Raw genomic sequence first — 56,329 nt, 5'->3', positions numbered from 1 at the left:
GCCGAAGCGCAGGTACCGGGGTGAACGGTGGCCGACCATCGCGTCGAGGGTGTTGACCGCCCGGTAGCCCAGCAGTCCGGGCAGCCCGGCGACCGCGCCCCAGAACAGCGGCGCGACGACGGCGTCCGCGGTGTTCTCGGCCACCGACTCGACCGCCGCCCGGGCCAGTTCCGGCTCGTCGAGGTCGCGCGGATCGCGTCCGGCCAGGGCGGGCAGCGCCGCCCGGGCGCCCGGGAGGTCGCCGTCCTGCAGGTACCGCTGCAGCGTGCCGGCCGCCCGGCCCAGCGAGGTGCCGCCGAGCACCGTCCAGGTGGCCGCTGCGGTGACGGCCGTCCGGACGGCGGGGTGCGCGCGCGTGGCCCGGTCGAGGACCGCGCCCGCGGCCGCCGTGGTCGCGACCAGGCCCAGGGCGTGACCGGCGCCGGCGAGCCGGGAGTCGCGCCAGGCCCGGCGCTCGAGCGCGGCGGCCGCGGCGCCGAAGCCGGCGACGGGGTGGCGGCGGCGCGGGTCACCGAGCAGCCGGTCGGCGACCGCGCCGAGGGCCAGCCCGGCGGCGGTCGCGGCGTCCACGGCGCTCATCGTGCCAACCGGCCGGGCCCGCGCCGTCCCTAGGATCGGCGGACATGCGCCTGCCCGGCCGTTACGACGGCGTCGCCCGGCCGATCGTCACCTACGGCACCGACCCGGTGCTGCACCGCCCGTGCGCGGCGGTGACCGAGTTCGACCGCGACCTGCGCCGGCTGGTGCTCGACATGTTCGCGAGCATGCACGCGGCCGACGGGGTGGGCCTGGCCGCCAACCAGATCGGCGTCGACGCGCGCGTCTTCGTCATCGACTGCCCCGACGCCGACGGCGAGGACGTCGTCGGCTACGTGGTCAACCCGGTGCTGAGCCTGCCCGGGCCGGTGGGCGACGAGCCGGCCGAGGAGCTCACCGAGGAGGGCTGCCTGTCGGTGCCCGGGCCGTACGCCGAGCTGCCGCGCGCCTTCCGCGCCCGGGTCGACGGCGTCGACGTGCACGGGGACCCGGTCGCCCTCGAGGCCACCGGCATGGCCGCCCGCTGCCTGCAGCACGAGGTCGACCACCTCGACGGCACCGTGTACGTCGACCGGCTGCCGGTCGAGCAGAAGGAGCGGCTGCTGGCCGAAGCCGCCGGGCCGCACGGGGACCTGCCCGCATGAGCGTCCCGTGAGTGCGCCGGTCGTCGTGGTCGGCATCGGCGCCGACGGCTGGGATGGTCTGTCGCCACGGGCCCGCCGGGCGATCGAGGACGCCGACGTGCTGCGCGGAAGCGCCCGGCAGCTGGCCCTGGTGCCCCCGGAGGTGGGCGCCGAGCGGGTGCCGTGGCCCTCGCCGATGGGCCCGGCGCTGGACGCGCTGCCCAGCGCACACCCCGGACGGCGGGTCGTGGTGCTGGCCAGCGGCGACCCGATGCTCGCCGGGGTCGGCACCTCGCTGGTGCGGCTGCACGGCGCGGGTGCCGTCGAGGTGGTGCCGCACCCCTCGTCGGTCACCCTGGCCTGCGCCCGGCTGGGCTGGTCGGTCGAGGGCACCGCGGTCGTGCCGCTCGTCGGCCGGCCGGTCGACCTGCTGGCCCCGCACGCGACGCCCGGCCGGCGGCTGCTGGTGCTCGGCTCGGGCACCGGGACGCCGGCGGAGATCGCCGGCCGGCTCACCGGGTGGGGTTACGGCGCCAGCCGGCTGACCGTGCTGGCCCAGCTGGGCGGGCCGGCCGAGCGCGCCGCCACCGGCACCGCCGCGGAGTGGCCGCACGCGGAGACCGACCCGCTCGCCGTGACCGCCGTCGAGGTGGTCGCCGACCCCGGCACCGTCCCGCTGCCCACCGTGCCGGGCCTGCCCGACGGCGCCTTCGCCGACGACGGCCAGCTGACCAAGCGCGAGGTGCGTGCGGTCACCGTCGCCCGCCTGGTGCCGCTCCCCGGCCAGCTGCTCTGGGACGTGGGCGCCGGCGCCGGCTCGATCGGCATCGAGTGGATGCGGGTGCACCCGACGTGCCGGGCGGTCGCGGTCGAGGCCCGGCCCGACCGGGCGGCGCGGATCCGGGACAACGCCCGGCGGCTCGGCGTCCCGGACCTGCGGGTCGTCGAGGGCCGCGCGCCCGACGCGCTGGCCGGCCTGCCCGCGCCGGACGCCGTCTTCGCCGGCGGCGGCGCGACCGCGCCGGGGCTGCTCGAGGCGTGCTGGACCGCGCTGGCCCCCGGCGGGCGGCTGGTCGCCAACGCGGTGACCGTGGAGACCGAGGCCGTGCTGGCCCGCTGGTTCGCCGGGGTGGGCGGCGACCTGGTGCGGCTGGCGGTGCAGCGGGCCGAGCCGGTCGGCGGCTTCACCGGCTGGCGGGCGGCCATGCCCGTGACCATCTGGTCCGTGACGAGGTGACCCGCCGCCGGATGCCCCCGGGTGGGGGGCCGGAGGCCCGCGGGACGGGGGCGGGGCAGCGGCTCCGCGGCGCCGGAGGACGGCACCTGGCCGCGGTCGGAGCCCGGAGGGCGACAGGGAACAGGGCGACGGGGAACAGGGCGACAGGGAACAGGGCGACAGGGGACGAGGCCCCATGACCGTGCACTTCATCGGGGCGGGGCCGGGCGCGGCGGACCTGGTCACCGTGCGGGCCGCCCGCATCATCGCGACCGCACCGGTCTGCCTCTACGCCGGCGCACTGGTGCCGCGCGAGCTGCTGGCCACCGCGCCGCCGGCCGCCCGGCTGGTCGACACCGCCGACCTCGACCTCGACGCGATCACCGCCGAGCTGGTCACGGCGCACGAGGACGGCCTGGACGTCGCGCGGCTGCACTCCGGCGATCCGTCGGTGTGGAGCGCGATGGCCGAGCAGATGCGCCGCCTCGACGCGGCCGGCGTCCCGTACGACGTCGTCCCCGGGGTGCCCGCCTTCGCCGCCGCGGCCGCCGCGCTGCGGCGGGAGCTGACCGTGCCGGGGGTGGCGCAGACCGTCGTCCTGACCCGGACGTCGGCGCGGTCGACGCCCATGCCGCCGGGCGAGACGCTGGCCGCCTACGCGGCCACCGGTGCCACGCTGGTGCTGCACCTGGCGGTGCAACGGACCGGCGAGCTGGTGCCCGAGCTCGCGGCGCACTACGGCACCGACTGCCCGGTGGCCGTGGTCGCCCGGGCCAGCCGGGAGGACGAGCTGGTGCTGCGGGGGACGCTGGCCGACATCGCCGCCCAGGTCGAGGCCGCCGGGGTGCGGCGTACCGCGGTGATCGTGGTCGGCCGGGCGCTGGCCGCCGAGCAGTTCCCCGACAGCCACCTCTACTCGACCACCCGCCCCCGGTGACGGCCCCTCATCCCGGCCCCGCTGCAGGGGCCCGCCGCGAGCGCGCGAGCGGTGGGGGGCAGCGGGGTCCTTCAGCAGGCGCGGCCGACGACGGCGCCCGCGCGGTCGATCACGATCACGTCGACGTCGACCGGCGCGCCGCGGAGGACGCCGAGCGCGGTCTCCCGGGCGCCGGCCGCCACCAGGTCACCCAACGGCAGCCCGGCGGCCCGGCACATCTGCAGGGCGTCCAGCGCGGTGTTCGCGCCGAGGACGCGGGTAACCAACTGGTCCGACCCGCCGGCGTCGCGCACCCGCCGGGCCAGCGCGTCGGGGGAGACCTGCGAGCGGGCGGAGTGCAGGTCGAGATGGCCATCGGCGAGCTTGGCCAGCTTGCCGATGCCGCCGGCGATCGTCAGCCGCGGCACGGGGTGCGCGCGCAGGTACTTGAGCACCGCGCCGGCGAAGTCGCCCATGTCGAGCAGCGCGTCGTCGGGCAGGCCGTGCAGCTCCGCGGCCACCCGCTCGCTGGTCGCGCCGGTGCAGCCGGCCACGTGCGTGCGGCCGGCCGCCCGGGCGACGTCGATGCCGCGGCGGATCGAGTCGATCCACGAGGCGCACGAATAGGGGACGACGACGCCCGTCGTCCCGAGGATCGACAGGCCGCCGAGGATCCCCAGCCGCGGGTTCCACGTCTTCAGCGCGAGCTCGGCACCGTTCTCCACCGACACCTCGACCACCACGTCACCGGAACCGCCGTGCCGGGCGGCGACGGCGGCCACGTGCTCGCGCATCAGCCGCCGCGGCACCGGGTTGATGGCCGGCTCGCCGACCGCCAGCGGCAGGCCGGGCTTGGTCACCGTGCCCACGCCCTCGCCGGCGCGGAACACCACCCCGGTGCCCGGCTCCCCGTGCGCGACCCGGGCGGTGACGAGGGCGCCGTGGGTGACGTCGGGGTCGTCGCCGGCGTCCTTGACCACGCCCGCGGAGGCGGCGCCCGGCTCGAGCGTCTCCCGCGCCAGCGCGAAGGACGGGTGCCGGTCGTGCGGGAGGTCGACGGTGACCGGGTCGGGGAACTCGCCGGTGAGCAGCGCGGTGTAGGCGGCGGTGGTGGCCGCGGTGGCGCACGCGCCCGTCGTCCAGCCGGAGCGCAGCCCGGTGCCCTGCCCGGTGCCCTGCTCCGGGCCGGCGGTGGTCACCGGACCAGTCTGCACACCGGCGGACGGGCCGCGGCCCGCTGCGGCGCGCCACGGCGGCACCGGGCGGTGCGGCCGTGACCGGCCGGGTCCTGGTGCTGGGCGGCACCGGCGAGGCCCGCCGGCTCGCCGGGGAACTCGTCGCCGCCGGCGTCCCGGTGGTGAGCTCCCTGGCCGGCCGGGTGGCCGAGCCACGGCTGCCACCCGGGGAGGTCCGCGTCGGCGGCTTCGGCGGCCCGACCGGGCTGGCCGCCTGGTTGCGGGAGCACGGGACGACCGCGGTCGTCGACGCCACGCACCCGTTCGCCGCCGGCATGACGGCCAACGCCGTGGCCGCCACCCGGGCGGTCGGCGTGCCGTTGCTGCGGCTGCAACGGCCGGGCTGGACGGCACAGCCCGGTGACGACTGGCGCCGCGTCGGTTCGCTGGACGCCGCCGCGCGCGCCGTCGAGGGGTTCTCCTCGGTGTTCCTGACCACCGGTCGGCAGGGCCTGGCCGCGTTCGCCGGGCTGACCGCCGCCGTCCTCGTGCGCTCTGTCGACCCGCCCGATCCGCCGCTACCGGCGCGGACGACGGTCGTGCTCGCCCGCGGCCCGTTCACCGTCGACGAGGAACGGGCGCTGGTGCTCGAGCACCGCGTCGACGTGGTGGTCACCAAGGACAGCGGCGGGGCGATGACCGCCGCCAAACTCACCGCCGCCCGCGAGCTGGGCCTGCCGGTCGTGCTGGTCGACCGGCCGCCGGTGCCCGACGGCGTCCCGGCGGTCGGCACCGTGGCGGAGGCCCGGGCCTGGCTCGCGGACCGGTGGCAGCGGTAGCGGCAGCGCTGAGCCGCGGACACCCGGATGCGCCCGGTGGAGGTCCGCCGTCCCGGCCCACCGGGGCGGGCGGCGCGAGCCGGGCATGTGTCACCGCACGCCCGGGCGGGGCATGTGCAGCCCATGACCGAGACCGCGCCCCTGCGTGCCCTGGCCCTCGTCTGCAGCCTCAAGCCCTCGCCCGCGCCGTCCAGCAGCGAACTGATGGCACGGCAGGTGCTCGAGGCCCTCGAGGAGCACGGGGTCACCGGCGACCTGGTGCGGGTGGTCGACCACGCGGTCCACCCCGGCGTCGAGGTGGACATGGGCGACGGCGACGCCTGGCCGGGGATCCGCGACCGGCTGATGGCCGCCGACATCCTGCTGCTGAGCACCCCGACCTGGGTCGGGCACATGAGCAGCGTGGCGCAGCGCGTCCTGGAGCGTCTGGACGCCGAGCTGTCCGAGCGCGACGAGCAGGGTCGCCCCCGGGTCTTCGGCAAGGTGGGAGCGGTCGCCGTCGTCGGCAACGAGGACGGCGCGCACAAGATCAGCGCCGATGTCATGCAGGCCTTCAGCGACGTCGGGTTCACCGTTCCGGCGCAGGCGGCCACCTACTGGAACGGCGAGGCGATGCAGGGCGTCGACTACCTGGACCTGGACGAGACGCCGGAGGCGGTGGCCTCGACCACGGCGACCCTGGCGGCCAACGCCGCCCACCTGGCCCGGCTGCTCGAGGCGACGCCGTACCCGCCCGTCGGCTGAGGACCAGGGGGAGCCATGACCGCTGCCGCGCCGACGGTGCCGGACGCGCTGGAGACCCTGCGCGACCGGGTCGCAGAGCTGTCGTTCGGCCTGGCCGTTCCCGGCCGCGCGGACGCCGCCCGGGAGGCGCGGGCGGTCGTCGACCAGGTCGACGACTACCTGCTGCCCCGGTTGCGCGACCTCGACGCCCCGCTGCTCGCCGTCGTCGGCGGGTCGACCGGAGCAGGCAAGTCGACGCTGGTCAACAGCCTGCTGCACGCCGACGTGACCCGGGCCGGCGTGCTGCGGCCGACCACCCGGGCGCCGGTGCTCGTCTGCGCCCCGGCCGACCGGGCGGCCTTCGCCGGTGACCGGGTGCTGCCGCACCTGGCCCGGACGACGGGCGCGCCCGGCGGGCCGGACGACGGGCACGGCGCCCTGCGGCTGGTGGCGCACGACGCGCTGCCTGCGGGCCTGGCGCTGCTGGACGCGCCGGACGTCGACTCGGTGGTCACGGCCAACCGCGACCTGGCCGCCCAGCTGCTTGCCGCGGCCGACCTGTGGATCTTCGTGACCACCGCCGCCCGCTACGCCGACGCGGTGCCGTGGGACCTGCTGCACACCGCCGTCCAGCGCGGGACGGCGGTCGCCGTGGTGCTCGACCGGGTGCCGCCGGAGGCCCGCGACGAGGTGGCCGACGACCTCGCCGGGATGCTCCGGCGGGCCGGGCTGTCGGCCGCCCGGCTGTTCGTGGTGGCCGAGCGCCCGCTGGACGGCGGCCTGCTCCCGGCGGAGGAGATCGCGCCGCTGCGCGCCTGGCTGCTCGGGCTGGCCGCCGACCAGGAGCAGCGCGACGCGGTGGTGCGCCAGACCCTGGCCGGCGCCCTCGACAGCCTTTCCGACCGGGTCACCGGCCTGCTGGCCGCCGAGGAGCAGCAGCACGCCGCCGCGCGGACCCTCCAGGAGGCCGCGGACGCGGCGTACGCCCGGGCCCGCCAGGAGGTGGACGACGCGGTGGCCGGCGGCGCCCTGCTGCGCGGCGAGGTGCTGGCCCGCTGGCAGGAGTTCGTCGGCACCGGGGAGTGGATGCGCGGCCTGCAGGCCTCGGTCGGCCGGCTGCGCGACCGGATCGGCTCCGCGATGACCGGTCGGCGGACCTCACCGGAGCAGGTGCAGGCCTCGCTCGGTTCGAGCGTCGCCGACCTGCTGCAGGCCGCGGCGGACTCGGCGGCCGAGCGGACGGCGACCAGCTGGCGTTCGCTGCCCGGCGGGACCGCCCTGCTCGCCGGGCGGGAGCGGGACCTCGAGGCCGCCTCGCCGGACTTCCCGGATGCCGCGGTCGACGAGGTGCGCGACTGGCAGGGGGAGGTGCTCGAGCTGGTCCGCAGCGAGGGCGCGGGCAAGCGGGCCCGCGCCCGGTGGCTGTCCTGGGGGGTGAACGGCGCCGGCGCGGTCGTGATGGTGGCCGTCTTCGCCTCCACCGGCGGGCTCACCGGCGGCGAGGTGGCCGTCGCCGGGGGGACGACCGCGGTGGGCCAGCGGTTGCTGGAGGCGGTGCTCGGCGACGCCGCCGTCCGCTCGCTGGCCGCCCGCGCGCGGGCCGATCTGCGCGAGCGGGCCGGGCGGTTGCTCGACACCGAGCGCGCTCGCTTCGCCGACCTGGTCACCGCTGCCGCACCGGCGCCCGACGGCATCACCCGGCTCCGTGCCGCGGCCGACGGGCTGGCCACCGCGCGGCGGAGCCGGTGAGCCGCCGGGAGCCGGCGCTGGCCGACCGGCTGGGCGCCCTCCGCGAGGCGGTGGAAGTGGCCGACGGGCGGCTGGCCGTGCCCGAGGTCGGCGCCGCCCGGGCGCTGCTGGCCAAGGCCGGCGCGCGCGAGGCGCTCGGCGACGCGACGGTGGTCGCGCTGGCCGGCGCCACCGGCAGCGGGAAGTCCACGTTGTTCAACGCGCTGGTCGGCGCGGAGGTGAGCAGCCCGGGGGTCCGCCGGCCGACCACCGGCACGACGCACGCGGCGGTCTGGGGCGGGGACGGCGCCGACCGATTGCTCGACTGGCTGGAGGTGTCGCGCCGGCACCGGGTGGAGGCGCCGGATCCGGCCCTCGACGGGCTGGTGCTGCTCGACCTGCCCGACCACGACAGCGTGCGGCTCGAGCACCGGCTGGAGGTCGACCGGCTGGTGGAACTGGTCGACGTGCTGATCTGGGTGCTCGACCCGCAGAAGTACGCCGACGCCGCGGTCCACGACCGCTACCTGGCGCCGCTGGCCGGGCACGCCGGTGTGCTGCTGGTGGTGCTCAACCAGGTCGACCGGCTCGACGAGCCGGCCGGCGTCGCCTGCCGCGACGACCTGCGCCGGCTGCTGGACGGCGAGGGCCTGGCCGCGACACCGGTGCTGCCCGTGTCGGCGCGGACCGGCGCGGGCCTGCCCGAGCTGCGGGCGGTGCTCGAGCGCCGGGTGACCGCGCGGCGGGCGGCCACCGACCGGCTCGCCGCCGACGCGCGGGGCGTGGCCGGTGCGCTGGCCGCCCACTGCGGCACCCCGAGCCGCGCCGGCCGCGACCCGGGACGCCCGGGGCCCGAGCTGGTCGAGGCCCTCGCCGCGGCGGCCGGGGTGCCCGCCGTCGTGTCGGCCGTCGAGCGCTCGGCCCGGCGGCGCGGGGCCCGGAGCACCGGCTGGCCGCTGCTGCGCTGGACGGCGCGGCTGCGGCCCGATCCGCTGCGCCGGCTGCACCTGGGCGACGAGGAGGCCCGGACCTCGCTGCCGCAGCCGGGCGCGGTGGCGGCGGCTGGCCTGCGGACGGCGGTGCGGCACGCCCGCGACGAGGTCGGTGCCGACCTGCCGCAGGCCTGGCGCGACGAGCTGCGCCGGACGACCGAGGTCACCGAGGAGCGCCTCGCCGACCGGCTCGACCGCGCGGTCGCCGGTGCCGATCTCGGACCCGACCGGACACCCGTGTGGCAGCGCGCCACCGGTGTCGTGCAGTGGCTGCTGGCGCTGGTCGGCCTGGCCGGGGCGCTGTGGCTGGTCGCGCTCGCGGTCCTGGGCTGGTTGCAGCTGGACGGCGTCCTGCCGGTGCCGGAGGTGTCGGGCCTGCCGCTGCCGACCGTGCTGCTCGGGGGAGGGCTGCTCGCCGGCGCCCTGCTGGCCCTCGTCGCCCGCCCGCTGGTCCGCGCCGGAGCCCGACGGCGGGCCCGCCGCGCCCGGCGGCGGCTCACCGACCGGGTGGCCGAGGTGGCCCGCGCCGAGGTGGCCGAGCCGCTCGCGGAGACGCGTGCGGACCACGACCGGTTCTGCGCCGCCGTGCAGCGCGCCGGGAGGTGACGCGTCGGGATCGGAGCCGGCCGGACCGCCGCCGATCATCACCTATGGTGCAACTAGTCGTACGTTCTGTAGTGGCACACCGTGGGTGGGTGAAGAGCTCCGGACGGTGCGTTTCGGCGGGGTCGGCCGGTTCCGTGCCGTTTCCCCAGTTCAGCGCCCGCCGGGCGGGGAGCGGCCCGGATGCGGAAGATCGCGATGCCGTGGATGCTGGTGCGACAGGTGGCGTCCGCGTCACGGGACGGCTCATTGCCGGCACGGGGGGTGACGACCACGTGCTCGCTCTGGCAGGCTGCCCCGTTGCGTGCGCCGGATCGCCGACGACGTGAGGGGGAGCAGCTGGGCATGTCCATCTACGAGCAGCTGGGTCAGGACAACGGCATCCGGACGGCCGTCGACGACTTCTACCGGAGGGTGCTGGCCGACCCGGAGCTCACGGCGTACTTCGACGGCGTCGACATGGCCAACCTCCGGGCGCACCAGACCAAGTTGCTCGTCCAGGTGACCGGCGGGCCGGTGCAGTACGAGGGCCGCGAGCTGGCCGCCGCCCACGAGGGTCTCGACATCGGCTCGGCCGAGTACGAGCGGGTGGTCGCCCACCTGGTCGCGACGCTGACCGACCTGGGCGTGGAGCCCGCCACCATCGGCGACATCGGTGCGGCGATCGACGGCTACCGCGACGACATCGTCACCGCGAACGGGCACCGGGGCTGACCGCGGCCGGCCGCAGCAGCCCCGAGGAGAGCGCGTGGACATCCCTGCGATGCGGGCGAACTTCGCCAAGGCCGCCGCGGCCGGCGACGAGGCGCCCCTGTGGTTCTACTCGCACCTGTTCCTGAGCCACCCGGAGACCCGGCAGCTGTTCCCGGTCTCCATGGCGCACCAGCGGGACCGGCTGTTCGCCGCGCTCGGCGAGGTGGTCGCCCGCGTCGACGACCTCGACTCGCTGGTGCCGATCCTGCAGCAGCTCGGCCGCGACCACCGCAAGTTCGGCACGGTGGCCGCGCACTATCCGGCGGTCGGCGCCAGCCTGCTCGCGACGCTGGAGCACTTCGACGACGAGTGGAACGCCGCGCTCGCCCAGGACTGGACGGCGGCCTACCAGCTGGTCGCGGACGTGATGATCGCCGCCGCCGACGAGGCCGACGACGAGCCGCCGTGGTGGAACGCCGAGATCATCGAGCACGAGCGCCGCGCCATCGACATCGCCGTCCTCACGCTGCGGCCGGAGACGCCGCTGGCGTACCTGCCCGGCCAGTCCGTCTCGCTGGAGACCGACCTGCGGCCGCGGCTGTGGCGCTACTACTCGCCGGCCAACGCGCCCCGCGAGGACGGCCGGATGGAGATCCACGTCCAGGCCCAGGACGGCGGACCGGTCAGCTCTGCCCTGGTGCGCCAGGCCGGCATCGGCGACGTGCTGCGCCTCGGCCCGCCGCTGGGGCACCTGGCCCTCGACACCGGGTCCGACCGCGACCTGCTGCTCGTCGCCGGCGGCACCGGCCTGGCGCCGGTGAAGGCGCTGGTCGACCAGGTGGCCCGGTACGGCCCGGAGCGCCGGGTGGACCTGTTCGTCGGGGCGCGCACCGAGGAGCGGCTCTACGACCGGGCCGACCTCGAGCGGCTGGACAAGGAGCACCCGTGGCTGACGGTCACCCTGGCCGTCTCCGACGACAAGTACTCGCCGCTGGAGCAGGGCGACGTCGGGGACGTCGTCCAGCGGCACGGCCCCTGGCGCAGCCGGGACGTCTACGTCGCCGGGACCGGGCCGATGGTCGACGACACGGTCGCCCGGCTGGTCGGCTCCGGCCTGCCGCCCGACCGCATCCGCACCGAGGTCTTCGCCCCCAGCCGCCCCAGCCCCGACGTCGACGGAGAGGTGACCGAATGACCGCAGAGGTCCAGGCCTACGAGACCGGTGACCGGCGGCTCACGCCGGCCGACGTCCACAGCGTCCGGTTCACCCGCGGCACCATGCTGCGCCCGGGCTACAACGAGGTGGAGGTCGACCGCTTCCTCAGCCGCGTCGGGCACGAGCTGGCCCGGCACGCCCAGGAGAAGGCCGAGCTGCGCGACCGCGTGCAGACCCTGCAGAAGCAGCTCGGCGAGGTCACGGTGATCGAGCCCCCCAGCGACCAGGCCGTGCGCATCCTGGCGCAGGCCCAGCTGACGGCGGACAACTACGTCGCCGAGGCCGAGGACTTCAGCCGGCAGATCACCAGCGACGCGCGGGCCCAGTACGAGGAGCAGCTGCGGCAGGCCCGCGAGAGCGCGGGCGCCATCATCCAGGCCGCGCACGAGACGGCGGCCAAGATGACCCGCGGGGGCACGCCGATCGGTGACGCCGACGGCGCCACGCTCGAGCAGCTGCAGGAGCAGGTCGCCTACCTCAAGGCCTTCGGCCAGGCGGTGCGGGTCCAGCTGCGGTCCTACCTGGAGGCGCTGATCACCGACGTCGAGTCGGAGTGGGGCCGGGCCGACCCCGGCGCCCTCCCGGCGCGGCCGCTCCCGGCGGCGACGCGGTCCGGTGCGCAGGCCGGACCGCTCAACGTCGCGGCGGAGCTCCAGCGGGGCGACGACCGGAAGCCCGGCCCGTCGGCCAACGGCGTCGAGATCCAGGGCACCCGGGGCTGACCGGGCCGCGCGTCCCGGGCGGTCAGGCGGCCAGCGACCCGCGCCGCTCGACCGCCCGGGCGGCCAGCCGCGCGTCCGCGCGTCGCCGCGCGAGCAGCCCGCCCACGGCGACCAGTGCGAGCACCACGACGGCGACGCCGTACACCTGCGCGGTGAGCGTCAGGCCCACGCGGGCGGCGGCCAGACCGGCGCCGATGGCCGGCAGGCTGAACGACAGGTAGCCGACGACGAAGATGCTCGACATCAGGCCGGCGCGGGCCCCCGGGACGACGCCGCGGGTGGCGGTGGCCAGCGCGCCGTAGAACGCCGAGCCGAAGCCCAGCCCGGAGACCACCGCCGAGGCGAACAGCAGCGGCACCGAGGTCGTGCCCACGGCCACCAGCGTGACGGCGACTCCGCCGGCGAAGACCAGCGCGCCGGCCGACATCGCCAGCTCGCCGGACAGCCGGTGGGCGGCCACCGACCCGACCGCGGCGCAGCCGTTCATCGCGAGGACGAGCAGGCTGCCGGCCAGGTGGTCGTCGACGCCGAACACGCCGGCCAGCACGGACGGCGCCAGCGACAGGTACAGCCCGCCGAGGGCCCAGGTGGCCACCAGGCACGGGACGGCGACCAGGAAGCGGGGGCGCTGCGCGCGCGGCACGTGCACCTGCGGGCGGAGCGAGGTCAGCGCGCCGGGCAGGCGCGGCGAGGACTCCGGCAGCAGCAGCACACCCGCCGCGGCGAGGGCGAAGGCGCCGGTCAGCGTGCCGTACACCCACGCGGTCGGAGCGGGTAGGAACTGCAGGGCGAGGCCGGCGCCGACCGCGCCCGCGGCCAGGCCCACCCCGGGTCCGGCGCTGTTGACCACCGGTCCGAGCGGCCGGTCCTGCCGCTGGAAGTCCAGCAGCGCCGCCCCGAGCGCGCCGGTGAGCGCGCCGGTGGACAGGCCCTGCACCACCCGGGCGGACAGCAGCCAGCCGACCCCGTCGGCGGCGAGGAACAGCACCATGGCGACCGCCTGCAGCGCCAGCCCGGCGGCGAGCACCGGCCGGCGGCCGACGTGGTCCGACAGCGCCCCGACCACGAGCAGGGTGGCCAGCAGCGCGAACGAGTACACGCCGAAGACCGCGGTCAACAGCCCGGGGCCGAAGTCGAAGCGCGCCTGGTACACCCGGTACAGCGGGGTCGGCACGCCGGAGGAGGCCAGCACCAGCACCAGCAGCGCCGCGAGCGACCAGAAGGCGGCCGGGCGGCTCAGGCGGGCGGAAGGCACGACGGGGGAATGCCGCCTCCCCGGCGCGTCATTCCCGGACGCCCGCGGAGCCGGCGTCGGGGTGCGTCCGCGGCGTCCAGACCGCTCCGGACGGCGACACGCGCGTCCGGGACGAGCCGACCAGCACCAGGCAGCGCATGTCGACGGTGTGGGGGTCCAGGTCGCCGAGCGTGGTCACCGTCAGCCGCTCCTCCGGGCCGCCGACGTCGCGGCCGACGACCACGACGGTGTCCGGCGACCGGTGCTCCAGCAGCACTTTCTGGGCCTCGCCCAGCTGGTGCGGCCGCACCGTCGAGCGCGGGTTGTAGAGCGCGATGACCAGGTCGGCCGCGGCGGCGTGGCGGAGCCGGTCGACGACGACGGCCCACGGCTTGCGGACGTCGGAGAGGGAGAGCACGCAGAAGTCGTGGCCCAGGGGCGCCCCCACGCGCGCGGCGACCGCCTGGGCGGCCGTCAGGCCGGGCACCACGCGCACCGGGACGCCGGCGAACTCGGGCCGCTCGGCGACCTCCAGCACCGCCGCGGCCATCGCGAACACCCCCGGGTCGCCGGAGGAGACCACCGCGACCCGCCGTCCGGACCGCGCCAGCTCCAGCGCGTGCGCCGCCCGCTCGGCCTCGACCCGGTTGTCGCTGGGGTGCCGCCGCTGCCGCGGGTTGGCCGGCACCCGGTCGAGGTAGGGGCCGTAGCCGACCAGGTCGTCGGCGGCGGCCAGCGCCTCGGCCGCCTCCGGCGTCGTCCAGCACCGCGACCCGGGGCCGAGCCCCACGACCGCCACCTCACCGGCGTGCCCGCCGCCGTCGGCGGGCGCGGGCACCCCGCCCGGGTCGGTGAGCGCACTGGGCAGCAGGGCGAGGGAGAAGTAGGGCACCGTCGCCGGATCGACGTCGGCAAGCGGCAGCGCGCGCTGCCGCTCGGTCGTCGCCCGCTCCACGTAGACGGCCCGGTCGAGCACCCCGGCCCGCTCGAAGGCCGCCCGCACGGCCGGGAACGTGCGGCCGAGCTTGAGCACGGCGGCCGAGTCGGTGCCGGCCAGGCGCTCCGCGAGCTCGTCACCGTCGAGGGTGCCCGGCAGCACGGTGAGCACCTCGTCGCGCTCGACCAGCGGCCGACCGAGCGCCGCTGCGGCGCCGCTCACGCTGGTCACCCCGGGCACCACCTCGGTGGGGTAGCGGTGCGCCAGCCGCTTGTGCATGTGCATGTAGGAGCCGTAGAAGAACGGGTCGCCCTCGGCCAGGACGACGACGTCACGGCCGGCGTCGAGGTGCGCGGCGAGCCGGGCAGCGGCGTCCTCGTAGAACGAGTCGATGGCCGCCCGGTAGCCGCCGGGGTGGTCGGTGCCCTCGGTGGTCACCGGGTAGACGAGCAGTTCCTCCACCTGCCCCGGGCGCAGGTAGGGCTCGGCGAGGGCGCGAGCCACCGAGCGGCCGTGCCGGGCGGCGTGGAAGGCGACCACGTCGGCGGTGCCGATCAGCCGGGCCGCCTTGACCGTGACCAGCTCAGGGTCGCCGGGCCCCAGCCCCACCCCGTACAGCCGCCCGGTGCGCCGCGAGCTGCCTGCCGGCCCCCCGACGCCGCTCCCCCGTCCGCTCACTCCGCCTCGCTCGCGATCGCGTTCACCGCCGCGGCGGCCATCGCGCTGCCGCCGCGCCGACCCCGGACCACCAGGTGTTCGAGGTCGGAGGCGACCAGCGCCTCCTTGCTCTCCACCGCACCGACGAAACCCACGGGGATGCCGAGCACCGCCGCCGGCCGTGGCGCGCCGGCGGCGACCATCTCCAGCAGGTGGAACAGCGCCGTCGGTGCGTTGCCGATCGCCACGACCGCACCGTCGAGCCGCTCACCCCACAGCTCCAGCGCGGCGGCGGTGCGGGTCGTGCCGAGCTCGGCCGCCAGGGCCGGGGTGCGCGGGTCGTCGAGCGTGCAGACGACCTGGTTGCCCTCGGGCAGCCTCCGGCGGGTGACGCCCGCGGCTACCATCGTCGCGTCGCAGAGCACCGGCGCGCCGGCGAGCAGGGCCGCGCGGGCGACGGCGACGACGTCCGGGGTGAACGCCAGGTCGCGCACGAGGTCGACCTGCCCGCACGCGTGGACCATCCGCACGGCCACCCGGGCGACGTCGTCGGGCAGGCCGCCCAGGTCGGCCTCGGCGCGGATCGTCGCGAACGACTGCCGGTAGATCGCGGCGCCGTCGTGCTCGTAGTCGTACATCAGCCCTTCTCGGCGGGGTCGGTGATGCGGTAGCCGGCGCCGCCATCCGGAGCGGTCACGGCGACGACGTCCACGACGGCCCCGCGGGGGCGGCCGCAGCGGCGTTCGCAGCCGGCCCAGTGCTGGCGGGCGCCGCCGGCCGGCAACGCGCCGGCGGCCACCGCGGCCACCGCGTCGGCGCGGACGTCGGAGAGCGACCTCGCGCAGCCCGGCCGGCCGGCGCACGCGCTGACCCGCCACCAGGGCGAGGCCGGGTCGGGCTCCAACCCGGCGGCGGCGAGGTCGACGGTCGACCGCGCGGCCGCCGCCGGCGGCAGGTCGGGGACGACGACGCTGCGCCACGGGGTGACCAGGACGTCGGTCGGGGCCGCGGCGGCGAGCAGCTCGGCCTGGTCGGCGGTCAACCGGCCGAGCGGGACGGCGGCGCACACCGCGTGCCGCCCGTCGCGCTGGACCACCGTGCCCGCGGGGCCGGCGCCGACGGGGGAGGGGACGGCGACCGGCGCCGACCGGGGCCCGGTCAGGCGCGCGGCGACGGCGCGCGGGCCACCGGGCAGCTCGGCCAGCCGCCACGCGGTGCCGCCCCGCGCCCCGCGCTCGGCGGAGTAGGCACGGGTGGCGGCGAGCGCCAGGTCGACCGCGCCGTCCGGACCGGAACGCAGGCCGGTGTCGACGCCGGCCAGCAGCAGCGCCACCGAGCCGGGGGACAGGGCGAGCAAGCCCACGTCGGCCCCGAGCCCGGCCACGTCGCCGCGGCCGTCGTCGACCGCGACCAGGAACCGCCCCGGCAGGTCGGCCAGCGCCGGGTCGGCGCACAGCCCGGCGTCCAGGGCGGACACCCACGGGCGGACGTCGACGTGCCCGCCCGGCGCGCGACCGGTCAGCACGCTGGCCACCACGTTGCGCACCCGGTCGTGCGCCGCGCTGGGCAGCAGCCCCGCGGCGGACAGCCGGGCGGCCAGCGCGGCCTCGGCCCCGGCCGGGAGGCCGCGCAGCTGCAGGTTGCCACGGCTGGTGAGCTCCAGCGCACCGTCGCCGAGGTCGCGCGCTGCGCCGGCGAGCGCTCGTAGCCGACCGCCGGTCAGGGTGCCGCCCGGTACCCGGACCCGGGCGAGGGCGCCGTCGGCGGCGGCGTGCGTCCGCAGCGCGCCGGGGCAGGCGTCGGCTCGGTCCCGCCCGGGCGCGGACGGCCCTGCGGCGGTGGACGGCGCGGCGGCGGGAGACATGGCGCCCGCGAGGCTACGTCCCGGCCGCGCCGCCGTCCGCGCCCGCCCGCCCCGGACGTCGACAGCGCTCGACGGTCAGCCGACCGCGGTGGTCACCAGGTGGTGCGGTGCTCGTCGAACGACATCCAGATCCGCCGCCGCTCCTGCCGGAGGGTCGACGCGTGCATGGCCTCGACCCGCCGGCGCTGCTCGTCGGTGGCGGTGTGCTGGACGACGGCGATCTCGGCCTCCCGCATCGCCTCCTCGGCGGCGACCTCCTCGGGGGTCTGCGGGTACACCTCGGGCTCCTCGTCGTCCTCGACCCGGTGCTGCTCGTGGGCGTACGGGCTGTCGGCCGGCAGGTGCCCGCTGATCCGGCCGTAGGCGCCGAGCGTCAGCAGGAGCAGTCCGGCGACGATCGAGAAGATCACGTTGGGCATCTCGAACGCGAGGAAGTTGAAGCTCGTCCTCAGCACGGCCAGGTTGACCAGGGCGGAGAGCAGGAAGAGCACGCCGATCACCAGCATCACGGTCGAGGCGATGCGCGGGCCCATGAAGGCCGACACCACCAGCACCACCGCGACGACCACCGAGATGGTGGAGAGCAGGCCGTTGGACGACAGCCCGAGGATCTCCTCGCCGTCGGTCGAGAAGAAGTCCAGACCGCCGACGAAGCCCAGGACACCGAAGACGAAGATGAAGGCGGCGACGGAGAAGGCACCGAGGCGGTGCACGATCGGCACGCGGGCACCCGAGCCGTTGGGCTCCGGTTCGTCCTGCCAGCGCGACACCCCGGCGTGGGTCGGCCTCCGGTCCTCCGCGGCGGGGGCCCGGGCCGCCGCGGAGTCCGGCGGGGTGGGGGCGCGGCGGTTGAGGGTGGTGCTGGCGACCGGCGGGGCCGGCGCGGCGGCATCGGGGTCGGCGCCGGATGAGGTCGCGCGCTTGCGAGTGAGGGTTCGCAGGGCCATGGCGGTGCTCCGTCCGGGGAGATCGATCGTACCTGTTCTTCGCCCCGCGGCCGCTCCCGGATGCACGCCGGACCGCCTCGGATGGCACGTGCGGGTGTTCCCCGCGGGGCGGGCGGGCAACCGGATGGCGCACGAGCTTTTCGCGGTGTGGCTGCGCGCCGGGAGCGGGAAGCCAGCGGGGCGGCACGTCGTTGAGTTCCGGATGACCCTCCCGCCCTCCGGCGACCTGCACTCCGAGTACCTGCGGGCCGACCTGTTCCTCGCCTCGGGCCAGCCGGCGGAGGCGGCCCGCATCCTGGAGCCGGTCGTGGCGGCCGAGCCGGACAACGAGGCGGTGCTCGAGCTCCTCGCACGCAGCTACTTCGGCGCGGCGCAGCTGGGCCGGGCCGAGCAGGTCCTCGGCATGCTGGTGGAGCTCGCGCCGGCCAACGGCTGGGCCCGCCGGGCACTGGCGCGCACGCTCGAGCGGCAGAGCCGGCACGACGAGGCAGCGGTGCACCACCGGCTGGCCGACGCGCTCGGGGCGGGATGACGTGGACTGCCGGCCCCGCGTGATCACCGGTCACGGCGGGGTGGCCCGCGGGTTCCAGGGGCTGTCCCGGGCCGGGCACGGGCCGCTTCCGGCCGGGGACTGGACGCGAGGCACCCCTGTTGGTTAGCCTCGCCTTACTCGTCGAGGGAGGACGCATGGGTCTGCGGCTGCCGCTCGGTGACGTGACCGTGCTGCTGGGCCCGGCCGTCGCCCGTTCCCGCGTGATCGAGGCGCTGGACGACGACAGCGGGCGGTGCGCCTCCGGGCACGGCTCGGTCGCCGTGCAACGGCTGGCGGCGGCGCCGCACGACGGTGTCGACGAGCGGCTGGCCGCAGTGCGCGCGGCCGCTGACGGGCGTGCGTCGATCGTGATCGTCGACCGGCTCACCGAGGGTCTGGCCGCCGCCGACCGCCGGGTGGTGCTGACGGCGCTCAGGCCGGTGGCCAGCGCGGGCCGCGCGGTGCTCGTCGACGACGACGACCCGGTGGCCGCCCTCGCCGTGGCCGATTCCGCGCTGCGCGCGGACCCCGCCGGAGGGCTGACGACCGAGTCGGTGGAGGGGCGGGACTACCTGGCCTCGTAGGTCAGGCAGTCGGCCATGTCGGCGCCCGCCCCGACGCGGACGCCGGGAGCCGTGCACTCGAGCTTGTCGTTGTGCCGGCAGTCGGTCCGGTGGCAGGCCCCGACGAGACCGGTGCGGTCGAGACCGCCGCGGAAGCTGATCTCCACGAAGGTGCCGCAGTGGGCGTGGTCGCCGCCGATGGTGATGGCACCGGCGTGGCAACTCGAGTTCGCGTTGTACGAACAGCTGCTCACCGAGCAGTCCTGGACCTGGGGCATGTCCTGGAGAGAGGTCATGACCGAAGGTTGGCACGCCGCTGACCAGCCCGCCAGCAAACGAAGCCTTGCCTTCCCGCCCCGGGCGTGTGCCGACGACCGAGGCCGGGGAAGGCCCCGCCCGATCGCCGGCCGGGGAAGGCCCCGCCCGACCGCCGGCCGGGGAAGGCCCCGCCCGACCGCCGGCCGGCCGGCCCGCGCCACCCGGTAGCGTTCGGTCATCGCGGCAGCGCAGGCAGGAAACCGGTGCGAATCCGGCGCGGTCCCGCCACTGTGAGCCCGTTCCGCGGGCGAGCCAGACACTCCGGCTGCCGTGCCCGACGACCCGGGGCGCGGACCCCGAGGGAGGCCCCGACGTGCCCTTCACGCTGCTGTCGACCAGCGACACCGACCTGCTCTCCGCCCGGGCCAGCGGCGCGCCCTGGCGGCTGGGCAACCCCGCGCGGCTGGACGACCCGGGGGTCGCCGCGCTCGCCGAGGACAGCCAGCTGGTCGTCGTCCGCATCCTCGGGGTGCGGCGGCAGTACGAGGAGGTGCTCGCCCCGCTGCTGGCCGGGCCGGCGCCGGTCGTCGTCCTCGGCGGCGAGCAGCTGCCCGACGCCGAGCTGATGGAGCTCTCCACGGTGCCGATGGGCGTGGCCACCGAGGCGCACGCGTACCTGGCGCAGGGCGGCCCGGGCAACCTCGTCCAGCTGCACCGCTTCCTCTCCGACACGGTGCTGCTCACCGGCGAGGGGTTCGAGCCGCCGGTCGTGGCGCCGGACTGGGGCGTGCCGGAGCGCGCCGCCCGGACCTCGAGCGGCCCGCGCATCGCGGTCCTCTACTACCGGGCGCACCACCTGGCCGGCAACACCGCGTTCGTCGAGGAGCTCTGCCGCGCCGTCGAGGACGGCGGCGGGCAGGCCCTGCCGGTTTTCACCTCGTCGCTGCGGTCGGTCGGCGACGACCTGCTCGACGTGCTGCGGACGGCGGACGCGCTGGTGGTCACCGTGCTGGCCGCCGGCGGGTCGCGGCCGGCCACCGCGCAGGCCGGCGGGGACGACGGCGCGTGGGACGTCGGCGAGCTGGAGGCGCTGGACGTGCCGGTGGTCCAGGGCCTGTGCCTGACGAGGTCGCGCGCGGAGTGGGCGGCCGACGACGACGGGCTCTTGCCGCTCGACGTGGGCAACCAGGTGGCCATCCCGGAGTTCGACGGCCGGCTGATCAGCGTCCCGTTCTCGTTCAAGGAGACCGACGCCGACGGCCTGACCCGGTACGTGCCCGACCCGGAGCGGGCGGCCCGGGTGGCCGGCACCGCCCTGGCGCACGCCCGGCTGCGGCACACCCCGCCGGCCGAGCGGCGGATCTGCCTCATGCTGTCGGCCTATCCGACCAAGCACGCCCGCATCGGCAACGCGGTCGGGCTGGACACCCCGGCGTCCGTCGTCCGGCTGCTGGCCGCCATGGCCGGGCAGGGCTACGACGTCGGCCCGTTCGACGGGCCCGACGCGCTGCCGGGAGTGGCCGACCTGGACGGCGACGCGCTGGTGCACGCGCTGATCGCCGCCGGCGGGCAGGACACCGACTGGTTGACCGCCGAGCAGCTCTCGGGCAACCCGGTGCGCATCCCCGCCGCCGAGTACCGGCGCTTCTTCGACACGCTGCCGGCCGACCTGCGTGCGGCGGTGGTCGAGCACTGGGGCGAGGCGCCCGGCTCGCTGTTCGTCGACGAGGCCGACGGCGCCATCGTGCTGGCCGCGCTGCGGGCCGGCAACGTCGTGGTGATGGTGCAGCCGCCGCGCGGCTTCGGCGAGAACCCGATCGCCATCTACCACGACCCCGACCTGCCGCCCTCGCACCACTACCTGGCCGCCTACTGGTGGCTGCGGTCGGCGTTCGGGGCGCACGCCGTCGTGCACGTCGGCAAGCACGGCAACCTCGAGTGGCTGCCCGGCAAGACCGTCGGCATGTCCGCCTCCTGCGGGCCGGACGCCGCGATCGGCGACCTGCCGCTGGTCTACCCGTTCCTGGTCAACGACCCGGGGGAGGGGTCGCAGGCCAAGCGTCGGGCGCACGCGACCCTGGTCGACCACATGGTGCCGCCGATGGCCCGGGCGGACTCGTACGGCGACATCGCCCGGCTGGAGCAGCTGCTCGACGAGCACGCGAACATCGCGGCGATGGACCCGGCCAAGCTGCCGGCCGTCCGCGCGCAGATCTGGACGCTGCTGCAGGCGGCTCGCCTGGACGCCGACCTCGGACTGGACGAGCGGCCGCCCGACGAGCACTTCGACGAGATGATCCTGCACGTCGACGGATGGCTCTGCGAGATCAAGGACTCGCAGATCCGCGACGGCCTGCACGTGCTCGGCGCCCCACCGACCGGGCAGGACCGGGTCGACCTGGTGCTGGCCATGCTCCGCGCCCGGCAGATCTGGGGCGGCGCGGTGGCGCTCCCCGGGCTGCGCGAGGCGCTGGGGCTCGCCGAGGACGGTTCGGCCGGGCGGGTCGAGACCGACGCGGTGGAGACCACGGCCGCGGCGCTGGTGTCGGGGATGGAGGACCGCGGGTGGTCGCCGGCGGCGGTGGCGGAGGTCGTCGGCGAGGTGCTCGGCCGGTCCGACGAGGCCGTCGAGGCGGTGCTGCGGTTCGCCGTCGACGAGATCGTGCCGCGGCTGGAGCGCACCACCGACGAGCTCGACGCCGTGCTGCACGCCCTCGACGGCGGCTACGTACCGGCCGGGCCGTCGGGGTCGCCGCTGCGCGGGCTGGTCAACGTGCTGCCGACCGGCCGCAACTTCTACTCCGTCGACCCCCGCGCGGTGCCGTCGCGGCTGGCCTGGGAGACCGGGCAGGAGCTGGCCGAGTCGCTGGTCGCCCGGTACCTGGCCGACACGGGCGCGTACCCGCCGTCCGTGGGCCTGTCCGTCTGGGGCACCTCGGCGATGCGCACCTCGGGCGACGACGTCGCCGAGGTGCTCGCACTGCTCGGGGTCCGCCCCGTGTGGGACGACGCCTCGCGGCGGGTGACCGGGCTGGAGCCGGTGCCGCTGGACGAGCTCGGCCGGCCGCGGATCGACGTCACGGTGCGCATCTCCGGCTTCTTCCGCGACGCCTTCCCGCACGTGGTGGCGATGCTCGACGACGCCGTCCGGCTGGTGGCCGGCCTGGACGAGCCGGACGACCGCAACCACGTGAAGGCCCACGTCGACGCCGACCTGGCCGGCCACGGCGACCGGCGGCGGGCCACGACGCGGGTGTTCGGCTCGAAACCCGGGGCCTACGGGGCAGGGCTGCTGCCGCTGATCGACTCGCGCGACTGGCGCGGTGACGCGGACCTCGCCGAGGTGTACGCGGTGTGGGGCGGCTACGCCTACGGCCGCGACCTGGACGGCGTCGAGGCCCGCCCCGACATGGAGGCGGCGTACCGGCGGATCGCGGTCGCGGCGAAGAACGTGGACACCCGCGAGCACGACATCGCCGACTCCGACGACTACTTCCAGTACCACGGCGGCATGGTGGCCACGGTGCGCGCGCTGACCGGGCGGGCGCCGGCGGCGTACGTCGGCGACTCGACCCGGCCGGAGTCGGTGCGGACCCGGTCGCTGACCGAGGAGACCGCACGGGTCTTCCGGGCGCGGGTGGTCAACCCGAAGTGGCTGGAGGCGATGCGCCGGCACGGCTACAAGGGGGCCTTCGAGCTGGCCGCGACGGTCGACTACCTCTTCGGCTACGACGCGACGACCGGCGTGGTGGCCGACTGGATGTACGAGAAGCTGACGCAGACCTACGTGCTCGACTCGGAGAACCGCGAGTTCATGGAGCGCTCGAACCCCTGGGCGCTGCACGGCATCGCCGAGCGGCTGCTCGAGGCGGTGAACCGGGGGATGTGGGCCTCGCCGGACCCGGCGCTGCTGGCCGGGCTGCAGCAGGCCTACCTGGACACCGAGGGCGACCTGGAGGGCGGCGACACCCCCGCGGCCGTGCGCTGACGCTCGGGTGACGTGGGCGCTCCCGGGCCGCCGTCGACGGTGGGCCGGGGAGCTCGCGCGCCGGGTCCGGCCGTGGCGTCGGGCCTCGTCCGGCGACTCCCGTGCGACGCCGGGTGTGCGCTGGGTCACGCCACGCCGGACGTCCGCTTCCGCGGGGCCACGCCGGCCCGGCGGTGGGTACCGGTGCTCCATGGGCATCCTGGGACGACTGTTCGGAACGGCGGAGGGCGCCGCGCGTGGCGCGGCGCGAGGCGGCACGCGCGGTGCGGGCCGGGCGGCCACGGGTCGCTCGATGGGGCGGCGGACGACGGCCCGTCCCCGGCCGACGACCGCCGCCGGGGGCACCAGCGGAGGACTCGGCCGGCTGGTCGGCGGCCTGCTGCGCCGGCGCTGAGGACGGACCCCGTCCCCCTCACCGCTCGCAAGCGCGCGGCGAGCCTCCGGACGGGGCCGGTCCAGCGCGCTCGGCTCGGCTCAGGCGAGGACGGCGGCACCCAGCAGGGTGACCGCCGTCGTCACCTCGCCCATCGCCCCGATCACGTCCCCGTTCACGCCGCCGAGCCGCGACGTGGCCCGGCGGAGGAGGAGTTCGGCCGCGAGCAGGCCGAGGGCCGCGGAACCCGCCAGGCGGACGGCGCCGCCGGGATCGCCCAGCCCGGCGAGGAGCAGCACCCCGGCGGCGGCGAGACCGGAGCCGGTCAGCCAGGCCCGCGAGACGGTGCCCTCGACCGCCCGGCCGAGCGTCGAGCCCGCCGCGACCGGCGTCCCCGGGAGTCCGGTGCGCGCCATCGCCAGCCGGGCCGCGACGACGGCGACCCACAGCGCCACCCAGCCGGCGCCCTCCTCCAGCAGGGCGGCCAGGCAGGCCGCCTGGAGCAGCAGCACCAGCACCAGCGCGACGACCCCGAACGGACCGACGTCACCGCGGCGCATCACCGCCAGCGCCCGGTCCCTGTCCCGCAGCGGCCCCAGGCCGTCGGCGGTGTCGGCGAGCCCGTCCAGGTGCAGCCCCCGGGTGAGCACCGCCAGGACGGCGATCCCGAGCACCGCGGCGGCCAGCGGCGAGACCGCGCGGACGGCGAGCGCGGCCACCCCCGCGGCCACCCCGCCCAGCACGAGGCCGACCAGCGGGGCCCAGGGCAGCACCCCCCGGGTGGACGCCGCCGCCCGCGCCGGCACCGGCAGCGCGGTGAGCAGCGCGGCGGACTCCAGCGGCCCGGTCCACCTCACGGCGCCCGCCGGCGTCCGCGCCGCGCCGCGGTGCGGCCGGCTCCGCTCCGGATCACCGGAGCCGCTGCGGCAGTCCGGCGACCACGAACCACACCTCGTCGGCGGTCCCGGCCAGCCGCTGGTTGACCGCGCCGAGCGCGTCGCGGAACAGCCGCCCGGCCCGCGTCCCGGGCACCACGCCCAGGCCCACCTCGTCGCTGACCGCCACCACGTGCGCGGGCGTCATCGTCCACGCCTCGACCAGCGCGTCGCACCGCCGCTCGAAGCGCTCGGCGGCGCCCGGCTCGTCGGACCAGACCCCGCTCTCGTCCATGAGCGCCGCCACCCACGTCGTGACGCTGTCGACGAGCACCGCGCCGGGCCGCAGCATCTCCGAGGGGGCCGTCGTCTCCACCGTCGTCCAGGTGGCCGGGCGGCGGGCCCGGTGCGCCGCCACCCGGGCGCCCCACTCGGCGTCGTCCGCCGCCGGTGCCGAGGCGGCCAGGTAGGTGACGTCCGCGCGGTCGGCCAGCAGCGCCTCGGCGTGCGCGGACTTGCCCGAACGCGCTCCGCCCAGCACGAGCACCCGGCTCACCGGCCGACCCCCGGGCGCGCGCCGCCGCTCACCGGACCAGCTCCAGCCGGGTCACCGTGCCGTTGGGCGGGGTGACGGCGGGCATCGCGCCCGGCCCGTCGCCGGCCGCGACCGCCTGGGCGGCGCGGATCGTGTCGCCGTGGGTGACCAGGGCGACGACGTCCGCGGGCGGGTCGGCCCGGAGGCGGTCGAGGTAGGCGGCCACCCGGGCGTGCACCTGGGCGAGGCTCTCCCCGCCCTCCGCCGACCAGTGCGGATCGGTCCAGTCGACGACGTCCCAGAGCTCGCGCGACGGCCGGCCCTCCAGCACGCCGTAGCCCTGCTCGCGCAGGGCCGGCGTGGTGCTGACCGGCAGGCCGGTGGTCCGGGCGCAGTGCTCGGCGGTCTGGACGGCGCGGTGCAGGTCGCTGGACACGAGCGCGCCGGGGGAGAGCCGGGCCAGCTCGTCCGCCACCGCGGCGGCCTGGGCGTGGCCGAGGTCGGTGAGCGGCACGTGCGCGGTCTGGCCCTGCATGAGCCCGGCGGCGTTCCACTCGCTCTGCCCGTGGCGGACGAGCAGCAGGGTGAGCGGGCGGGCCATGGTGGCTCGCAGCGTAGACACGCACCGCCCGCCGGCGGGCGCCCGCCTCGTACCGTCGGGCCGTGACCCTCCCCGTCCGCCCCGGTGCCGCCCGTCCGGCCGGCGGCCCGGGAGCGCCCGACCCGCTGGCCCCGCTGCTCGACCTGCCGGGCGTCCGCGAGGCCGCCGACGCCGCGCGGGCCGCGGTCGACCGGCTGCTCGGCCACCGCGTGCTGCGCCGGGAGTCGGCCGGCGTCAGCGCCGAGTCGGCGCTCCGCGGAGCTCGCGCCTCCGCGGCGCTGGAGGGCGTCGACGTGCCGCTCGCCGAGCTGCGGGCCGGATCGGTCGGCGATCCCGTCGTCCAGGGCGCGCTGCGGGTCTCGGCCGGGCTGGGGCCGATGGTGGACACCTGGCCGCGCGCGCCGGGCCAGGTGCTGGCCCGGCTGCACGTCCTGGCCGCCGCTGACCTGGTGGGCCCCGAGGGTCGCGCCGCCCTGGGACGGCCGGCGCCGCAGGCCGGTCCGCGTCTGCGGGGTGTCATGACGCTGGTCACCGGCGGCAGCACCGTGCCCGCCGTCCTGGTGGCCGCGCTGGTGCACGGCGAGCTCGCCGCGCTGCGGCCCTTCGGCACGGCGGACGGCGTCGTGGCCCGGGCCGCGGGCCGGCTCACCGCGGTCGCCCGGGGACTGGATCCCAAAGCGGTGTCCGTCCCGGAGGTGGGCTTCGCCGAGCTCGGGCGCGACGCCTACACCGCGGCCCTCGCCGGCTACGCGGCCGGTGGCCCGGACGGCGTGGCCGGGTGGCTGGTGCACTGCTGCCGCGCGACCGCCCACGGCGCGGTGGAAGGTCTGGCGGTCTGCGAGAGCCTGCTCCGCGGCTGACGGCCCCGGTCGAGGCGGGGTTCGGTCTGCCGTCGAGCGCCTGCCCCTGCGCGCCGGAGCGGACGCGCGAACACTGGCCACGTGCGCACCGTGGACGTCGACGGCATCGGACCGGTCAGCCGCATCGGCCTGGGAACCTGGCAGTTCGGGTCGCGGGAGTGGGGGTACGGCGACGCCTACGCCGACCGCATGGCCCGCGACATCGTCCGCCGCGGGCTCGAGCTCGGCATCACCTTGTTCGACACCGCCGAGGTGTACGGCCTCGGCCGCAGCGAGCGGATCCTCGCCGACGCACTGGGTGAGGACCGGGATCGCGTCACCGTCGCGAGCAAGATCTTCCCGGTGGCGCCGGTCCCGCCGGTCGTGCGCCGGCGCTGGGCGGGCAGCGCCCGGCGGCTCGGCCTCTCGACGATCCCGCTCTACCAGGTCCACCAGCCCAACCCGGTGGTGCCCGACTCGGTGATCATGCCGGCGTTCCGCGAGCTGCTCGACGAGGGCCGGATCCGCGCCGCGGGGGTGTCGAACTACTCGCTCGCGCGGTGGCGGGCCGCCGACACCGCGCTCGGCCGGCCGGTGGTCAGCAACCAGGTGCACTTCTCCCTGGCCCACTCCGGCCCGCTCGACGACCTCGTGCCCTTCGCCGAGCGGGAGGGGCGCGTGGTCATCGCCTACAGCCCGCTGGCGCAGGGCCTGCTCGGTGGGCGGTACGGGCCGGACCACCGGCCCGGTGGGGTGCGGTCGGTCAACCCCCTCTTCGGCACGGAGAACCTGCGACGCGCGGAACCGCTGCTCGCGCTCCTGCGCGAGGTCGCCGACGCCCACCGCGCCCGACCCGCGCAGATCGCCCTGGCCTGGCTGCTCGGCCTGCCCCGGGTCGTGGTCATCCCCGGCGCGTCCGACGTCGAGCAGCTGGAGTCCAACGCCGCCGCGGCCGGGATCGAGCTGGCCCGCGACGAGCAGGAGGCGCTGACCGCGGCCGCCCGCGCCTTCACGCCGGTGTCGGCCGCGCGGACCCTCGTCGACGGCGTCCGCGAGCAGTGGGCGGCCGTGCGCGCCCGGGTCGGCGGCTGACAGCCCGGTTTCCCCGGCTGCCTCCCAGGTCGGTGCCGTGCCGACCGGCCCGGTGCCGTGCCGGCCGGCCCGGTGCCGTGCCGACCGGCCCGGTGCCGTGCCGGTCAGCGCGGCGCGAGCACCAGCCCGGCGAGTGCCACGACGACGACGGCCCCGGCCGCCAGCGCGGCCGCCGGGAGCCATGCACCGGTCAACGCACCGAGGGCGACGGCCCCCAGCAGCGCCAGCCACGGTCCGGACAGCGACAGCAGGAGGCCGATCCGGCGTCCGGGTCCCGCGCGCCTGGTGCGCCGCGGGGCCGCGCGCGCCGTCTGCCCGAACAGCGCGGCGGCCATGCAGACGGCCAGCGCGGCCGTCCAGGCGAGGGCGACGGTGAGCACCCCCGCATGGTGACGTACTCGGCGGACCTCCGGCAGGTGTCGCGCCGGAGCGGCACGGCCGGAGCCGGTCAGCCGCGCGGCGCCGCCGGCTCGGCGGACCGGCGGGGGAGAGGGTGGTGGGCGACGCGGCCGTACTGACGCGGCAGGCAGGTGAGCTGGCGGGGTTCGAGTCCCCGGGTGGCCAGCTCCCGTTCCCGGGCGGTCACCGGCGGACCGGGCATGACCCGGATCGGGGACCGCGAGAGGTACGAGAAGGTCAGGGAGTACCGGTCGCGCCGCGTGGGCGGCATGGCCCGGTGGAAGACGTTGCGCGGATCGGCGATGACGCAGGTCCACCGCGGTCCGACGCCGCGCCGCCACTCCGTGCGCGGCACCAGCTGCTCGATGCGCCCGTCGTCCACGTATCCGGAGACGTAGTGCAGCGCCCTGGTCAGCCGCGCCGTGTGCCGGCGGTCGACGTACTCGAAGGGTCCGGTGTGCTCGTCGACGTCGTCGAGCCAGACGAGCAGCTTGAGCATGCGGTGGTCCTCGACGTCCCGGTGCCACTGGCGGACGCCGACGGCCCGGCCCGTCGCCCGCTCGCAGCGGATGGCGGCCCCGTGGTAGGCGGCGGGCAGCCCGAGGTAGTTCTCGACCAGGTCCAGCAGCGGCTCGGTGAGCCCCCACTGCCAGACGGCGGGGTGCTCGAGGACGCGCTCGCGGGGCAGGCCGACGGTGTGACCGCCGTCGCCCGGCTGGGCGGCCAGCTCGAGCCGCAGGGCGGTCGCCGCCTCCTTCATCTCGGCGGTGCCCGGCAGGTCCAGGTCGTCGAGGGGGACCGCCACGGCCCCGTGCTCTTCGAGCCCCGCCAGCACCGGTCCGTGCCCGGGAGCCAGCCGCGGCATCCGGGGGCCGAAAGCTTCCACCCGCTGGGCCCGCCGGTGGTCCTCCAGCGCGCGCAGCGGTGGCACCTGCGTGAGGAGGTGCTGCCGGAGGTGCCCGGCGACGCGGGCAGCCGTGATCCGCACCTGTCTTCCCTGCCTCACGTTCGGGCAAGGTAGCCGCATCCTGCGGCTTCCGGAACGCCCGATCGTCCGTCCGGGCTGCGGATCGGCACGTCGCGCAACGACGCGCCGTGCGGCGGTGGCCGGTCGCCGCGGGGTCTCGCCGCGGGGCTCCGGTGCGGGGATCAGGCGCCGCGGCGCCGCCGTCGACCGGGCAGGAGCCCTCGGGCGTCGGCCGCCAGAGCGGCGGCGTCCCGGCCGGCGCGGTGCCGGGCGTACCACGCCAGGCCCACCACGGCCGCTCCCACGCCCATGGCGGCACCGGTCACCACCGGGCTGCTGGGCACGGGGAAGCGGGCGCGCATCGACACCGGTCGGGTGAACTGCCGAACGGGCCAGCCCCGCTCCAGCGCTGCGCGTCGCAGCCCCCGGTCGGGGTTCACCGCCGTGGGGTGCCCCACGGCCGACAGCATCGGCAGGTCGGTGACGGAGTCGCTGTAGGCGTAGCAGTCGGCGAGGTCGTAGCCACCTTCTGCCGCCAGCGCCCGCATCGCAGCCGCCTTGTTGTCGCCGTACGCGTAGAAGTCGATCTCCCCGCTGTAGCGGCCGTCGCGGGTCACCATCCGGGTGGCCACGACCCGGTCGGCGCCGAGCATCTCGCCGATCGGCTCGACCACCTCCGCGCCGCTGCTCGACACGATGACGATCTCCCGGCCCGCCGCCCGGTGCTCCTCGATGAGGTCGGCCGCCTCGGCGTAGACCAGGGGGTCGACGATGTCGTGCAGGGTCTCCCGGACGATGTCGTGCACCGTGGCGACGTCCCATCCGCTGCACATCGCGGTCATCTGCGCCCGCAGCCGCTCCATCTGCTGGGCATCGGCACCGGCGAGCGAGAAGACGAACTGCGCATAGGCCGTCCGCAGGACGGCGCGCCGGTTGATCAGTCCGCCCTGGAAGAACGGGCGGCCGAACGCGAGCGCGCTCGACTTGGCGATGACCGTCTTGTCCAGGTCGAAGAACGCCGCCGCGCGGGTCACGAGGTCCGACTGTAAGCGGAGCACCCCGGGGCGACGGGGTGCGCGCTGCGTCCACACCCCAACGGGTCATCCACAACCGTCCCGCGCCCCTTCCCCCGTCCCAGCCGTCGCGGCTGCACTGCTGCCGTGCCCGCCGACCGTCACGCACCCGTTCCCCGCCCGCTCGTCGTCAGCGCCGACGAGGCGCTGCTCGACGACCTGCTGCGCCTGCTGGCCGCGGCCGGCGCCGAACCGGAGGTGGCGACGGGAGGGGCGGCCCTGCGCCGCGCCCACCGCGAGGCGCCGCTCGTGTTGCTCGGCGGCGACCTCCTGACCGCCGCGGCCGTCCGCGCGCTGCCGCGGCGGCCCGGCGTCGTGGTGGTGACCGGCAGGGAGCTCCCGCCCCCTGCGTGGGCCGCGGCGGTGGAGGTCGGCGCCGAGCGCGTCGCCGTCCTCCCCGACGACGAGCCGTGGCTCATGGCCCGCGCCGCCGACGCCGCCCGGAGCCCGGTCGAGCGGGGCTGGGTCGTCGCCGTGGGCGGCAGCTGCGGAGGTGCCGGTGCCAGCACGGTGGCCGCGGCCGTCGCCCTGGCCGCGGCGCCGGGCGTCCTGCTGGTCGACGGTGACCCCTGGGGCGGCGGGCTGGACCTGCTGCTGGGCGCCGAGCGCGCCGAGGGCCTGCGCTGGCCGGAACTGACCGGGCTCCGCGGGCGGGTGGCGGGTGACGCCCTGCTGGCCGCGCTGCCCGAGGTCGACGGTGTGCACGTGCTGGCGGCCGACCGGCAGGCGCCGGTCGCCGTCCCGGGCGACGCGCTGACCGCGGTGGTGGAGGCCTCGCGTGCCGTCGGGCGGCCCGTGGTGCTCGACGTCGCCCGCCCGGGAGCGTTCTGCGCAGGCGGAGCCGGGGCCGCCCGCTCGTCCGCCGGTGCCTCCGGGCCGGGGGGGACCGCGGAGCCGTCCGCGCCACCGGTGGTGCCGGACGTCGTCGCGGACGCCGACCTGGCGCTCCTGGTGGTCCCCGCGCGGCTGCGTGCCGCGACCGCCGCCCGGATGCTCGTCGAGGCGGCGGATCCGCCGTGGGGGCGGGCGCAGTTGGTGGTCCGCCCGGTCCCCGGTGGGCTGGCTCGTGGGGAGGTCGCCGACGTGGTCGGCCGACCGGTGCTCGCCGAGCTGCCGCACGACCGCGGCGCCGTCCCCCGCGGCGAGCGGGGTGAGCCGCCGGTGGTGGCGCCCCGGTCGCCCCTCGGGTCCGTCGCCCGCAGGGTGCTGTCCGTGCTCTCCGGACCGCGGCCGGTCCGGTGAGCGGCGCACCCAGTCTGCTCGACCGGGTGCGCACCCGGTTGGCGGTCCAGCCGGGGCCACCCACCCGCGCCGGGGTGGCCGCGCTCGTGCGCGATGAGGCCGGGGGCCTGCTCGACGACGACGCGGTGCTGGCCGCCGTGCGCGAGGCCGTAGACGAGCTGGCCGGCGCCGGACCGCTCGAGCCCCTGCTGCGCGCTGCCGGGACGACCGACGTGCTGGTCAACGGGCCCGACCAGGTGTGGGTCGACCGCGGTGCCGGCCTGGAGCGGGCCGCGGTCAGGTTCCCCGATGACGCCGCCGTCCGGCGGCTGGCCGTGCGGTTGGCGGCGGCCGCAGGCCGGCGGCTCGACGACGCCTGCCCGTGGGTCGACGTCGGCCTGCCCGACGGGACCCGCCTGCACGCCGTGCTGCCTCCCGTGTCGGGTGCCACCTCCCTGTCACTGCGGGTGCTGCGCCGGTGCGAGCTGGACTTCGCCGACCTGGCCGCCGCCGGCATGTTCCCCGAGGGGGCGGGCGCGCTGATGCGTGCGCTGGTCGCCCGCCGGCTCGCCTTCCTGGTGACCGGCGGCACCGGCTCGGGCAAGACGACGCTGCTGTCCGCGCTGCTCGGCCTCGTCGGTCACGGTGAGCGCCTCGTGCTCTGCGAGGACGCCGCCGAGCTCACGCCGGAGCACCCGCACGTCGTCCGGCTGCTCACCCGACCGCCCAACGTGGAGGGCGCCGGCGAGGTGACCCTGCGCGACCTGGTGCGCCAGGCACTGCGGATGCGGCCCGACCGGCTGGTGGTGGGTGAGGTGCGCGGCGCCGAGGTCGTCGACCTGCTGGCCGCGCTGAACACCGGGCACGACGGTGGCGTGGGCACCCTGCACGCGAACCGGCCCGCGGAGGTACCGGCCCGCCTGGAGGCGCTGGGAGTCGCCGCCGGGCTCGACCGAGCGGTCGTGCACAGCCAGGCCGCCGCCGCGCTGGCCGTCGTGGTGCACGTCCGCCGCGGTCCGGCCGGACGTCGCGTCGAGGAGATCGGCGTCGTCCGCCGGGTCGGTGACCTGGTCGCGGTTTACCCGGGCTGGCGTGCCGACGGCGGCCCCTGCCCCGCCGACGGCCGGCTCGCCGGGCTGCTGTTCCCGGACGGCGCGGAGCGATGAGCCTGGCGGTCGCCTGCGTCGCCGTCGCGGCGCTCGTCTGGCCCGGCGGCCGGCTGGTCGGACGCGCCCGACTGGACGCACCCGGGCGACGGTGGGCCGTGACGACCACGGTGCCGGCATGGAGCCTGCGATCGGCGGCGGGTCGCGGGGGCCGTGAGCCGCAGCCGTCGCCGCGCGGCCGGGTCCACCCTCTCCCGGCCGCGGTCGCCGCGGCGGCCGCGGCAGGAGCCGCGGTGGCCAGCACCTGGCTCGTCGCGCTGCTCGCGGGAGTCGGGGCGGGGCTCGCTGCGCGGGCCTGGGCGGCGCGCAGCGCGCGGGAGGACGCCGCCGCCCGGCTGGCCGCACTCACCGAGGCGCTGGGCGTTCTGGCCGCCGAACTGCGCAGCGGGCGGCACCTGGAGGCGGCCGTCGCGACGACGGTCGAGAGCTGTCCCGACGCCGGGTTGGGCGCGTCGCTGGCCCGCGCCCTGCGCGTCCCGGGCGTGGGCGGCTCGGCCCCGGATGCGGGCGACCCGGTCGCCGAAGCCCTGGATCGCGTATCCGCCGCGGTGCTGCTGAGCCAGCGCACCGGGTGCTCGCTGTCGGCGGTCGTCGGAGCGGTCGAGGACGATCTCCGGGCTCGCGGTCGGCAGCTGCAGGAGCTGCGATCTGCAGTGGCCGGACCGCGGGCGAGCGCCGGGCTGCTCGCCGCGCTGCCGCTCCTCGGTCTGGTCATGGGCACGGGCATCGGAGCCGACCCGTGGCGGGTCCTCACCACCACCGGCACCGGCCAGGCCCTGCTCGTCCTGGGGGTGTCGCTCGAGTGGGCCGGGCTGGCGTGGTCGCGGCGGCTGGTGCGCGGCGCCGTCCGGTGAGCGACCCCCGGCTCGCGCTGCTGCTGCTGGCCGCGGCCCTGCTCGCCGGTCCGCCGCCGCACGGCGTCGTGGCCGGGCGTGCCCGGTCGCTCGTGGCAGCCACCCGCGGGTCGCCCGGGAGCTCCGTCCCTGCCACGGCCGGCTCCGCTGCTCCCGGTGCCGCGCCGAGTGCTGCGCGGCGGTGGGCGCTCGCCGGGGCCGCGGGCCTGGCCACCGGGATCGTCGTCGGCGGCTGGACCGGAGCGCTGACGGCGGTCGGTCTCGCGATCGGGGGTGAGCGGCTGCTCCGCCGCGCCCGGCACGACGAGCAGGACCGGCGCCGAGCGCTCGTCCGCGACCTGCCGGGCGCCTGCGACCTGCTCGCCGTGTGCCTCGGTGCGGGCGTTCCCGTCGGCGCGGCGCTCCCAGCCGTGGCGTCCACCGTGTCCGGCCCGGTCGGCGCCCACCTGTCCGCCGTCTCCGCCGCCTACGCGCTCGGCGCCGATCCCCGCCGGGCGTGGTCCGCGGCTCCTCCGGAACTCGAGGCGCTCGGCCGGGTGCTCGTGCGGGCGGGGGAATCCGGCTCGCGCGCCGTCCCCGCCCTCGCGGCGCTGGCCGCCGACGAGCGGGCGGCGGCGCGGAGCGCCACGGAGGCTGCCGTCCGGCGCGCGGGTGTGTGGGTGCTCGCGCCGCTGGGTCTGTGCTTCCTCCCCGCCTTCGTCTGCCTCGGAGTCGTGCCGCTGGTGATCGGCATCGCCGGGCACGTCTTCGGCTGATCCGCCGCGCACCGTCCACAGCGACCGGGCTCCTCCACAGATCCCGAGCGACCCTCGGCACGGGGGCGGGAACCGGCGAGGCTCGCGGAGGACGGCCCGGACATCCGGGCCCCGACCCGAGGAGGACGCGTGCGAGCCACCATCCAGGAGCCGGTCACCGATGGACCCGAGGTCGCCGGCCGCGCCGGGGTCGGCGTCGCCCAGGGCGGCGCCGACCGCCGCGCACGTACGGGCCCCGGGTCCCCGCCCGGTCGCCTTCTCCTCGGAGGTCCGGCCCGGCAGGCGCGGAGCGGCGGTCCGTGGGGACGCCGCTGGGCGCGGGTCCGCGCGACCGGTGAGGCGGGTATGAGCACCGCCGAGTACGCGGTGGGCACCGTCGCCGCGTGCGCCTTCGCCGCGGTGCTCTACCGGGTGGTGACCGGTGGGTCGATCGTGTCGGGCCTGACCGATCTGGTCGACTCCGCGCTCGCCACCCTGAGCTGACGTGTCGGTCGGGGCCGCTGCGCGTGCCGTCCGCAGCCGGGAGGCGGGCATGGTGACGGCGGAGACCGCGGTGGTGCTGCCCGTCCTCCTGCTGGTCCTCGCCGGTGCGGTGGCCGCGCTGGCCGTGGTGGGCGCGCAACTGCGCTGCGTCGACGCCGCGCGCGAGGGGGCGCGGGCCGCCGCGCGCGGCAGCGCCGCCGCGGAGGTCCGCAGGATCGTCACGGCCACGGCCCCCGACGGTGCCGGGGTGACGACGGTCCACGACGGCAACCTCGTGGTGGTCACGGTGAGCGCGCGGGTCACGCCGCTCGGACCCGTGCCCCTGAGCACGACCGTCACGGCCAGCGCGACGGCGGCCGTGGAACCGGGTGTGGGCGGTCCGGGTGCGGCCGGGCCGGGCGGATGACCCCCGGCGCGGCGAGCGGGGGTCGGCGACCGTGTGGACCGTCGTCCTCACCGGACTGCTGGCCCTGGTCGGCGCGGCCGGCCTGGTCGTGGGGGCCGCGGTCGTCGCCCGCCACCGCGCCTCCGCGGCCGCGGACCTCGCCGCCCTTGCCGCAGCGGGCGCCGCGGTGCGGGCCGATCCGGAGGCCTGCGCCCGCGCGCGGCTGGTCGCGGAGGCCAACGGGGCCCGGCTGACGCGGTGCGCGGCCACCCCCGGGGGCTTCGTGGACGTCCGGGTGGAGGTAGCCGTACGGCTCGGCGAGCTCGGCCACCGGACGGCGATCGCCCGCGCCCGCGCCGGCCCGGTGACGAGCGCGCCGGCGGCGTCCCCGGCGCCACCGGCGGGGACCGGACGACCCGCCGGTCGGGACGCGGTGCTGGACGGCGCAGCGGTGGAGGGTGCAGCGCTGGAGGGTGCAGCGCTAGAAGACGAGGTCGTCCTCGGCTCCGTCGTCCGGTCCACCGGACGCGTCGCGCGCGGGCGCCGACCGTCGACCGCCCGCAGCCGACCCGGTCGCCGCCTCCTCGGCGGCGGCGAGCTCGTCGAGCACGACGTCGAGCACCCGCACGGCGGCCGCCTTGTCCAGCGGCTCGTTGCCGTTGCCGCACTTGGGCGACTGGACGCAGGAGGGGCAGCCCGACTCGCACTCGCAGCTCGCCACGGTCGCCCGGGTGGCCTGCAGCCAACCCCGCAGGGCGGCGTAACCCCGCTCGGAGAAGCCGGCGCCACCGGGGTGCCCGTCGTAGACGAAGATCGTCGCCGCTCCGGTGTCCGGGTGCAGCGCGGTCGACAGGCCACCGAGATCCCAGCGGTCGCAAGTGGCCAGCAGCGGCAGGAGGCCGATGGCCGCGTGCTCGGCGGCGTGCAGCGCGCCGGGCAGCGCCGCCTCGTCGACCTCGGCCCGGGCGACCGCCTGCTCGTCGAGGGTGAGCCACACGGCGCGGGTGCGCAGCTGCCGGGGCGGCAGGTCCAGCGGGAACTCCGCGAGGACCTCACCGGTCACCCACCGGCGGCGCTGGTAGGCGACCACCTGGGTGGTCACGTCGACGACGCCGGTGTGCGCGGTCACCGAGCCCAGCGGGCGGCTGCGCTCGGTGGTGACGACGCCGAGGTCGGTGACGTCCCGCGCCACGGTGGTCCACTCCGGGGTCTCTGCGTGCACGACGGCGCACGCGCCCTCGAGGTCGTACTCGTCGACGACGTAGGTCTCGCCGCGGTGCACGTACAGCGCGCCCTGGTGCACGGTCACGTGTGCGGCGCCCCCGTCGACCGTTCCCAGCAGGCGACCGGTCGCCCCCTCGATGATCGACACCGCCTCCCCGCCGCTGCCCCGGATGTCGACCTCGGGTCGGCTCCGACCAGCCCAGTACCAGCCGGTCGGTCGCCGACGCAGCCGTCCGGCCGCGACGAGCTCGGTGAGCAGCTGCTCGGCCACCTCCCCGCCGAAATCGGCCAGGTCCTCGGGCCGCAACGGCAGTTCCGCGGCCGCGCAGCACAACTGCGGGGCGAGCACGTACGGGTTGGCCGGATCGGTGACGGTTGCCTCGACCGGCCGGCCGAAGACCGCATGCGGATGGTGGGCGAGGTAGTGGTCCAGCGGGTCGTCCCGGGCGACGAAGACGACCAGCGACTCGCGCTCGGCCCGCCCCGCCCGCCCGGCCTGCTGCCACAGCGAGGCGAGGGTGCCCGGGTAGCCGGCCAGCACGACGGCGTCCAGGCCGGCGATGTCGATGCCGAGCTCCAGCGCGTTGGTCGTGGCCACGCCGCGCAGCTCGCCCGACGACAGCGTCCGCTCCAGTTCCCGGCGCTCCTCGGGCAGGTAGCCGCCGCGGTAGGAGTCGACCCGCCCGGCCAGGTCGTCGTGACCGCGCTCGCGCAGCAGCCGGCGGGCCTGCTCGGCGACCGACTCCGCGCTCCGCCGCGACCGGACGAACGCCAGGGTGCGGGCGCCTCGCTCGACCAGGTCGGCGAGCAGGCCCGCGGCGTCCGCCGCGGCCGACCGGCGCAGCGGCGCCCCTCGCTCGCCGGTCCGCTCGGTGAGCGGCGGTTCCCACAGGGCGAAGGTGGCTCCGGGGCGGGGGGAGCCGTCCTGGGTCACGGCCACGACCGGCGCTCCTACCAGCCTGGAGGCCGCGGCGGCCGGGTCGGCGACGGTGGCCGAGGCGAGCAGGAACACCGGGTCGGCGCCGTACCGGCGGCAGATGCGGCGCAGCCGGCGCAGCACGTGGCCGACGTGCGAACCGAAGACGCCGCGGTAGGCGTGGCACTCGTCCACGACGACGAAGGCCGTGCGGCGCAGGGTGCTCGACCACTTCTGGTGGGCCGGCAGGATCCCGCGGTGCAGCATGTCGGGGTTCGTCACGATCCAGCGGCTGTGCCGGCGCACCCAGTCCCGCTCCTCGGCCGGGGTGTCGCCGTCGTAGGCCGCCGGGCGCACCGACGGACCCGCGAGCGCGGCGACCGAGGCGAGCTGGTCGCGGGCCAGCGCCTTCGTGGGCGCGAGGTACAGCACGCAGGCCCGCGGGTCCTCGGCCAGCCGGGTGAGCGCGGGCAGCTGGTAGGCCAGCGTCTTGCCCGACGCGGTGCCGGTGGCCACCACCACCGACCGGCCGGCGCGCGCGTGCTCGGCGGCTTCCACCTGGTGGCGCCACAGCGCGCCGACGCCGCGCCCGGCGAGCCGCTCGCGCAGCGTCGCGTCCACCCAGTCCGGCCACGGCCGGGTGCTGCTGCGCCGCACCGGCACGCGGTGCACGTGGGTGACGGGTCGTTCGTCCTCGGCCGTGCCGGCCAGCAATCCGGCCAGCAGGTCCGCCCCGGGAAGAACCAGGTCCGCGCCGGGAGGGGGAGCCGAGCGGACCGGGTGGAGCGTGGTCACCCCTCCACTGTCACACCTTTCGCCGCGGAGCGGGGGCGCCGGGGAGGGGGCGGGCGCGCGGACGGCGAGCACCGCCGCTGCCCCGCCGTCAGGGGGTCGCCCCCCATCACCGCACGGCGCGGCGCGCTCGCGCCGTACCGACGGAGCCAGTGGCCGGCACCGGCGGCGGACGGCCTTCGGCGAGGGAGGGCGCGACCGGAGGAGGCCGGTCGGGACCCGGTCCGTCCGGCCGCGGCGGCGCTCGTGCACGCGGACGCGCGCCGGTCGGGACCGGTCCGTCCGCCCGGCTCCGGTGGTGCCCGCGCGCGGACGCCCGGCGGACGGGACCGGTGCGTCCGTCCGGCCGCGGCGGAGCTCCTGCGCGGACGCGGCGGCGCCCGTGCCGGTCACGCACCCACGCGGTGCCGGAGACCCGCCCCGCCGGGCCCGTGCGCGCGCTCCTCGGTCCGGCGCCGGGACCCGGTCACCTACCCCGCCCTCCCTGGTGAGGACGCTGCGCGATCGAGGGTTGTACGGGTTGTGATCTCGCTTACAATCCGCGACGTCCGGCTCCGCGGAGACCTCGCGCACGTCGGGCGACCTCCGCCCAGCCGGGAGCACTCGTGCCTCCCGGCGGCTCCCGATCGCTTGGAGGAACTACATGCCCGACAGCGCGCTGTCCGGCGGGGACTGGGTCCTGGTCTGGATCGTCCTCGTCATCTCCCTGGCCGCGCTCGGCTTCGCCTACTACCTGGTCCGCGCCGTCCTGGCTGCCGACCAGGGCACGACGACGATGCGGGACATCTCTCGAGCGGTCCAGGAGGGCGCGGCGGCGTACCTGCGGCGGCAGTTCAAGACGCTCGGGGTGTTCGCCGTCATCGTCTTCCTGCTCCTGCTGCTGCTGCCGGTCGCCGAGGGCGGCTGGGAGACCCGCGTGGGCCGAGCGGTGTTCTTCCTCGTCGGGGCCCTGTTCTCCGCCCTCGTGGGTTTCATCGGCATGACGCTGGCCACGCGCGGCAACGTCCGCGTCGCGGCCGCCGCGCGCACCGGTGGCTACCGGCCCGCGTTCCGCATCGCCTACCGCACCGGCGGCGTCTGCGGAGCCATCACCGTCGGCCTCGGCCTCTTCGGTGCCGCGCTCGCGGTGCTGTTCTTCAACGAGACCGCGCCGGTGGTCCTCGAAGGCTTCGGCTTCGGTGGCGCGCTGCTGGCCATGTTCATGCGCGTCGGCGGCGGCATCTTCACCAAGGCGGCCGACGTGGGCGCCGACCTGGTCGGCAAGGTCGAGGCCGGCATCCCCGAGGACGATCCCCGCAACGCGGCCACGATCGCCGACAACGTGGGCGACAACGTCGGCGACTGCGCCGGGATGGCCGCCGACCTCTTCGAGTCCTACGCGGTCACCCTGGTCGCCGCGTTGATCCTGGGGCAGGTCTTCTTCGGGGCGATCGGCATGGTCTTCCCGCTCGTCGTCGCGGCGATCGGCGTCCTCGCCTCGGTGGTCGGCGTCCTGGCCAGCAACCCGGGCAAGTCCGACAGCAGCGGCCTGGCCCCCATCAACCGGGGATTCTTCGCCTCCGCGGCGGTCTCCCTCGTGCTGGTCGCCGTGGCCGCCTTCACCGTGCTCCCGAGCACCGCCGACGGCTTCGACACCGCCGTGAGCCCGCAGGTGCTCGGCTTCGTCTCCGTGCTCGTCGGCATCGTCCTGGCAGCGGCCATCCAGCAGCTGACCGGCTACTTCACCGAGACCAGCCGCAAGCCGGTCAAGGACGTCGGCCGCAGCTCGCTGACCGGCCCGGCCACCGTGATCCTCAGCGGCATGTCGCTGGGCCTGGAGTCGGCCGTCTACGCGGCGGTGCTCATCGGCGGGGCGGTGTACGCGGCCTTCCTCATCGGCGGCGGCGCCGCGCTGTACGCGGTCGCGCTGGCCGGGACCGGCCTGCTCACGACCGCCGGCGTCATCGTCTCGATGGACACCTTCGGTCCGGTCAGCGACAACGCGCAGGGCATCGCGGAGATGTCCGGCGACATCGACGAGACCGGTGCCCGCGTCCTCACCGACCTCGACGCCGTCGGCAACACCACCAAGGCGATCACCAAGGGGATCGCCATCGCCACGGCGGTGCTCGCGGCCACGGCGCTGTTCGGCTCCTACAACGAGCAGGTCCGCATCGCCCTCGAGGGCCTCGAGCTGGGCGACGCCTTCAGCCTCGTCCGGCCGAACAACGTGGTCGGCGCGGTGCTCGGCGCGGCGGTCGTGTTCCTCTTCTCCGGCCTGGCGATCAACGCGGTCTCCCGGGCGGCGGGCCGGGTGGTCTTCGAGGTGCGGGAGCAGTTCCGGACGCGCCCCGGGATCATGGACTTCAGCGAGCGGCCCGACTACAGCAAGGTCGTCGACATCTGCACCAAGGACTCGCTGCGCGAGCTGGCCACCCCCGGACTGCTCGCCGTGCTGGCCCCGGTCGCGGTCGGCTTCGGCCTGGGCTTCGGGCCCCTCGCGGCCTACCTGATCGGCGCGATCGCCGCCGGCACCCTCATGGCCGTCTTCCTCGCCAACTCCGGCGGCGCCTGGGACAACGCCAAGAAGATGGTGGAGGACGGCGCGTACGGCGGGAAGGGCAGCGAGGCCCATGCCGCCACCGTCATCGGTGACACCGTCGGTGACCCCTTCAAGGACACCGCCGGGCCGGCGATCAACCCGCTGATCAAGGTGATGAACCTCGTGGCGCTGCTCATCGCCCCGGCGGTGGTCAGCCTGCAGGTCGGAGACGGCGCCAACACCACCGTCCGCGTGCTCATCGCGCTGGGTGCGGTGGCGATCGTGGTCGGCGCCGTCGTCGTGTCCAAGCGTCGGTCGGTCGTGGTCGGCGACGCGTCCACCACCAGCCCGCAGTCCCTGACCACCAGCGCTCCCTGATCCGCACGGCCCGATCCTCCGGCCGCGACGCGTCCCGGCCGGAGGATCGGCGCGGTCTGTGGACCCCGCCGTCCGCTGTGGACGGCGGCGTGCCCGGGCGTCGCCGGTCCGCCTAGCGTCCGCCGCCTCCGGTCCCCCAGGACCACCGGACGACGCCGGGAGGCCGCCGTGTCCTCGACCATCTCCGTCCAGCTGGACGCCGTCGACGCGCTCGCCGACGAACTGGGCGCGCTGGCCGCCGAGCTGGACGAGGACGTGCTCGAGTGCCGGTCGGCGGCGGCGCAGCTCGCCGCCGCGCTGGACGGCCCCGTCGGCTGGCAGGCCGGCGCGACCGCGACGGCCTGGTCGTCGCTCGCCGCCGCGCTCGTCGAGCGGGCCACCGCGCTGTCCGGCGGCCTCCGCGCCGCCGTCGGCGCGTACCGGGCGCTCGACTCGGCGCTCGTCAGTGAGCTGCGCCCCGTCCGGTCCGGCTCCGTGCCGCCGGCCCGATGACGCCGCGGCCCGGGACCGCCGGGGACCCGGGTCCGGCCCGCCTGGCGGAGGTGGCGGCCTGGGACGCCGCCGTCCTGCCCGGTGCCGTGCGCCGGTTGGACGGCGTGGTGTCGCGGCTCCCGGCATGGCGCTACCGGCTCGAAGCGGTCGGCCGGGCGCTGGAGAGCGCGCCGGTGTGGTCGGGACCCGCCGCCGCGGGCGCCGCCGGTGCGGTGCTGCGCCTGTCCGACGCGGCGACCGCGGTGACCGCCGCCATGTGCTCCTCGCTCGCGGGCTTCGAGCGGCTGGTCGCGGCGGCGGGGCGTGCGGCGCCGCTCGCGGCCGAGGCGCTCGCCCTGGAGGCGGTGACGGCTCCGGCCCTCGATGCCGTACCAGGGGCGGCGGCTGCGGAGCTGACCCGGCAGGCGCTCGACCACGCCGCCGCCGCCGACCGCGCAGCGGACGACGCGGCGGACGCGCTGGTCGCGGTGGGCGTCCGCGACGGCTTCCCGCCTGCCGGCTACGGGCAGCTCGCGGCCGAGATCCACCCGGCCGGCCCGGTGGTCCTCCCATCCCTGACGGCGACGGCGGCCGAGGTGGCCCGGTGGTGGACGGGGCTGCCGGCCGGGGCGCAGCGGGCGGTCCTCTCCGCCGAGCCGCGCCTGCTCGGAGCCCTCGACGGACTGCCCGGCTGGGCCCGGGACCGCGCCAACCGCCGGCTGCTGGACCTGGCCCTCCGCTCGCCGGACCGGGACGTGCGGGCGGCCGCCGTCGTGGTGGGAGCGGCCATCCGCAGCCGCGAGGCGAACGGCGGCCGGGTGCACCTGCACCAGTTCGACCCGGAACGCGGCCTCGTCGCGCTCGCCCTCGGCGACCTCGACACCGGCGAGGCGGTCGCGCTGCTGGTGCCCGGCATCTGGACGACCCCGGAGGACGACCTCACCGGCCTGCTCGACGACGCCGCCGCGGTGGGTGCGGCGGCAGCGGTGACGGCCCCCGGCCTGGCGGTCGTCCCCGTGGCCTGGCTGGGGTACCGCACGCCGCAGGGCCTGCTCGCGCCGCTGTTCCGTTCGGCCGCCCGCCGGGGCGGCCCGGCCCTGGACGGCGCGCTCGACGGGCTGGCCGCGGCCCGCGCCGCGACCGGGGTGGCGCCCGCCCGCACGACGGTGCTCGCGCACAGCTACGGCACCGTGGTGGTCGACGAGGCGGCGGACGCCGCCGGTCGGCTCGCCGCTGACGCCGTCGTGCTGCTGGGCAGCCCGGGCATGGAGCCCGGCGGTGCGGCCGGGCTGGAGGTGCGCGACGTCCACGACGCCGCCTCCCTGGCGGATCCGATCTCCTGGAGCGGATGGTTCGGCGACCCCACGTGGACGCCCGGCTTCGGCTCCGAGGTACTGCCGACCCGGATCGACACGGGCCACACCGAGTACTACGACGCCGACCACCCGACGCTGGCCTCCCTCGGCGCGGTCGTGGCCGGGGCCGGCCGGTGAGCCCGGCCGGTGAGCCCGCCCGGCGAGCCCGGCCGTCCACCGGGAGCCGGCGCGTCGGGAACAGGGCGGGCCGGCCGACGTTGGTGGGGGTGACGGCACGCCCACGATGGGTTGCCACGCGAGCTCTTGTCGCCTCCGTGCCTTACCGTGGCGCGCCAAGGAGACCGCGACGGCGTCCCGCTGTCGTCCCGCCCGGCGTCGGGCGGTGCACGGCCGGCCGTGGCCGCCCTCCGACCGGACCTCCCGGTCGGGAGCGTCCCCCCGGCGCCGCCGCACCACCCAGCGGCACGCGCCACGGGGCGCGCCGGCACCGGCTGGTGCCGGACGCCCGGTGCCGGACGGCATCCGGCACCGCGCACGACCCCGGCACCGCGCACGACCCCGGCACAATGCCGGTCCCGCACCACCGACAGGAGCACCGTGCCCACGAAGACCACGCAGAACGGCAGCGCCAGCGCACCCGCGGCCGCCGGTGGGAGCACCCCGTCCGGTCGCCGGAGGTCCGCCGCGTCCGGCGGCCGGCCGCTGGTCATCGTCGAGTCGCCGACCAAGGCCGGCAAGATCGCCGGCTACCTCGGCAGCGGGTACGTCGTCGAGGCCAGCGTCGGGCACATCCGCGACCTGCCCCGCAACGCCGCCGACGTGCCCGCCGAGCACAAGGGGGCCTCGTGGGCCCGGCTCGGCGTCGACGTGGACAACTCCTTCGAGCCGCTCTACGTGATCAGCCCCGACCGCAAGCAGCAGGTCACCCGGCTCCGCCAGCTGGTCAAGCAGGCCAGCGAGGTCTACCTCGCCACCGATGAGGACCGCGAGGGCGAGGCCATCGCCTGGCACCTGGTCGACACGCTGAAGCCGCGCGTCCCCGTGCGCCGCATGGTCTTCCACGAGATCACCCCGGAGGCCATCGCGCGGGCCGTGGCCAACCCGCGCGAGCTCGACACCGCGCTGGTCGACGCCCAGGAGACCCGGCGCATCCTCGACCGGCTGTACGGCTACGAGGTCAGCCCCGTGCTGTGGAAGAAGGTGCTGCCGAAGCTGTCGGCCGGCCGGGTGCAGTCGGTGGCCACCCGCATCGTCGTCGAGCGGGAGCGGGAGCGGATGGCGTTCACCTCCGCCGACTACTGGTCGCTCGAGGGCACCTTCGCCGTCACCGAGCGGACCAGCGGCGTCGACGAGGGGGAGCCGACGACCCTGCGCGCCCGGTTGGTCAGCGTCGACGACAGCCGCGTCGCGACCGGCCGCGACTTCGACCCGACCACCGGCCGGGTCACCGGCGACGTCGTGCACCTCGACGAGGCCGGCGCCCGCGGGCTGGCCGCCCGGCTGGAGGGCCGGCAGGTGACCGTCAGCCGGGTCGACGAGAAGCCCTACCGGCGGCGTCCGTACGCGCCCTTCACCACCTCGACCCTCCAGATGGAGGCCGGCCGGAAGCTCGGTTGGTCGTCGGCCCAGGTCATGCGGGTGGCGCAGCGGCTGTACGAAAACGGCCACATCACCTACATGCGGACCGACTCGACCCACCTGTCCGACGAGGCGATCAACGCGGCCCGGCAGCAGGCGCGCGAGCTCTACGGTGACGCCTTCGTGCCCGCCGAGGCCCGGCGCTACAAGAGCAAGGCCAAGGGCGCGCAGGAGGCGCACGAGGCGATCCGGCCCGCCGGCGACAGCTTCCGGACGCCCGGTCAGCTGGCCGCGCAGCTCGCCCGCGACGAGTTCCGCCTGTACGAGCTGGTCTGGCAGCGCACCGTGGCCAGCCAGATGGCCGACGCCGTCGGGCAGACCGTCAGCATCCGGCTTGCTGGGCGCAGCTCCACCGACGAGGCCGTCGAGTTCACCGCCAGCGGGCGCACCATCACGTTCCCGGGCTTCCTCCGGGCCTACGTCGAGAGTCGCGACGAGGCCACCGGCGACGACGACCAGGGCACCGACGACGCCGAGCGCCGGCTGCCGCGGGTCGAGCGCGGGCAGCACCTCGACACCCGGGAGCTGGAGGCCAAGGGGCACAGCACCACACCCCCGGCCCGGTACACCGAGCCGAGCCTGGTCGCGCGCCTGGAGGAGCTGGGCATCGGCCGGCCGTCGACCTACGCGTCGATCATGCAGACCATCCAGGACCGCGGCTACGTGTGGAAGAAGGGGTCGGCCCTGGTGCCCTCCTTCATCGCCTTCGCCGTCGTGAACCTGCTGGAGCAGCACTTCGCCCAGCTGGTCGACTACGACTTCACCGCGTCCCTGGAGGGCGAGCTCGACGAGATCGCCAGCGGCGCCCTGCGCCGGGTCGACTGGCTCACCGAGTTCTACTTCGGCGGGGCAGGCCGGCACGCCGGCGGCATCGCCGCCTCGGGCGGGCTCAAGCAGGTCGTCGGCCAGCGGCTGGAGGAGATCGACGCCCGCGGTGTCAACTCCATCCCGCTGCGGGCCACCGATCCGGAAGGGCGCCCGGTCGTCGTCCGGGTCGGGCGCTACGGGCCCTACCTGCAGGCCGGGGGCGAGGAGGGCGGGCGCGTCAGCCTCCCCGAGGACCTCGCTCCCGACGAGCTGACCACGGAGAAGGTGGCCGAGCTGCTCGCGGCGCCGTCCGGCGACCGGGAGCTGGGCGCCGACCCGGAGTCCGGGCTGCCCGTCGTCGTCAAGGCGGGCCGCTACGGCCCCTACGTGACCACCGTGGTGCCCGAGGGCAGCAAGGAGGCGCCGCGGACGGCCAGCCTGTTCTCCTCCATGTCGCCCGAGACGGTCACCCTCGACGACGCCTTGCGGCTGCTCACCCTGCCGCGCACCGTCGGTACCGCTCCGGACGGCGAGGAGGTCCAGGCGCTCAACGGCCGCTACGGGCCCTACCTGAAGAAGGGCGGCGACTCCCGGTCGCTGGAGAGCGAGAGCGCGCTCTTCACCGTCTCGCTCGACGAGGCGCTGGCCCTGTTCGCCCAGCCCAAGCAGCGAGGACGCCGGGCGGCCGCCACGCCGCTGAAGGAGCTCGGACCCGACCCGGCCACCGGCGGGCAGGTCACGGTGCGGGAGGGCAGGTTCGGTCCCTACGTGACCGACGGTGAGACCAACGCCAGCCTCCGCAAGGGTGACGACGTCGAGACGATCACGATCGAGCGCGCGGCCGAGCTGCTCGCCGACCGTCGGGCCCGCGGCCCGGCCACGAAGAAGAAGGCCACCAAGAAGAAGGCGGCGGCCAAGAAGAGCACCGCCAAGAGGGCTCCCGCACCCGCAGCCGGCTGACCGTCGCCGTTGCGCCCGGCCCCGGAGGCCCGTCGGGCCCGGGTCCGAGCCCGGCCCCGGTCCGCGGGCGCGGTCGGGGCCGGCGCCGCGGACGGTCAGGCCGGGCGGCGCCCGACGGCGAACACGCGCCGGAACGGCAGCACGGTGGTGCCGTCGGGCCGCTCCGGGTAGGCGGCGCGCAGCAGCGCCGCGTAGGCCTTCACCAGGTCGTCGGCCTCGTCGTCCGTGAGCCGGCCCAGCACCGGCCGCAGGACGGTGCTGCGCACCCAGCCCAGCACCGGGTCCGGGCCGTGCAGCACGTGCAGGTAGGTCGTCTCCCAGGCGTCGGCCTCCAGCCCGGCGCCCTCGAGCACCTCGAGGTAACCGGTGGGGTCGAGGACGGCGTCCGGCCGCGGCGCGACGTCGCCCACCCGGGCCGCCCACCGCGGCGCGCGGCACAGCTCGTCCAGCAGGGCGTGGGTGGGTGCGCGGAAGTTGCCCGGCACCTGGACGGCGAGCTCGCCGCCCGGCGCCAGCTCCCCGGCCCAGCGCACGAGCAGCTCGGGATGGCCTGGCACCCAGTGCAGGACGGCGTTGCTCACCAGGACGTCGACCGGCTCGGCGGCCCGCCACTCCCGGACGTCGCCCCGCTCGAAGACCACCCGGTCCGGCCGGGCGTGCGCGGCCGCGGCCGCCAGCATCTCGGGGGAGGAGTCGATGCCCGTGACGCGGGCGTGCGGCCACCGGTCGGCGAGGGTTGCGGTCAGCGCGCCCTCGCCGCAGCCCACGTCGACCACGGTGCGCGGCGTCCGAGCGCGCACCCGGGCCAGCAGCTCGACGAAGGGCCGGGCCCGCTCGTCGGCGTAGCGCAGGTAGGTGCCGGGGTCCCACGCCGCGGACCCGCCCGCCCCGGCACCACCGACGCCGGCGTCCCCGCCCTCGTTGCCCGGCCCGCCCGTGGATCGCTCCGTCCCCGTCATCGCGGCCGACCCTATCCGGGGCGGTGCTCCGGAAGGCGGGTGTGACGCAGTGGCCCAGGAGTGACGCGGACCTCCCTCGTCCGGGGTCGGCGAGGCTGGATCCGTCACTGCCGCCCGGTACCGTGAGGCGGCCGAGGGCCAGCTCCGCCCACCACCTCGACCCCGGGAGCCCCGATCAGGTCCGACCCGCCGTCCGCGGTGCCGCCGCCCGACGAGGCGGGTGGTGCGGCCGAGGGGACGGTTCCCGCTCCGGCCGGGCTGCCGTCGGCCGCGACGCCGGTCCCGGACGACGCGGCGCCGCCGTTCGTCGCCCTCGACCCCGCGGACGCCGGCCGGTCCGGCCCGGGCGCCCAGCCCGGGGAGGACGGGCCCGGGCAGCGTCCGGACGTGCCCGGCGCCGTGGGCCTGGTCGCCAAGCTCCGGGCGGTCCTGCGGCTGCGCGACTTCCGCCGGCTCTGGTACTCCACGACCCTGTCCAGTTTCGGTGACTGGCTCGGCCTGCTGGCGATCACCGCGACGGCGACCGCCACGGTCGAGGGTTACGCGGAGAACTTCGCACTCGGCGGCGTGCTGCTGCTGCGGCTGCTGCCGGCGATGCTGCTGGGCCCGTTGGCCGGCGCCTTCGCCGACCGCTTCGACCGGCGCAAGACCATGGTGGTCACGCACGTCGTGCGGTTCCTGCTGTTCGCGTCGATCCCGCTGGTCGACCACCTCGGCTGGCTGCTGGTCGCCCAGTTCCTCATCGAGGCGGTCGGGCTGTTCTTCATGCCGGCCAAGGACGCCGCCGTCCCCAACATGCTGCGCAAGGACCAGCTGGAGCCGGCCAACCAGCTGTCGCTCGTGACCACCTACGGGCTCACGCCGGTGGCCGCCGGGGTGCTGTTCGCCGTGCTGGCCGCCATCGGAGGGCCGCTGAGCGGGGCGGTGTCCGGGCTGGACGAGATCGACCTGGCGCTGTACCTCAACTCGGTCACCTACGTCATCGCCGCGGGCATCATCTGGCGGCTGACGTCGATCAGCGGCCGGGGCGCCGCGGTGTCCGCGGCCGAGGAGGAGAGCTTCCTCGGCTCGCTGCGCAACGGGTTCTCCTTCGCAGGGAACACGCCGCTGGTGCGCGGCCTGGTCGTCGGCATCGCCGGCGCGTTCGTCGCCGCCGGTGCCGTCATCGCGACGGCGCAGGCCTTCGCCCGGTCGCTGGACGCCGGGGCGGCCGCCTACGGCCTGCTCTTCGGGGCCGTCTTCGTCGGGCTGGGACTCGGTATCGGCATCGGCCCGGGCATCGCCCGCGATCTGCCCCGCCAGCGCATGTTCGGCATCGCCATCGTCGGCGCCGGTGCCGCGGTGCTCATGCTCGTCTGGAGCATCGCGCTGTGGATCGCGCTGTGCCTCGTCGTCCTCATGGGCTTCTTCGCCGGCATCGCCTACCTCGCCGGCTTCACCCTGCTGGGCACCGAGGTCGAGGACGCGGTGCGTGGCCGGACCTTCGCGCTGGTGCACTCGCTCGTGCGGGCGGCGCTCATCCTGAGCCTCGCGGTCACCCCGTTCGCGGTCGGCCTGTTCGGCCGACGGACGTTCGACCTGGGCATCGGCAGCCAGACGGTCACCGGCGAGCGGCTGGCGCTGTTCGCCGCCGGGCTGGTGGCCGTGGGGGTCGGCGTCCTGGCGTACCGGCAGATGGACGACCGACGGCCGGTACCCCTGGTCGCCGACATCGTCACCGCCCTGCGACGCGACACCACCGCCCGCCGCCGGCTGGCCGGCGGCGGCGTGTTCATCGCCTTCGAGGGCGGCGAGGGCGCGGGCAAGTCGACGCAGGTGCGCCGGCTGCAGGAGTGGCTCACCGCGGAGGGCCTGGTCGCCCGCGCGACCTTCGAGCCGGGCGGCACCCCGTCCGGCGCCGGCATCCGCTCGATCGTGCTCGATCGCGGGCACGGCGGGCTGTCGCCGCGCACGGAGGCGCTGCTGTACGCCGCCGACCGTGCGCAGCACGTGCACGACGTGCTGCGGCCCGCCCTCGACGCCGGCGAGGTCGTGATCACCGACCGGTTCGTCGACAGCTCGCTGGCCTACCAGGGCGCCGGCCGCGCCATGCCGCTGGAGGAGGTGCGCACGCTCTCCCGGTGGGCCACGGAGGGGCTGCGGCCCGATCTCACCGTGCTGCTCGACCTCCCGCCGGAGGTGGGCCTGGCGCGCGCCCGGGGCCGGGCGGCGGCCGACCGCATGGAGTCGGAGTCGCTGGACTTCCACCAGCGCGTGCGGCGGACCTTCCGCGCCCTGGCCGAGACCGACCCCGACCGCTACCTGGTCGTCGACGCCCGGCAGACGCCGGACGAGATCGCTGCGGAGATCCGCAGGCGGGTCGCCCAGCTGCTCACCGGCCTGCCGCTGCAGACCCTGCGCACGCTGCCCGAGGACGGCGACCGGCCGGCCGGCGGGCTCGACCCGCGGTCGCCGGTCGTGCCGCACCACCCGCACGCCCAGACGGGCCCGACCCCCCAGCTGCACCCGTGAGCCCGGTCGGACGCGGGCGCGTCCGCGGGACACCGTGACGGCCGGCCCCGCGGACGACGTCTGGGCCCACGTCGTCGGCCAGCCCGCGGCGGTCGCCGAGCTGCGCGCCGCCGTCGCCGACCCGGCGGTGATGACCCACGCCTGGCTGTTCACCGGCCCGCCCGGCTCCGGGCGGTCGGTCGCCGCCCGCGCGTTCGCCGCCGCGCTGCAGTGCCCGACGGCCGGCCGGCACGCCGACGGGGGCACCTGCCACTCGTGCCGGACCGTGCTCGCCGGCACCCACGCCGACGTGCAGGCCGTCGTCCCGGAGGGGCTGTCCATCGGGGTGGCCGAGGTGCGCGAGCTGGTGCGCATCGCCGGCCGGGCGCCGTCGCAGGGCCGCTGGCAGGTGGTGTTGGTCGAGGACGCCGACCGGATGACCGAGCAGGCGGCCAACACCGTGCTCAAGATGCTGGAGGAGCCCCCCGCGCGCACCGTGTTCCTGCTCTGCGCGCCCAGCCTGCACCCCGACGACGTGCCGGTCACCGTCCGCTCCCGCTGCCGGGTGGTCACCCTGCGGACGCCGTCGGCCGACGCGATCGCCGACGTCCTGGTGCGCCGGGACGGCTTCGACCCAGCACTGGCTGCGTGGGCGGCCGGCGCCGCCGGCGGCCACGTCGGACGGGCGCGGCGGCTGGCCCGCGACGAAGCGGCACGGTTGGCGCGCAAGGCCGTGCTCGACATCCCGCTGTCGCTGGTGTCCCTCGCCGCCTGCCTGGACGCCGCCGACGACCTGGTGTCGGCCGCGCAGGAGGAGGCCGACGCGGCGGCCGCCGCCCTGGACGGGGCGGAGACCGAGGCGGTCAAGGCCAGCCTCGGGGTGGGCGCCCGGGGCCCGGGGGTGGCCGCGGCCAGCCGCGGCGCCGGCGTGCTCAAGGAGCTGGAGAAGAAGCAGAAGTCGCGGGCCACCCGGCTCTCCCGCGACTCCCTCGACCGCGCCCTGGTCGACCTCGCCGCGCTCTACCGCGACGCGCTGGTGCTGCACGCGGCCGGTGACCAGGCCCCGCCGCTGGCCCACCCCGACCGGCGGGCCGACGCGGAGGAGCTGGCCCGCCGCATCGGGGCGGAGGGGGCGCTGCGCCGGATCGACGCGCTGCTGGCCTGCCGCACGGCGCTGGAGCAGAACGTCAAGCCGCGGGTCGCCGTCGAGGCGCTGACCGTGGCGCTCCGCCTGCCCGCCTGACGGACCATCGGGCCTCCGACACCTGGCAGGGGTACCGCGGACGGCGGACCCGGTGACGTAGGCTGTGGCGCGCACGCCCGCCGCCTTAGCTCAGTCGGTAGAGCATCTCACTCGTAATGAGAAGGTCGTCGGTTCGATTCCGACAGGCGGCTCCCCTGGCCCGTCCACCCTCGGCACGATGCCGCCGTGGACCGCGACCTGATCAGCGCCATCGCGCACCGCTCCCACCCGATCGCCGCGCCCGTCTCCGAGGCGGTGCTCCGCGAGCTCGCGGGTCGGCTGGCCGTGCCGGACGGGGGCCGGGTGCTCGACCTGGGCTGCGGTGCCGGCCAGTGGCTGCTGGCGGCGCTCGGTGCCGCGCCGCCCGCCACCGGCACCGGCGTCGACAGCTCCGCCCACGCGCTGGCCGTCGCGCGTCGCGACGCGCTCGACCGCGGGCTGGCCGGGCGGGTCCGCTTCGAGCAGGCCGACGCCGCCGGCTGGGCGGGCGGGCGGTTCGACGCGGTGCTGTGCGTCGGCGCCACGCACGTCTTCGGCGGGCTGGCCGCGACGCTCGACGCCGTCCGCGACCACCTGGCACCCGGCGGGCGGCTGCTGCTCGGCGACGGCTTCTGGGACGGCGAGCCGACGGCGGCGGCGCTGGACGCCCTGGGCGCCGTTCCCGGCGAGCTGCCCGACCTGCCCGGGCTGGTGGCCGCCGTCCAGGAGCACGGCTACGAGCCCGGCCACGGGCACGTGAGCTCGGCCGCGGAGTGGGACGACTACGAGTGGAGCTGGACCGGCGCGCTCACCGAGTGGGCGCTGACCGAGGCCGGCCCGGACGACCGCGACGCGGCGCTCGCCGCCGCCCGCGCCCACCGCCACGAGTGGCTGACCGGCTACCGGGGGCAGCTCGGCTTCCTGACCGTCGTGCTGCACGACACCCGCCTCCGCTGACGCGAGTGGGTGCTGGCCGTGGACACGCCGACGGCGGCACCCGACCGGGGTGCCGCCGTCGTGCGACGTGCCGACAGGTGCCAGCGGTCAGTGCTCGGAGGGGGCGTCCTTGGCCCGGCCGAGCGAGGCCACGATCTCCTTCTCGGCGTCCTCCCGGCCCACCCACTCGGCGCCCTCGACCGACTTGCCCGGCTCGAGGTCCTTGTAGGTCTCGAAGAAGTGCTGGATCTCCAGCCGGTCGAACTCCGAGACATCGCTGATGTCGACCAGGTGCGCCATCCGCGGGTCGGTGGCCGGCACGCTGAGGACCTTGTCGTCACCGCCCTTCTCGTCGGTCATCCGGAACATGCCGATGGCCCGGCAGGTGATCAGGCACCCCGGGAACGTCGGCTCCTCCAGCAGCACCAGCGCGTCGAGCGGGTCGCCGTCCATGCCGAGCGTGTGCTCGATGTAGCCGTAGTCCGCCGGGTAGCGGGTGGAGGTGAAGAGCATCCGGTCGAGGCGGATGCGTCCGGTCGCGTGGTCCAGCTCGTACTTGTTCCGCTGGCCCTTCGGGATTTCTATCGTCACGTCGAACTGCACGGCACGTAGTGTGGCCCACCGTGGCCCCGCCCTCCCCGGCGGAGGTCGTTCCTGGGGGGTGGGCACCATCACGTCGACGGCTCCGCCGACGGGCACGGCGTCCGGTACGACGACCGTCACCGCCAACTACGGGCGCTTCCGCCGCCGGATGGCCATGGGCGTCGTGGCGGCCCTGCTCGTCGTCGGCGGCAGCATCGCGGGGCTCGTCGTGGCGACGCAGGACGACGCGCCGGCCGAGGCGACCGTCGCCGTCCCCGGGGCTCAGCTGCCGCAGATCGGCGCCGCCGATCCCGTGCTCGCCGCGCTGTCGGCAGAGGCGCCCGCGCCCGAGCCGGCCGCCCTGGCTGCGGCGCTCGACCCGCTGCTCGACGCGCCGGACCTCGGAAGCGGCGTCTCGGCCTCGGTCGTCGACGTCGCGACCGGCGGCGAGCTGTACGCGCGCGACGCCGCCGACCCGGCCAGCCCGGCCTCCACGGCCAAGCTGCTCACCGCCGTGGCGGCCCTGACCACGCTCGACCCGGCCGCGACCATCCCGACCACCGTGGTGGAGGGCGCCGCGCCGGGCGAGGTCGTCCTCGTGGGCGGCGGCGACCCGACGCTGTCGCGGACGGCGCCGTCGCAGACCTATCCGGGCGCGCCGACCGTCGCCGACCTGGCCACCCAGGTGGTCGCGGCGCTGCCGGCCGGCACCGAGGTGACCCGGGTCGTCGTCGACAGCTCGCTCTACACCGGGCCGCTGACCGCGACGGGCTGGGGCCCGGGCGACTCGCCGTCCAACTACGCCGCGCCGGTCACCGCCACCGCGGTCGACGGTGCCCGGGTCGCTCCCGGGGCCCTGGCCCGCAGCGCGCAGCCCGGCCTGGACGCCGGGGCCGCGCTCGCGGACGCGCTCGGCGCCGCCGGCGCGACGGTCGTGCTCGGCGAGGCGCCGGAAGGCACGCGGACGCTGGCCACGGTGCAGTCGGCGCCCGTCGTCCGGCTGGTCGAGCAGATGCTCGCGCTGTCGGACAACATGCTCGCCGAGTCGCTGGCCCGCCAGGTCGCCCTCGCCCGCGACCTGCCGGCCAGCTTCGAGGGGGCCGCGGACGCCGTCACCGAGGCGCTGACCGACGCGGGCGTCGACGTGTCCGGCGTCGTGCTCGCCGACGGCAGCGGCCTGTCGCGCGACGACCGGGTGCCCGCCGCGGTGCTCACCGGGATCGTCGCCGGCGCCGCCGGCGGCAGCATCAACGACGCCGGGGCGGTGCTGTCCGGCCTGCCGGTCGCCGGCTACGACGGCACGCTCTTCGACCGGGGGGACGACGACCCGGCCACCGCCCCGGGCGCCGTGCGCGCCAAGACCGGCACCCTGCTCGGCGTGCACGCCCTGGCCGGCACCGTGCTGACGGTCGACGGGCGTCTGCTGGCCTTCGCGGTGATCGCCGACGCCGCCACGGGAGGCGAGGTGGCGGCCGAGGCCGCCCTGGACGCGGTAGCCGCCCGCCTCGCGCTCTGCGGCTGCCGCTGAACGGCCCGACCCGGGCAGGCCCGGTCCCGCTCGCCGCGAGCGTGCGAGCAGAGGAGGACGGAGTCCTCGCACCGCGTACCGTGAGGCGATGACCAGCCCTGCCTCGATGGTCGACTGGGACCTCGCCGGCCGCACCGCCCGCAAGCTGATGAGCCCGGGCCCGGAGACCACCCGGGAGGAGGCGGCCGGCGTCGTCCGCGAGCTGCACGAGGCCGCGGCCACCGCAGTCGGTCATGTCGAGGCGCTGACCGGGATGCGTCCCGCGCCCGGCGGGCCCGTCCCGGAGGTCGTCGTCGTCGACCGGCCCGGCTGGGTCGACGCCAACACCAGTGGCATGGCCGCGCTGCTCGACCCGCTGGTCGAGGCGCTGCAGCAGAAGCAGGACCGGCGTCCCGGTCCGCTGGCCACCGCCATCGGCTCCCGCGCCACGGGTGCCCAGGCCGGGCTGGTGCTCTCCTACCTCGCCTCCAAGGTGCTCGGGCAGTACGAGGTGTTCGGCAGCGGAGGCCGGCTGCTGCTGGTCGCGCCCAACGTCGTGGCGACCGAGCGGAAGCTCGGCGTCGACCCGACCGACTTCCGGCTCTGGGTGTGCCTGCACGAGGTCACCCACCAGTTGCAGTTCACCGCGGTGCCGTGGTTGCAGCAGCACCTCGAGGGGCAGATCGCCGACTTCGTGGCCGCCACGGACCTGTCGCCCGACGTGCTCCGCGAGCGGTTGCAGGAGGTGGTGCGCGGCCTCGCCGACGCGGTGCGCGGCGGCGAGGGCGAGAGCGAGGGGCTCATGGCGCTGGTGCGCGACCCGCGCCAGCGTGCCGTGCTCGACCGGGTGACCGCCGTGATGAGCCTGGTCGAGGGGCACGCCGAGTACGTCATGGACGGCGTCGGCCCGGACGTCGTCCCGTCGGTCCGCACGCTGCGCAAGCGCTTCGCGCAGCGCCGCAAGGGCCAGGGTCCGCTGGACCGCCTGCTCCGCCGGCTGCTCGGCCTGGAGCAGAAGATGAAGCAGTACGCCGACGGCCGGCAGTTCGTCGGCGGTGTCGTCGACAGCGTGGGCATGGAGGGCTTCAACCGGGTCTGGGCCGGCCCGGAGAACCTCCCGCGGATCGAGGAGCTCACCGAGCCGCAGCGCTGGGTCGAGCGGGTGCACGGCCGGCCGGCGATCACCGCCTGAGCCGAACGTCCCCCGGCGGAGCACGGCCGTGGTCGGACCGCCGCGCGCGGTGGCGGTGCTGCGGTCCGCGGTGCGGCCCGGGCTCCGCGCCTGCGACCGGCCGGTCCTCGTCGCCTGCAGCGGTGGAGCGGACTCCGTGGCGCTGGCCGCCGCGCTGGCCTTCGAGGCCCGCGCCGCCGGCGTCGCCGTCGGCGGTATCACGGTCGACCACGCCCTGCAGCCGGGTTCCGCGGAACGCGCCGAGCGGACGGCGGAGTTGATGCGCGGCCTGCACCTGTCGCCCGTGCTGGTGCGACGGGTCGAGGTCGGGTCGACCGGCGGGCCGGAGGCGGCCGCCCGCACGGCCCGCTACGCCGCGCTCGCCGCGGCGGCCGGGGAGCACGGCGCTCGCATCGCGCTCGGGCACACCCTCGACGACCAGGCCGAGACCGTGCTGCTCGGCCTCGGCCGCGGCTCGGGGCCGCGGTCGGTCGCCGGGATGGTCCGGCTCCGGGATGACGGCGCGGTGACCTGGTGGCGGCCGCTGCTCGGCGTCCGCCGGGCGACGACCCGCCGGGCCTGCGCCGACCAGGGGCTGCCGGTCTGGGACGACCCTTGGAACGCCGACCCCGCGTACACCCGGGCCCGGTTGCGCGCGGAGGTGCTGCCGTTGCTCGAGCAGGTGCTCGGTGGCGGGGTGGCCCCGGCCCTGGCCCGGACGGCGGAACTGCTGCGCGAGGACCTCGACGCGCTGGACGCACTGGCCGGTGCGCAGTTGACGCGGCTGGCCGGCGAGGCAGGCGACGGAGGGCTGCCGGCCGCGCCGCTGGTCGACCTGCCCGCCGCGCTGCGCCGCCGCGTGCTGCGCGGCTGGCTGCACGCGGCCGGCGTGCCCGACCTGCACGCGGTGCACCTGCGGGCCGTCGACGCCCTCGTGGTCGCGTGGCGGGGGCAGGGGCCGGCGGACCTACCGGGCGGCGTCCGGGTCGTCCGGGCGTCTGGCAGGCTGGTGCTCAGGCCGGCCGCTCGGGACGGCCGGCCCGGTCCAGCGTCCGCCGTCCGCGAGGAGCCCGTTCCGTGACCGAGACCGCCACCGCCCGCGGGGGCATCGTCCCCGGGGCCCCGGCCGGGGAACCCACGCCCGGGGCGCTGGGCCCCGACCACGGCTACGGCCCCGACATCGACCACGTCCTGCTCACCGAGCAGCAGATCCAGGACAAGATCCGTGAGCTTGCCGCCACCATCGCCACCGACTACGCCGGACGCGAGGTGCTGCTCGTCGGCGTGCTCAAGGGCGCGGTGCTGTTCATGAGCGATTTCGCGCGGGCACTGGAGCTGCCGACCCAGATGGAGTTCATGGCCGTCTCCTCGTACGGCTCGTCGACCAGCTCCTCCGGCGTCGTGCGCATCCTCAAGGACCTCGACCGCGACATCGCCGGGCGGCACGTCCTGGTGCTCGAGGACATCATCGACTCCGGGCTGACCCTCTCCTGGCTGCTGAAGAACCTCGGCAGCCGGCAGCCGGCGTCGCTGGAGGTGTGCGCGCTGCTGCGCAAACCCGACGCGATCAAGGTCGAGGTGCCCGTGCGGTACGTCGGCTTCGACATCCCCAACGAGTTCGTCATCGGCTACGGGCTCGACTACGCCGAGCGCTACCGCGACCTGCCCTACATCGCGACGCTGAAGCCCGAGGTCTACGCGTAATACATCGTCGGCCTCCGGCCGACACCGCGGCCACGTGCCGTTCCCCGGCCGCGCTGAGCCGTTCCCGCCGCTCCTCGGGGGACCCTCCGGGCCCCCGCTCGTCTCGTCGACCGCGGCCACGTGCCGTTCCCCGGCCGCGCTGAGCCGTTCCCGC

General features: G+C 76.9%; 49 protein-coding genes, 1 tRNA gene, 1 pseudogene and 1 riboswitch. Of the genes and pseudogenes, 34 read left to right on the top strand and 17 right to left on the bottom strand.

What is annotated here, in order from left to right:
- Positions 1–579, bottom strand: a 579-nt coding sequence (locus OF117_RS20785; protein WP_263554762.1) for a CobD/CbiB family cobalamin biosynthesis protein, incomplete at its 3' end; no start/stop codon positions are given.
- 44 nt (positions 580–623) lie between these two features.
- Here OF117_RS20785 and def point away from each other — a divergent pair.
- The 3 genes from def (at position 624) to cobM (ending at position 3,313) form a co-directional block, all read left to right on the top strand.
- On the top strand, positions 624–1,181 hold the full coding sequence (def, locus tag OF117_RS20780; protein WP_263554761.1) for a peptide deformylase: 558 nt from the start codon (positions 624–626) through the stop codon (positions 1,179–1,181).
- 7 nt (positions 1,182–1,188) lie between these two features.
- Complete coding sequence (cbiE, locus tag OF117_RS20775; RefSeq protein ID WP_263554760.1) at positions 1,189–2,397, top strand: precorrin-6y C5,15-methyltransferase (decarboxylating) subunit CbiE; 1,209 nt, start codon at positions 1,189–1,191, stop codon at positions 2,395–2,397.
- A gap of 175 nt (positions 2,398–2,572) precedes the next feature.
- On the top strand, positions 2,573–3,313 hold the full coding sequence (gene cobM / locus OF117_RS20770) for a precorrin-4 C(11)-methyltransferase (protein ID WP_263554759.1): 741 nt from the start codon (positions 2,573–2,575) through the stop codon (positions 3,311–3,313).
- Between the two features lie 71 nt (positions 3,314–3,384).
- Here the strand turns inward: cobM and OF117_RS20765 are convergent, their stop codons facing one another.
- Positions 3,385–4,491 carry a cobalt-precorrin-5B (C(1))-methyltransferase gene (locus OF117_RS20765; protein WP_263554758.1) on the bottom strand — a complete coding sequence of 369 codons (1,107 nt, stop codon included), beginning with the start codon at positions 4,489–4,491 and terminating at the stop codon, positions 3,385–3,387.
- 74 nt (positions 4,492–4,565) lie between these two features.
- On the opposite strand from OF117_RS20765, the gene OF117_RS20760 reads away from it, so the two are divergent.
- The 7 genes from OF117_RS20760 to OF117_RS20730 all read left to right on the top strand — a co-directional run bounded on the left by OF117_RS20760 (position 4,566) and on the right by OF117_RS20730 (position 11,983).
- Positions 4,566–5,306, top strand: coding sequence for a cobalt-precorrin-6A reductase (locus OF117_RS20760; protein ID WP_263554757.1), 741 nt, complete (start codon positions 4,566–4,568; stop codon positions 5,304–5,306).
- Between the two features lie 123 nt (positions 5,307–5,429).
- On the top strand, positions 5,430–6,050 hold the full coding sequence (locus OF117_RS20755; protein ID WP_263554756.1) for a flavodoxin family protein: 621 nt from the start codon (positions 5,430–5,432) through the stop codon (positions 6,048–6,050).
- Between the two features lie 15 nt (positions 6,051–6,065).
- Complete coding sequence (locus tag OF117_RS20750; RefSeq protein ID WP_263554755.1) at positions 6,066–7,778, top strand: GTPase domain-containing protein; 1,713 nt, start codon at positions 6,066–6,068, stop codon at positions 7,776–7,778.
- Positions 7,775–9,355, top strand: coding sequence for a YfjP family GTPase (locus OF117_RS20745; protein ID WP_263554754.1), 1,581 nt, complete (start codon positions 7,775–7,777; stop codon positions 9,353–9,355). The genes OF117_RS20750 and OF117_RS20745 overlap by 4 nt, the downstream gene beginning before the upstream one ends.
- 342 nt (positions 9,356–9,697) lie before the next feature.
- Entirely contained in the window at positions 9,698–10,066 is a 369-nt protein-coding gene (locus OF117_RS20740) for a group I truncated hemoglobin (protein ID WP_263554753.1), read from the top strand.
- 34 nt (positions 10,067–10,100) lie between these two features.
- Positions 10,101–11,240: a globin domain-containing protein gene (locus tag OF117_RS20735; protein WP_263554752.1), complete on the top strand. Its 1,140-nt coding sequence runs from the start codon at positions 10,101–10,103 to the stop codon at positions 11,238–11,240.
- Complete coding sequence (locus tag OF117_RS20730; RefSeq protein WP_263554751.1) at positions 11,237–11,983, top strand: DivIVA domain-containing protein; 747 nt, start codon at positions 11,237–11,239, stop codon at positions 11,981–11,983. Before OF117_RS20735 ends, OF117_RS20730 begins: the two co-directional genes overlap by 4 nt.
- 22 nt (positions 11,984–12,005) lie before the next feature.
- On the opposite strand, the gene OF117_RS20725 is transcribed toward OF117_RS20730, so the two are convergent.
- From OF117_RS20725 to OF117_RS20705, 5 genes are all read right to left on the bottom strand, one after another.
- Positions 12,006–13,238 carry an MFS transporter gene (locus OF117_RS20725; protein WP_263554750.1) on the bottom strand — a complete coding sequence of 411 codons (1,233 nt, stop codon included), beginning with the start codon at positions 13,236–13,238 and terminating at the stop codon, positions 12,006–12,008.
- 28 nt (positions 13,239–13,266) lie between these two features.
- Positions 13,267–14,832 carry a precorrin-2 C(20)-methyltransferase gene (locus OF117_RS20720; RefSeq protein WP_263554749.1) on the bottom strand — a complete coding sequence of 522 codons (1,566 nt, stop codon included), beginning with the start codon at positions 14,830–14,832 and terminating at the stop codon, positions 13,267–13,269.
- A complete protein-coding gene (locus OF117_RS20715) occupies positions 14,829–15,449 on the bottom strand; it encodes a precorrin-8X methylmutase (RefSeq protein WP_263554748.1) in 621 nt (206 codons plus the stop codon). The genes OF117_RS20720 and OF117_RS20715 overlap by 4 nt, the downstream gene beginning before the upstream one ends.
- Positions 15,449–16,675 carry a precorrin-3B synthase gene (cobG, locus tag OF117_RS20710; protein WP_263554747.1) on the bottom strand — a complete coding sequence of 409 codons (1,227 nt, stop codon included), beginning with the start codon at positions 16,673–16,675 and terminating at the stop codon, positions 15,449–15,451. The genes OF117_RS20715 and cobG overlap by 1 nt, the downstream gene beginning before the upstream one ends.
- Positions 16,676–16,767: 92 nt before the next feature.
- Positions 16,768–17,622 carry a DUF4383 domain-containing protein gene (locus OF117_RS20705; protein ID WP_263554746.1) on the bottom strand — a complete coding sequence of 285 codons (855 nt, stop codon included), beginning with the start codon at positions 17,620–17,622 and terminating at the stop codon, positions 16,768–16,770.
- A 202-nt stretch (positions 17,623–17,824) separates the two neighbouring features.
- Between OF117_RS20705 and OF117_RS20700 the strand changes: the two genes are divergently transcribed.
- Together OF117_RS20700 and OF117_RS20695 are read left to right on the top strand one after the other, a co-directional pair.
- A complete protein-coding gene (locus OF117_RS20700) occupies positions 17,825–18,154 on the top strand; it encodes a tetratricopeptide repeat protein (protein WP_263554745.1) in 330 nt (109 codons plus the stop codon).
- 155 nt (positions 18,155–18,309) lie between these two features.
- On the top strand, positions 18,310–18,738 hold the full coding sequence (locus tag OF117_RS20695; protein ID WP_263554744.1) for a hypothetical protein: 429 nt from the start codon (positions 18,310–18,312) through the stop codon (positions 18,736–18,738).
- On the opposite strand, the gene OF117_RS20690 is transcribed toward OF117_RS20695, so the two are convergent.
- Positions 18,723–19,013 (bottom strand): DUF1540 domain-containing protein, encoded by a 291-nt coding sequence (locus OF117_RS20690; protein ID WP_263554743.1) that lies wholly within the window; start codon positions 19,011–19,013, stop codon positions 18,723–18,725. The two genes, OF117_RS20695 and OF117_RS20690, sit on opposite strands and share 16 nt — an antisense overlap.
- A gap of 217 nt (positions 19,014–19,230) precedes the next feature.
- Positions 19,231–19,295, top strand: a riboswitch (cobalamin riboswitch).
- Positions 19,296–19,348: 53 nt separating this feature from the next.
- Here OF117_RS20690 and cobN point away from each other — a divergent pair.
- Entirely contained in the window at positions 19,349–22,963 is a 3,615-nt protein-coding gene (gene cobN / locus OF117_RS20685; protein WP_263554742.1) for a cobaltochelatase subunit CobN, read from the top strand.
- Between the two features lie 474 nt (positions 22,964–23,437).
- Here the strand turns inward: cobN and OF117_RS20680 are convergent, their stop codons facing one another.
- The 3 genes from OF117_RS20680 to OF117_RS20670 are packed head-to-tail and all read right to left on the bottom strand — an operon-like array spanning position 23,438 to position 25,347.
- On the bottom strand, positions 23,438–24,193 hold the full coding sequence (locus OF117_RS20680) for an adenosylcobinamide-GDP ribazoletransferase (RefSeq protein WP_263554741.1): 756 nt from the start codon (positions 24,191–24,193) through the stop codon (positions 23,438–23,440).
- Between the two features lie 52 nt (positions 24,194–24,245).
- Positions 24,246–24,767, bottom strand: coding sequence for a bifunctional adenosylcobinamide kinase/adenosylcobinamide-phosphate guanylyltransferase (cobU, locus tag OF117_RS20675; RefSeq protein ID WP_263554740.1), 522 nt, complete (start codon positions 24,765–24,767; stop codon positions 24,246–24,248).
- A gap of 28 nt (positions 24,768–24,795) precedes the next feature.
- Positions 24,796–25,347 (bottom strand): histidine phosphatase family protein, encoded by a 552-nt coding sequence (locus OF117_RS20670; RefSeq protein ID WP_263554739.1) that lies wholly within the window; start codon positions 25,345–25,347, stop codon positions 24,796–24,798.
- Positions 25,348–25,409: 62 nt separating this feature from the next.
- Here OF117_RS20670 and OF117_RS20665 point away from each other — a divergent pair, with 62 nt between their 5' ends.
- Both OF117_RS20665 and OF117_RS20660 read left to right on the top strand, forming a co-directional pair.
- Complete coding sequence (locus OF117_RS20665; protein ID WP_263554738.1) at positions 25,410–26,207, top strand: oxidoreductase; 798 nt, start codon at positions 25,410–25,412, stop codon at positions 26,205–26,207.
- An 81-nt stretch (positions 26,208–26,288) separates the two neighbouring features.
- A complete protein-coding gene (locus tag OF117_RS20660) occupies positions 26,289–27,278 on the top strand; it encodes an aldo/keto reductase (RefSeq protein WP_263554737.1) in 990 nt (329 codons plus the stop codon).
- A 104-nt stretch (positions 27,279–27,382) separates the two neighbouring features.
- Here OF117_RS20660 and OF117_RS20655 read toward each other — a convergent pair whose 3' ends face one another.
- The 3 genes from OF117_RS20655 to OF117_RS20645 all read right to left on the bottom strand — a co-directional run bounded on the left by OF117_RS20655 (position 27,383) and on the right by OF117_RS20645 (position 29,678).
- Positions 27,383–27,658 (bottom strand): hypothetical protein, encoded by a 276-nt coding sequence (locus tag OF117_RS20655; RefSeq protein WP_263554736.1) that lies wholly within the window; start codon positions 27,656–27,658, stop codon positions 27,383–27,385.
- 68 nt (positions 27,659–27,726) lie between these two features.
- Positions 27,727–28,683 (bottom strand): hypothetical protein, encoded by a 957-nt coding sequence (locus OF117_RS20650; RefSeq protein WP_263554735.1) that lies wholly within the window; start codon positions 28,681–28,683, stop codon positions 27,727–27,729.
- Positions 28,684–28,826: 143 nt separating this feature from the next.
- Positions 28,827–29,678 (bottom strand): HAD family hydrolase, encoded by an 852-nt coding sequence (locus OF117_RS20645; protein WP_263554734.1) that lies wholly within the window; start codon positions 29,676–29,678, stop codon positions 28,827–28,829.
- A gap of 126 nt (positions 29,679–29,804) precedes the next feature.
- Between OF117_RS20645 and ssd the strand changes: the two genes are divergently transcribed.
- From ssd to OF117_RS22305, 7 genes and pseudogenes are all read left to right on the top strand, one after another.
- A complete protein-coding gene (gene ssd / locus OF117_RS20640; protein WP_263554733.1) occupies positions 29,805–30,959 on the top strand; it encodes a septum site-determining protein Ssd in 1,155 nt (384 codons plus the stop codon).
- Complete coding sequence (locus OF117_RS20635; protein ID WP_263554732.1) at positions 30,956–32,104, top strand: TadA family conjugal transfer-associated ATPase; 1,149 nt, start codon at positions 30,956–30,958, stop codon at positions 32,102–32,104. Before ssd ends, OF117_RS20635 begins: the two co-directional genes overlap by 4 nt.
- A gap of 233 nt (positions 32,105–32,337) precedes the next feature.
- A complete protein-coding gene (locus OF117_RS20630; protein WP_263554731.1) occupies positions 32,338–32,958 on the top strand; it encodes a type II secretion system F family protein in 621 nt (206 codons plus the stop codon).
- Positions 32,955–33,713, top strand: a complete 759-nt coding sequence (locus tag OF117_RS20625; protein ID WP_263554730.1) for a type II secretion system F family protein — start codon at positions 32,955–32,957, stop codon at positions 33,711–33,713. Before OF117_RS20630 ends, OF117_RS20625 begins: the two co-directional genes overlap by 4 nt.
- A gap of 129 nt (positions 33,714–33,842) precedes the next feature.
- Entirely contained in the window at positions 33,843–34,196 is a 354-nt protein-coding gene (locus OF117_RS20620; protein ID WP_263554729.1) for a DUF4244 domain-containing protein, read from the top strand.
- Positions 34,197–34,245: 49 nt separating this feature from the next.
- Positions 34,246–34,602, top strand: a complete 357-nt coding sequence (locus OF117_RS20615; protein WP_263554728.1) for a TadE family type IV pilus minor pilin — start codon at positions 34,246–34,248, stop codon at positions 34,600–34,602.
- Positions 34,565–34,933: pseudogene (locus tag OF117_RS22305) on the top strand (Rv3654c family TadE-like protein); the annotation flags it as partial. The gene OF117_RS20615 and the pseudogene OF117_RS22305, both read left to right, overlap by 38 nt.
- A 129-nt stretch (positions 34,934–35,062) precedes the next feature.
- Here the strand turns inward: OF117_RS22305 and OF117_RS20610 are convergent.
- Positions 35,063–37,516, bottom strand: a complete 2,454-nt coding sequence (locus OF117_RS20610) for a DEAD/DEAH box helicase (protein ID WP_263554727.1) — start codon at positions 37,514–37,516, stop codon at positions 35,063–35,065.
- A gap of 640 nt (positions 37,517–38,156) precedes the next feature.
- On the opposite strand from OF117_RS20610, the gene OF117_RS20605 reads away from it, so the two are divergent.
- From OF117_RS20605 to topA, 4 genes are all read left to right on the top strand, one after another.
- Positions 38,157–40,412, top strand: a complete 2,256-nt coding sequence (locus OF117_RS20605; RefSeq protein ID WP_263554726.1) for a sodium-translocating pyrophosphatase — start codon at positions 38,157–38,159, stop codon at positions 40,410–40,412.
- Between the two features lie 168 nt (positions 40,413–40,580).
- Entirely contained in the window at positions 40,581–40,904 is a 324-nt protein-coding gene (locus OF117_RS20600) for a hypothetical protein (protein ID WP_263554725.1), read from the top strand.
- Entirely contained in the window at positions 40,901–42,376 is a 1,476-nt protein-coding gene (locus OF117_RS20595; protein ID WP_263554724.1) for an alpha/beta hydrolase family protein, read from the top strand. The genes OF117_RS20600 and OF117_RS20595 overlap by 4 nt, the downstream gene beginning before the upstream one ends.
- Before the next feature lie 420 nt (positions 42,377–42,796).
- Positions 42,797–45,604: a type I DNA topoisomerase gene (gene topA, locus OF117_RS20590; protein ID WP_263554723.1), complete on the top strand. Its 2,808-nt coding sequence runs from the start codon at positions 42,797–42,799 to the stop codon at positions 45,602–45,604.
- A gap of 95 nt (positions 45,605–45,699) precedes the next feature.
- On the opposite strand, the gene OF117_RS20585 is transcribed toward topA, so the two are convergent.
- On the bottom strand, positions 45,700–46,563 hold the full coding sequence (locus OF117_RS20585) for a trans-aconitate 2-methyltransferase (RefSeq protein ID WP_263554722.1): 864 nt from the start codon (positions 46,561–46,563) through the stop codon (positions 45,700–45,702).
- A 198-nt stretch (positions 46,564–46,761) separates the two neighbouring features.
- Here OF117_RS20585 and tmk point away from each other — a divergent pair, with 198 nt between their 5' ends.
- The 4 genes from tmk (at position 46,762) to OF117_RS20565 (ending at position 51,232) form a co-directional block, all read left to right on the top strand.
- Positions 46,762–49,074 carry a dTMP kinase gene (gene tmk / locus OF117_RS20580; RefSeq protein ID WP_263554721.1) on the top strand — a complete coding sequence of 771 codons (2,313 nt, stop codon included), beginning with the start codon at positions 46,762–46,764 and terminating at the stop codon, positions 49,072–49,074.
- 34 nt (positions 49,075–49,108) lie between these two features.
- A complete protein-coding gene (locus tag OF117_RS20575; protein WP_263554720.1) occupies positions 49,109–50,296 on the top strand; it encodes a DNA polymerase III subunit delta' in 1,188 nt (395 codons plus the stop codon).
- A 79-nt stretch (positions 50,297–50,375) separates the two neighbouring features.
- A tRNA-Thr gene (locus tag OF117_RS20570) sits at positions 50,376–50,448 on the top strand.
- A gap of 34 nt (positions 50,449–50,482) precedes the next feature.
- The gene (locus OF117_RS20565; protein WP_263554719.1) at positions 50,483–51,232 is read left to right on the top strand and encodes an SAM-dependent methyltransferase; all 750 of its coding nucleotides are present in this window, start codon (positions 50,483–50,485) and stop codon (positions 51,230–51,232) included.
- A gap of 87 nt (positions 51,233–51,319) precedes the next feature.
- Here the strand turns inward: OF117_RS20565 and OF117_RS20560 are convergent, their stop codons facing one another.
- On the bottom strand, positions 51,320–51,814 hold the full coding sequence (locus OF117_RS20560) for an inorganic diphosphatase (RefSeq protein ID WP_263554718.1): 495 nt from the start codon (positions 51,812–51,814) through the stop codon (positions 51,320–51,322).
- A gap of 58 nt (positions 51,815–51,872) precedes the next feature.
- On the opposite strand from OF117_RS20560, the gene dacB reads away from it, so the two are divergent.
- The 4 genes from dacB (at position 51,873) to hpt (ending at position 56,175) form a co-directional block, all read left to right on the top strand.
- The gene (dacB, locus tag OF117_RS20555; RefSeq protein ID WP_263554717.1) at positions 51,873–53,321 is read left to right on the top strand and encodes a D-alanyl-D-alanine carboxypeptidase/D-alanyl-D-alanine-endopeptidase; all 1,449 of its coding nucleotides are present in this window, start codon (positions 51,873–51,875) and stop codon (positions 53,319–53,321) included.
- 88 nt (positions 53,322–53,409) lie between these two features.
- The gene (locus OF117_RS20550; RefSeq protein WP_263554716.1) at positions 53,410–54,492 is read left to right on the top strand and encodes a zinc-dependent metalloprotease; all 1,083 of its coding nucleotides are present in this window, start codon (positions 53,410–53,412) and stop codon (positions 54,490–54,492) included.
- A gap of 28 nt (positions 54,493–54,520) precedes the next feature.
- Positions 54,521–55,552 (top strand): tRNA lysidine(34) synthetase TilS, encoded by a 1,032-nt coding sequence (tilS, locus tag OF117_RS20545; protein WP_263554715.1) that lies wholly within the window; start codon positions 54,521–54,523, stop codon positions 55,550–55,552.
- A 68-nt stretch (positions 55,553–55,620) separates the two neighbouring features.
- Positions 55,621–56,175, top strand: a complete 555-nt coding sequence (gene hpt, locus OF117_RS20540; protein ID WP_411969472.1) for a hypoxanthine phosphoribosyltransferase — start codon at positions 55,621–55,623, stop codon at positions 56,173–56,175.
- Positions 56,176–56,329 lie beyond the last annotated feature (154 nt).

This window comes from Geodermatophilus sp. YIM 151500 (assembly GCF_025716945.1).
Classification (GTDB): Bacteria; Actinomycetota; Actinomycetes; order Mycobacteriales; family Geodermatophilaceae; genus YIM-151500.
Note: the sequence above shows the minus strand (reverse complement) of the source record. Positions and strands in the feature narration are given on the sequence as shown.

Coding starts and splice junctions, on each gene's coding strand:
- def (WP_263554761.1), top strand. CDS start 624: ATGCGCCTGCCCGGCCGTTACGACGGCGTCGCCCGGCCGATCGTCACC.
- cobM (WP_263554759.1), top strand. CDS start 2,573: ATGACCGTGCACTTCATCGGGGCGGGGCCGGGCGCGGCGGACCTGGTC.
- OF117_RS20755 (WP_263554756.1), top strand. CDS start 5,430: ATGACCGAGACCGCGCCCCTGCGTGCCCTGGCCCTCGTCTGCAGCCTC.
- OF117_RS20750 (WP_263554755.1), top strand. CDS start 6,066: ATGACCGCTGCCGCGCCGACGGTGCCGGACGCGCTGGAGACCCTGCGC.
- OF117_RS20740 (WP_263554753.1), top strand. CDS start 9,698: ATGTCCATCTACGAGCAGCTGGGTCAGGACAACGGCATCCGGACGGCC.
- OF117_RS20730 (WP_263554751.1), top strand. CDS start 11,237: ATGACCGCAGAGGTCCAGGCCTACGAGACCGGTGACCGGCGGCTCACG.
- OF117_RS20715 (WP_263554748.1), bottom strand. CDS start 15,449: ATGTACGACTACGAGCACGACGGCGCCGCGATCTACCGGCAGTCGTTC.
- cobG (WP_263554747.1), bottom strand. CDS start 16,675: ATGTCTCCCGCCGCCGCGCCGTCCACCGCCGCAGGGCCGTCCGCGCCC.
- OF117_RS20705 (WP_263554746.1), bottom strand. CDS start 17,622: ATGGCCCTGCGAACCCTCACTCGCAAGCGCGCGACCTCATCCGGCGCC.
- OF117_RS20700 (WP_263554745.1), top strand. CDS start 17,825: ATGACCCTCCCGCCCTCCGGCGACCTGCACTCCGAGTACCTGCGGGCC.
- OF117_RS20695 (WP_263554744.1), top strand. CDS start 18,310: ATGGGTCTGCGGCTGCCGCTCGGTGACGTGACCGTGCTGCTGGGCCCG.
- OF117_RS20690 (WP_263554743.1), bottom strand. CDS start 19,013: ATGACCTCTCTCCAGGACATGCCCCAGGTCCAGGACTGCTCGGTGAGC.
- OF117_RS20670 (WP_263554739.1), bottom strand. CDS start 25,347: ATGGCCCGCCCGCTCACCCTGCTGCTCGTCCGCCACGGGCAGAGCGAG.
- OF117_RS20615 (WP_263554728.1), top strand. CDS start 34,246: ATGGTGACGGCGGAGACCGCGGTGGTGCTGCCCGTCCTCCTGCTGGTC.
- OF117_RS20605 (WP_263554726.1), top strand. CDS start 38,157: ATGCCCGACAGCGCGCTGTCCGGCGGGGACTGGGTCCTGGTCTGGATC.
- OF117_RS20595 (WP_263554724.1), top strand. CDS start 40,901: ATGACGCCGCGGCCCGGGACCGCCGGGGACCCGGGTCCGGCCCGCCTG.
- OF117_RS20585 (WP_263554722.1), bottom strand. CDS start 46,563: ATGACGGGGACGGAGCGATCCACGGGCGGGCCGGGCAACGAGGGCGGG.
- OF117_RS20550 (WP_263554716.1), top strand. CDS start 53,410: ATGACCAGCCCTGCCTCGATGGTCGACTGGGACCTCGCCGGCCGCACC.